Origin of the sequence: Enterobacter sp. RIT637, assembly GCF_019718755.1 — a bacterium.
GTDB lineage: Bacteria > Pseudomonadota > Gammaproteobacteria > Enterobacterales > Enterobacteriaceae > Enterobacter.
In genome coordinates this window covers 22,891-80,395 of the sequence record NZ_JAIHAZ010000017.1, presented here as the reverse complement: position 1 = coordinate 80,395, position 57,505 = coordinate 22,891, and the positions used below count along the sequence as shown (strand labels likewise).

The 57,505-nt window shown below is 56.5% G+C and carries 53 protein-coding genes, 1 pseudogene and 1 other annotated feature (1 of these 55 cut by a window edge); of the genes and pseudogenes, 15 read left to right on the top strand and 39 right to left on the bottom strand.

Going from position 1 to position 57,505, the window contains the following annotated elements; translation table 11 throughout:
* The 4 genes in view from pdxA to apaH are tightly spaced (at most 4 nt apart) and all read left to right on the top strand, a layout consistent with a single transcriptional unit that may run on beyond the window.
* A protein-coding gene (gene pdxA, locus K5E19_RS19775; protein ID WP_221552715.1) for a 4-hydroxythreonine-4-phosphate dehydrogenase PdxA crosses the window boundary here: on the top strand, positions 1–762 show its 3' portion. Its footprint begins 228 nt before the window's first position; the window shows 762 of its 990 coding nt (coding positions 229–990); the start codon falls outside the window, past its left edge; its stop codon occupies positions 760–762.
* Entirely contained in the window at positions 759–1,580 is an 822-nt protein-coding gene (gene rsmA / locus K5E19_RS19770) for a 16S rRNA (adenine(1518)-N(6)/adenine(1519)-N(6))-dimethyltransferase RsmA (RefSeq protein WP_010427042.1), read from the top strand. The genes pdxA and rsmA overlap by 4 nt, the downstream gene beginning before the upstream one ends.
* A 3-nt stretch (positions 1,581–1,583) precedes the next feature.
* A complete protein-coding gene (apaG, locus tag K5E19_RS19765) occupies positions 1,584–1,961 on the top strand; it encodes a Co2+/Mg2+ efflux protein ApaG (protein WP_121424998.1) in 378 nt (125 codons plus the stop codon).
* Between the two features lie 4 nt (positions 1,962–1,965).
* Positions 1,966–2,814: a bis(5'-nucleosyl)-tetraphosphatase (symmetrical) ApaH gene (gene apaH, locus K5E19_RS19760; protein WP_221552692.1), complete on the top strand. Its 849-nt coding sequence runs from the start codon at positions 1,966–1,968 to the stop codon at positions 2,812–2,814.
* Between the two features lie 39 nt (positions 2,815–2,853).
* On the opposite strand, the gene folA is transcribed toward apaH, so the two are convergent.
* The 13 genes and pseudogenes from folA to K5E19_RS24255 form a co-directional block, all read right to left on the bottom strand.
* Positions 2,854–3,333 (bottom strand): type 3 dihydrofolate reductase, encoded by a 480-nt coding sequence (gene folA, locus K5E19_RS19755; protein WP_003856431.1) that lies wholly within the window; start codon positions 3,331–3,333, stop codon positions 2,854–2,856.
* Positions 3,334–3,447: 114 nt separating this feature from the next.
* On the bottom strand, positions 3,448–5,313 hold the full coding sequence (gene kefC / locus K5E19_RS19750; RefSeq protein WP_221552690.1) for a glutathione-regulated potassium-efflux system protein KefC: 1,866 nt from the start codon (positions 5,311–5,313) through the stop codon (positions 3,448–3,450).
* A complete protein-coding gene (gene kefF / locus K5E19_RS19745; protein ID WP_108417116.1) occupies positions 5,306–5,836 on the bottom strand; it encodes a glutathione-regulated potassium-efflux system oxidoreductase KefF in 531 nt (176 codons plus the stop codon). Before kefF ends, kefC begins: the two co-directional genes overlap by 8 nt.
* 103 nt (positions 5,837–5,939) lie before the next feature.
* Complete coding sequence (locus K5E19_RS19740) at positions 5,940–6,173, bottom strand: YgdI/YgdR family lipoprotein (protein ID WP_010427047.1); 234 nt, start codon at positions 6,171–6,173, stop codon at positions 5,940–5,942.
* Positions 6,174–6,311: 138 nt separating this feature from the next.
* Positions 6,312–9,536: a carbamoyl-phosphate synthase large subunit gene (gene carB / locus K5E19_RS19735; RefSeq protein WP_221552688.1), complete on the bottom strand. Its 3,225-nt coding sequence runs from the start codon at positions 9,534–9,536 to the stop codon at positions 6,312–6,314.
* An 18-nt stretch (positions 9,537–9,554) separates the two neighbouring features.
* Positions 9,555–10,703, bottom strand: a complete 1,149-nt coding sequence (gene carA, locus K5E19_RS19730; RefSeq protein ID WP_010427050.1) for a glutamine-hydrolyzing carbamoyl-phosphate synthase small subunit — start codon at positions 10,701–10,703, stop codon at positions 9,555–9,557.
* A 454-nt stretch (positions 10,704–11,157) separates the two neighbouring features.
* Positions 11,158–11,979 carry a 4-hydroxy-tetrahydrodipicolinate reductase gene (gene dapB, locus K5E19_RS19725; protein WP_221552686.1) on the bottom strand — a complete coding sequence of 274 codons (822 nt, stop codon included), beginning with the start codon at positions 11,977–11,979 and terminating at the stop codon, positions 11,158–11,160.
* A gap of 205 nt (positions 11,980–12,184) precedes the next feature.
* Positions 12,185–13,135 (bottom strand): 4-hydroxy-3-methylbut-2-enyl diphosphate reductase, encoded by a 951-nt coding sequence (ispH, locus tag K5E19_RS19720; RefSeq protein WP_221552684.1) that lies wholly within the window; start codon positions 13,133–13,135, stop codon positions 12,185–12,187.
* Between the two features lies 1 nt (position 13,136).
* Entirely contained in the window at positions 13,137–13,586 is a 450-nt protein-coding gene (fkpB, locus tag K5E19_RS19715; protein WP_003856450.1) for an FKBP-type peptidyl-prolyl cis-trans isomerase, read from the bottom strand.
* Between the two features lie 93 nt (positions 13,587–13,679).
* Positions 13,680–14,180 (bottom strand): signal peptidase II, encoded by a 501-nt coding sequence (lspA, locus tag K5E19_RS19710; RefSeq protein WP_048975056.1) that lies wholly within the window; start codon positions 14,178–14,180, stop codon positions 13,680–13,682.
* Positions 14,180–16,996 carry an isoleucine--tRNA ligase gene (gene ileS, locus K5E19_RS19705; RefSeq protein WP_221552682.1) on the bottom strand — a complete coding sequence of 939 codons (2,817 nt, stop codon included), beginning with the start codon at positions 16,994–16,996 and terminating at the stop codon, positions 14,180–14,182. Before ileS ends, lspA begins: the two co-directional genes overlap by 1 nt.
* Before the next feature lie 45 nt (positions 16,997–17,041).
* Positions 17,042–17,968: a bifunctional riboflavin kinase/FAD synthetase gene (ribF, locus tag K5E19_RS19700; RefSeq protein WP_010427064.1), complete on the bottom strand. Its 927-nt coding sequence runs from the start codon at positions 17,966–17,968 to the stop codon at positions 17,042–17,044.
* A gap of 7 nt (positions 17,969–17,975) precedes the next feature.
* A pseudogene (locus tag K5E19_RS24255) lies at positions 17,976–18,194 on the bottom strand (DUF2575 domain-containing protein).
* A gap of 101 nt (positions 18,195–18,295) precedes the next feature.
* Between K5E19_RS24255 and rpsT the strand changes: the two are divergent.
* Positions 18,296–18,559, top strand: a complete 264-nt coding sequence (rpsT, locus tag K5E19_RS19695; protein ID WP_003856458.1) for a 30S ribosomal protein S20 — start codon at positions 18,296–18,298, stop codon at positions 18,557–18,559.
* A 57-nt stretch (positions 18,560–18,616) separates the two neighbouring features.
* Here rpsT and nhaR read toward each other — a convergent pair whose 3' ends face one another.
* From nhaR to dnaK, 4 genes are all read right to left on the bottom strand, one after another.
* On the bottom strand, positions 18,617–19,516 hold the full coding sequence (gene nhaR, locus K5E19_RS19690) for a transcriptional activator NhaR (RefSeq protein WP_221552680.1): 900 nt from the start codon (positions 19,514–19,516) through the stop codon (positions 18,617–18,619).
* A 58-nt stretch (positions 19,517–19,574) separates the two neighbouring features.
* Positions 19,575–20,750 (bottom strand): Na+/H+ antiporter NhaA, encoded by a 1,176-nt coding sequence (gene nhaA, locus K5E19_RS19685; protein ID WP_221552679.1) that lies wholly within the window; start codon positions 20,748–20,750, stop codon positions 19,575–19,577.
* A 170-nt stretch (positions 20,751–20,920) separates the two neighbouring features.
* Positions 20,921–22,066, bottom strand: coding sequence for a molecular chaperone DnaJ (gene dnaJ, locus K5E19_RS19680; RefSeq protein WP_020882543.1), 1,146 nt, complete (start codon positions 22,064–22,066; stop codon positions 20,921–20,923).
* An 87-nt stretch (positions 22,067–22,153) separates the two neighbouring features.
* Complete coding sequence (dnaK, locus tag K5E19_RS19675) at positions 22,154–24,067, bottom strand: molecular chaperone DnaK (RefSeq protein WP_126545143.1); 1,914 nt, start codon at positions 24,065–24,067, stop codon at positions 22,154–22,156.
* Between the two features lie 296 nt (positions 24,068–24,363).
* Here dnaK and satP point away from each other — a divergent pair, with 296 nt between their 5' ends.
* The gene (gene satP / locus K5E19_RS19670) at positions 24,364–24,930 is read left to right on the top strand and encodes an acetate uptake transporter (protein WP_221552678.1); all 567 of its coding nucleotides are present in this window, start codon (positions 24,364–24,366) and stop codon (positions 24,928–24,930) included.
* On the opposite strand, the gene K5E19_RS19665 is transcribed toward satP, so the two are convergent.
* From K5E19_RS19665 to tal, 3 genes are all read right to left on the bottom strand, one after another.
* On the bottom strand, positions 24,907–26,229 hold the full coding sequence (locus K5E19_RS19665) for an MFS transporter (RefSeq protein WP_221552677.1): 1,323 nt from the start codon (positions 26,227–26,229) through the stop codon (positions 24,907–24,909). The genes satP and K5E19_RS19665 overlap by 24 nt on opposite strands.
* A gap of 122 nt (positions 26,230–26,351) precedes the next feature.
* Positions 26,352–26,939 (bottom strand): molybdopterin adenylyltransferase, encoded by a 588-nt coding sequence (gene mog, locus K5E19_RS19660; protein WP_010427076.1) that lies wholly within the window; start codon positions 26,937–26,939, stop codon positions 26,352–26,354.
* A 110-nt stretch (positions 26,940–27,049) separates the two neighbouring features.
* A complete protein-coding gene (gene tal, locus K5E19_RS19655; protein WP_120159195.1) occupies positions 27,050–28,003 on the bottom strand; it encodes a transaldolase in 954 nt (317 codons plus the stop codon).
* A gap of 262 nt (positions 28,004–28,265) precedes the next feature.
* Here tal and K5E19_RS19650 point away from each other — a divergent pair, with 262 nt between their 5' ends.
* Positions 28,266–29,696: a sodium:alanine symporter family protein gene (locus K5E19_RS19650; RefSeq protein ID WP_221552676.1), complete on the top strand. Its 1,431-nt coding sequence runs from the start codon at positions 28,266–28,268 to the stop codon at positions 29,694–29,696.
* Between the two features lie 66 nt (positions 29,697–29,762).
* Positions 29,763–30,536: a peroxide stress protein YaaA gene (gene yaaA, locus K5E19_RS19645; protein ID WP_221552675.1), complete on the top strand. Its 774-nt coding sequence runs from the start codon at positions 29,763–29,765 to the stop codon at positions 30,534–30,536.
* Between the two features lie 32 nt (positions 30,537–30,568).
* Here yaaA and K5E19_RS19640 read toward each other — a convergent pair whose 3' ends face one another.
* The 7 genes from K5E19_RS19640 to yjjY all read right to left on the bottom strand — a co-directional run bounded on the left by K5E19_RS19640 (position 30,569) and on the right by yjjY (position 37,434).
* Positions 30,569–30,871, bottom strand: a complete 303-nt coding sequence (locus K5E19_RS19640; RefSeq protein WP_221552674.1) for a DUF2502 domain-containing protein — start codon at positions 30,869–30,871, stop codon at positions 30,569–30,571.
* A gap of 292 nt (positions 30,872–31,163) precedes the next feature.
* Positions 31,164–32,450 (bottom strand): threonine synthase, encoded by a 1,287-nt coding sequence (thrC, locus tag K5E19_RS19635; protein WP_221552672.1) that lies wholly within the window; start codon positions 32,448–32,450, stop codon positions 31,164–31,166.
* Between the two features lie 3 nt (positions 32,451–32,453).
* Positions 32,454–33,383: a homoserine kinase gene (thrB, locus tag K5E19_RS19630; protein ID WP_010427087.1), complete on the bottom strand. Its 930-nt coding sequence runs from the start codon at positions 33,381–33,383 to the stop codon at positions 32,454–32,456.
* 1 nt (position 33,384) lies between these two features.
* Positions 33,385–35,847, bottom strand: coding sequence for a bifunctional aspartate kinase/homoserine dehydrogenase I (thrA, locus tag K5E19_RS19625; protein WP_221552671.1), 2,463 nt, complete (start codon positions 35,845–35,847; stop codon positions 33,385–33,387).
* Positions 35,848–35,871: 24 nt separating this feature from the next.
* Positions 35,872–35,989 (bottom strand) — a sequence feature (Thr leader region).
* Positions 35,928–35,996 (bottom strand): thr operon leader peptide, encoded by a 69-nt coding sequence (gene thrL / locus K5E19_RS19620; protein WP_015572623.1) that lies wholly within the window; start codon positions 35,994–35,996, stop codon positions 35,928–35,930. It overlaps the preceding feature by 62 nt.
* Before the next feature lie 211 nt (positions 35,997–36,207).
* Entirely contained in the window at positions 36,208–36,894 is a 687-nt protein-coding gene (locus tag K5E19_RS19615) for a tRNA/rRNA methyltransferase (RefSeq protein WP_221552669.1), read from the bottom strand.
* A 399-nt stretch (positions 36,895–37,293) separates the two neighbouring features.
* Positions 37,294–37,434 carry a protein YjjY gene (yjjY, locus tag K5E19_RS19610; RefSeq protein WP_085928893.1) on the bottom strand — a complete coding sequence of 47 codons (141 nt, stop codon included), beginning with the start codon at positions 37,432–37,434 and terminating at the stop codon, positions 37,294–37,296.
* A 95-nt stretch (positions 37,435–37,529) separates the two neighbouring features.
* Here yjjY and arcA point away from each other — a divergent pair, with 95 nt between their 5' ends.
* Positions 37,530–38,246 carry a two-component system response regulator ArcA gene (arcA, locus tag K5E19_RS19605; protein ID WP_003856501.1) on the top strand — a complete coding sequence of 239 codons (717 nt, stop codon included), beginning with the start codon at positions 37,530–37,532 and terminating at the stop codon, positions 38,244–38,246.
* 46 nt (positions 38,247–38,292) lie between these two features.
* On the opposite strand, the gene creD is transcribed toward arcA, so the two are convergent.
* From creD to creA, 4 genes are read right to left on the bottom strand one after another with little or no spacing between them, the layout of a single operon-like run.
* Complete coding sequence (creD, locus tag K5E19_RS19600) at positions 38,293–39,645, bottom strand: cell envelope integrity protein CreD (RefSeq protein ID WP_221552668.1); 1,353 nt, start codon at positions 39,643–39,645, stop codon at positions 38,293–38,295.
* 56 nt (positions 39,646–39,701) lie between these two features.
* On the bottom strand, positions 39,702–41,126 hold the full coding sequence (creC, locus tag K5E19_RS19595; protein WP_221552667.1) for a two-component system sensor histidine kinase CreC: 1,425 nt from the start codon (positions 41,124–41,126) through the stop codon (positions 39,702–39,704).
* The gene (gene creB, locus K5E19_RS19590) at positions 41,126–41,815 is read right to left on the bottom strand and encodes a two-component system response regulator CreB (RefSeq protein WP_221552666.1); all 690 of its coding nucleotides are present in this window, start codon (positions 41,813–41,815) and stop codon (positions 41,126–41,128) included. The genes creC and creB overlap by 1 nt, the downstream gene beginning before the upstream one ends.
* Positions 41,816–41,829: 14 nt before the next feature.
* A complete protein-coding gene (creA, locus tag K5E19_RS19585) occupies positions 41,830–42,300 on the bottom strand; it encodes a protein CreA (protein ID WP_010427098.1) in 471 nt (156 codons plus the stop codon).
* 211 nt (positions 42,301–42,511) lie between these two features.
* On the opposite strand from creA, the gene robA reads away from it, so the two are divergent.
* On the top strand, positions 42,512–43,381 hold the full coding sequence (robA, locus tag K5E19_RS19580) for an MDR efflux pump AcrAB transcriptional activator RobA (RefSeq protein ID WP_023336739.1): 870 nt from the start codon (positions 42,512–42,514) through the stop codon (positions 43,379–43,381).
* Here robA and gpmB read toward each other — a convergent pair.
* Positions 43,378–44,025: a 2,3-diphosphoglycerate-dependent phosphoglycerate mutase GpmB gene (gene gpmB / locus K5E19_RS19575; protein WP_008502057.1), complete on the bottom strand. Its 648-nt coding sequence runs from the start codon at positions 44,023–44,025 to the stop codon at positions 43,378–43,380. The genes robA and gpmB overlap by 4 nt on opposite strands.
* A gap of 49 nt (positions 44,026–44,074) precedes the next feature.
* On the opposite strand from gpmB, the gene yjjX reads away from it, so the two are divergent.
* Positions 44,075–44,590: an inosine/xanthosine triphosphatase gene (gene yjjX, locus K5E19_RS19570; RefSeq protein ID WP_221552665.1), complete on the top strand. Its 516-nt coding sequence runs from the start codon at positions 44,075–44,077 to the stop codon at positions 44,588–44,590.
* Between the two features lie 27 nt (positions 44,591–44,617).
* Here the strand turns inward: yjjX and trpR are convergent, their stop codons facing one another.
* Together trpR and sltY are read right to left on the bottom strand one after the other, a co-directional pair.
* The gene (gene trpR, locus K5E19_RS19565; protein ID WP_047346298.1) at positions 44,618–44,947 is read right to left on the bottom strand and encodes a trp operon repressor; all 330 of its coding nucleotides are present in this window, start codon (positions 44,945–44,947) and stop codon (positions 44,618–44,620) included.
* Positions 44,948–45,002: 55 nt separating this feature from the next.
* Positions 45,003–46,940 carry a murein transglycosylase gene (gene sltY / locus K5E19_RS19560; RefSeq protein WP_221552664.1) on the bottom strand — a complete coding sequence of 646 codons (1,938 nt, stop codon included), beginning with the start codon at positions 46,938–46,940 and terminating at the stop codon, positions 45,003–45,005.
* Between the two features lie 226 nt (positions 46,941–47,166).
* On the opposite strand from sltY, the gene ettA reads away from it, so the two are divergent.
* Positions 47,167–48,834, top strand: a complete 1,668-nt coding sequence (gene ettA, locus K5E19_RS19555) for an energy-dependent translational throttle protein EttA (RefSeq protein ID WP_047060206.1) — start codon at positions 47,167–47,169, stop codon at positions 48,832–48,834.
* A gap of 91 nt (positions 48,835–48,925) precedes the next feature.
* On the opposite strand, the gene K5E19_RS19550 is transcribed toward ettA, so the two are convergent.
* Positions 48,926–49,825, bottom strand: a complete 900-nt coding sequence (locus tag K5E19_RS19550; protein ID WP_221552663.1) for a LysR family transcriptional regulator — start codon at positions 49,823–49,825, stop codon at positions 48,926–48,928.
* Positions 49,826–49,933: 108 nt separating this feature from the next.
* Here K5E19_RS19550 and K5E19_RS19545 point away from each other — a divergent pair, with 108 nt between their 5' ends.
* Positions 49,934–50,935 carry a zinc-binding alcohol dehydrogenase family protein gene (locus K5E19_RS19545; RefSeq protein WP_221552662.1) on the top strand — a complete coding sequence of 334 codons (1,002 nt, stop codon included), beginning with the start codon at positions 49,934–49,936 and terminating at the stop codon, positions 50,933–50,935.
* A gap of 65 nt (positions 50,936–51,000) precedes the next feature.
* Here the strand turns inward: K5E19_RS19545 and nadR are convergent, their stop codons facing one another.
* From nadR to serB, 3 genes are all read right to left on the bottom strand, one after another.
* Positions 51,001–52,233, bottom strand: a complete 1,233-nt coding sequence (gene nadR / locus K5E19_RS19540; RefSeq protein ID WP_221552661.1) for a multifunctional transcriptional regulator/nicotinamide-nucleotide adenylyltransferase/ribosylnicotinamide kinase NadR — start codon at positions 52,231–52,233, stop codon at positions 51,001–51,003.
* A 37-nt stretch (positions 52,234–52,270) separates the two neighbouring features.
* Positions 52,271–53,656, bottom strand: coding sequence for a DNA repair protein RadA (gene radA, locus K5E19_RS19535; RefSeq protein ID WP_014068810.1), 1,386 nt, complete (start codon positions 53,654–53,656; stop codon positions 52,271–52,273).
* A 74-nt stretch (positions 53,657–53,730) separates the two neighbouring features.
* Positions 53,731–54,699, bottom strand: coding sequence for a phosphoserine phosphatase (serB, locus tag K5E19_RS19530; protein ID WP_221552660.1), 969 nt, complete (start codon positions 54,697–54,699; stop codon positions 53,731–53,733).
* Between the two features lie 117 nt (positions 54,700–54,816).
* Between serB and K5E19_RS19525 the strand changes: the two genes are divergently transcribed.
* Both K5E19_RS19525 and lplA read left to right on the top strand, forming a co-directional pair.
* On the top strand, positions 54,817–55,461 hold the full coding sequence (locus tag K5E19_RS19525; RefSeq protein ID WP_108417139.1) for a YtjB family periplasmic protein: 645 nt from the start codon (positions 54,817–54,819) through the stop codon (positions 55,459–55,461).
* 39 nt (positions 55,462–55,500) lie between these two features.
* The gene (lplA, locus tag K5E19_RS19520) at positions 55,501–56,517 is read left to right on the top strand and encodes a lipoate--protein ligase LplA (RefSeq protein WP_221552658.1); all 1,017 of its coding nucleotides are present in this window, start codon (positions 55,501–55,503) and stop codon (positions 56,515–56,517) included.
* An 85-nt stretch (positions 56,518–56,602) separates the two neighbouring features.
* Here lplA and deoD read toward each other — a convergent pair whose 3' ends face one another.
* Positions 56,603–57,325 carry a purine-nucleoside phosphorylase gene (deoD, locus tag K5E19_RS19515; RefSeq protein WP_010427122.1) on the bottom strand — a complete coding sequence of 241 codons (723 nt, stop codon included), beginning with the start codon at positions 57,323–57,325 and terminating at the stop codon, positions 56,603–56,605.
* Positions 57,326–57,505: the final 180 nt, after the last annotated feature.

Sequence of the window (57,505 nt, the reverse complement as noted above, 5' to 3'; positions counted from 1 at the left end):
TCGGTTCCCCTGCGCACCCCTGTTGTCCCCGGTCAACTCAGCACTGAAAATGGGCACTACGTTGTCGAGACGCTGGCGCGCGCCTGCGACGGCTGCGTGAACGGCGAGTTCGCGGCGCTGATCACCGGTCCGGTGCACAAAGGCGTTATCAACGACGCGGGGATCCCCTTTACCGGACACACCGAGTTCTTTGAAGAACGCTCGCACAGCCCGAAAGTGGTGATGATGCTGGCGACGGAAGAGATGCGCGTCGCGCTGGTCACGACGCACCTGCCCATCAAAGCCATTCCCGATGCCATCACCCCTGAGCTCCTGCGTGAGATCATCGGGATTTTGCACCACGATCTGCAGACTAAATTCGGCATCCCGCACCCACACGTGCTGGTCTGCGGCCTGAATCCGCACGCCGGAGAAGGCGGGCACATGGGCACCGAAGAGATCGACACCATTATTCCGGTGCTCAACGAAATGCGGGAAAAAGGGATGAACCTCAGCGGGCCGCTGCCTGCGGACACCCTTTTCCAGCCCAAATACCTGGATAATGCCGACGCCGTGCTCGCGATGTACCACGATCAGGGCCTCCCCGTGCTAAAATACCAGGGCTTTGGCCGCGGCGTGAATATCACCCTCGGTTTACCCTTTATTCGAACGTCCGTTGACCACGGTACTGCGCTGGATCTGGCAGGCCAGGGGAAAGCGGATGTCGGCAGTTTTATTACGGCGCTTAATCTCGCCATCAAAATGATTGTTAATACTCAATGACTAATCGAGTCCATCAGGGCCACTTAGCCCGTAAACGTTTCGGGCAAAACTTCCTTAACGATCAGTTCGTGATCGAAAGCATTGTCTCGGCTATTAATCCGCAAAAAGGTCAGGCGATGGTCGAAATCGGCCCGGGCCTTGCCGCACTGACCGAGCCAGTAGGCGAACGCCTTGACGAACTCACGGTTATCGAGCTGGACCGCGATCTGGCCGCACGCCTGCAAACGCATCCGTTCCTCGGGCCGAAGCTGACCATTTATCAGCAGGATGCCATGACCATGAACTTTGGCGAACTGTCAGAGAAAATGGGTCAGCCGCTGCGCGTCTTCGGCAACCTGCCGTATAACATTTCCACCCCGCTGATGTTCCACCTGTTTAGCTATACTGATGCCATTGCCGACATGCACTTCATGTTGCAAAAAGAGGTTGTTAACCGTCTGGTTGCAGGCCCGAACAGTAAAGCGTATGGTCGTTTGAGCGTGATGGCGCAATATTACTGCAACGTGATCCCGGTACTCGAAGTACCGCCGTCAGCGTTCACACCGCCACCGAAAGTCGACTCTGCGGTTGTGCGCCTTGTGCCGCATAAAACGAAACCGTACCCGGTAAAAGATCTGCGTGTACTGAGCCGCGTCACCACAGAGGCCTTTAACCAGCGTCGTAAAACGATCCGTAACAGCCTGAGCAACTCATTTACCGTTGAGGTGTTAGCCGAGCTGGGGATCGACCCGGCAATGCGAGCGGAGAACATCTCCGTAGAGCAGTACTGCAAGCTGGCTAATTACATCAGCGAAAATGCACCGCCGAAGGAGAGTTAAGCCATGATTGATTCGCCCCGCGTATGTGTCCATGTACAAAGCGTCTATGTTGAATCGCAGTCCTCACCGGATGAAGAACGTTTTGTCTTTGCTTACACCGTGACCATCCGCAATCTGGGGCGGATGCCCGTGCAGCTGCGCGGGCGCTACTGGCTTATCACTAACGGCAATGGCCGTGAAATTGAAGTCCAGGGCGAAGGCGTGGTGGGTGAACAACCGCATATCGCCCCTGGCGAAGAGTATCAGTACACCAGCGGCGCGGTCATCGAAACGCCAATGGGTACCATGCAAGGCCATTATGAAATGGTCGACGTCGATGGCAACGACTTCCGCGTTGCCATTCCCGTATTCCGTCTCGCCGTTACAACATTCATTCATTAATCCAATGTCTACATATCTGATTGGCGACGTTCATGGTTGCTACGATGAACTGATCGCATTATTAAAGCAGGTCGACTTTACGCCAGGACAGGACATGCTGTGGCTGACGGGCGATTTAGTGGCGCGTGGTCCAGGCTCCCTTGAGGTTTTACGTTTCGTTAAATCACTGGGCGACAGCGTACGCATGGTGCTGGGCAATCACGATCTGCATCTGCTGGCGGTATTCGCCGGGATCAGCCGCAATAAACCGAAGGATCGTATTACCCCTCTGCTTGACGCACCGGACGCGGACGATCTGATCAACTGGCTGCGTCGTCAGCCGCTGCTGCAGATCGATGAAGAGAAAAAGCTGGTCATGGCCCATGCCGGGATCACGCCACAATGGGATCTCGAGACGGCAAAAGCCTGTGCGCGCGACGTAGAGGCCGTGCTGGCGAGCGACTCGTATCCTTTCTTCCTTGATGCCATGTACGGCGATATGCCGAATCACTGGAGCGAGGATCTCAGCGGTCTGGCGCGCCTGCGCTTTATCACCAACGCCTTCACCCGCATGCGTTTCTGCTTCCCGAACGGACAGCTGGACATGTATTCCAAAGAGACGCCCGAAAGCGCGCCCGCCCCGCTGAAACCGTGGTTTGCCATTCCGGGACCGGTGACAAGCGAGTACAGCGTGGTATTTGGTCACTGGGCTGCACTGGAAGGAAAAGGAACACCGGAAGGGATCTACGGTCTGGATACCGGATGCTGCTGGGGCGGAGAGTTAACCTGCTTACGCTGGGAAGATAAAGCTTACTTTGTACAGCCGTCCAACCGACAGCTGGACTTAGGAGAAGGTGAGGCCGTTGCCTCCTGATACGTTATTCCCTCTCCCGGCCGGGAGAGGGAAAATCACTTAACGACGTTCCAGAATTTCGAAGCAGTAGCTATGTGAGTTCTGTGCATCCGCGTCGTGGAATTCGCTGAAAACGGATTCCCACTCGTCCGGATCGTAATCAGGGAAATGCGTATCCCCTTCCACTTCCGCATCAATGTGGGTCAGATACAATTTCTGCGCCTTTGGCAGGAACTGCTCATACACACGTCCGCCGCCGATCACCATGATCTCTTCAGCATCACCACAGGCGGCAATCGCTTCATCAACGGATTTCACCCACTGCACGCGATCGTCAGTGCCTGGCTGGCTGCTGATCACAATATTCTTACGGCCCGGTAATGGACGACCAATCGACTCCCAGGTCAGGCGGCCCATCACTACCGGCTTGTTTAACGTCGTACGTTTAAACCATGCGAGATCGGCAGGCAGGTTCCACGGCATGGCATTTTCCATGCCGATAACGCGGTCTACCGCCAGCGCTGCAATCAGACTGATCATTGAAAATTTCCCGGATGCAAAAAATTGCCGCCACTATACGGAAAGCTTAATCTTTCGTCGACTGGCGGCAGGGTAAAGAAACAGAAATTTTTTAATATTGCTGGCAACTCCACTTCACGCGGACGGTTTACTCTCCGGTTCATCCTGAGGATCCCCGGTGTGCTTGCCCTCTTCCGTTCCCTGCCAGCCGTGACGCTGGGTAAGCGACAGGTGATTACGATCCTCGTTAATAATTTCCGTCAGCATCGCGCTGGTGCGTTTAAACACGGCTGCACGATCTGAAGCCGCGCTGCTCGCCATCTCCACCATCTCCTCGACCATCCCGGTGTTAAAGCGGCGGAACAGATCGGCACGCTCGCGCGCCTCATACGCCCCCAGCCCCAGGCTTTCCAGCGCCATTCGTCCCGATTTAAGCGCACCTTCGAAGGTTTCGCGCTCCGGCGCGACGACGCCAGCCTGACGCAGCTGGATGTAGTGATCCACATCGCGCGCGCGGGAGATAATCGTCAGGTCAGGGAAATGCTCTTTGACCAGCTCAACCAGCTGCAGACTGGTTTGCGGATCGTCGATGGCGTTGATCAGCACCTCGGCTTTCGCAGCCCCAGCTGACTCCAGCAAATCGACGCGGGTAGCATCACCATAGAACACTTTCATATCGAATTTACGCAGGGTTTCTACGTGGTCAGGATCGTGATCGAGAATGACCATTTTAACGCCGCTGGAGAGCAGTAAACGGCCGGTGATCTGCCCGAAGCGCCCGAACCCGGCGATGATCACCCGGGGCTGTTCTTCGTCAATCTCATCGGCTTCACGCTCCTGCTCGCTGTCCGATTTTTCCAGACGCGTCAGCAGCACCAGCAGGATCGGCGTTGCCGCCATCGATAATGCCACGGCAAGCGTTAACGCTTTGGCCCACTCGGGATCGAGCACCTTCGCCATCTGCGCTGCACCAAACACCACAAATGCGAATTCACTCCCCTGCCCCAGCAGCGCGGCAAACCAGCGACGTTGTTTACCTGGCACCTTCAGCGGGCGTGCAACCAGCCACAGTATCGCCATTTTAATGACCAGGAAACCCACCAGCAGGATAACAATCCGCAGCGGATGCGTGACCAGCGTGCCGAAGTCGACGGACATCCCGACGCCGATGAAAAACAGCCCCAGCAGCAAGCCTTTAAACGGCTCGATATCGCTTTCCAGCGCGTGGCGGTATTCGGAGCTTGCCAGCAGAACGCCTGCCAGGAAGGCGCCCATCGCCATCGACAGCCCGGCCTCTTCCAGCAGCAGACCGAAGCCAAACACCAGGAATAACGCCACGGCGCTGAACACTTCGCGCAGGCCCGAGCGCGCAACAAAGCGCAGCAGTGGACGGGTGACGTATCGGCCAAGCAGGACCACCAGCGTCAGCGCACCGACGACTTTCAGCGCTGAGAGTGCAAATGCGCCGAGCGTCGTTGATGCTCCGCTGGCGGCCAGCAGCGGGATCATCGCCACCAGCGGGATGGCGGCAATATCCTGGAACAGCAGCACAGAGAACGCGCTGCGGCCCATCTGCGAGACCGTCAGGTTACGCTCATTCATCGCCTGCATAGCAATAGCCGTCGAGGAGAGCGCCAGCGTCATGCCGATCAGCCCCGCAACTTTCCAGTCCATCCCCAGCAGGATGCAGAATCCGCCCAGCAGCAGGCCACACGCCACCATCTGTAGCGCGCCGCCGCCAAACACGGAAGCACGCAATTTCCATAAGCGCCGAGGATCCAGCTCCAGACCAATCACAAACAGCATCAGCACCACGCCAATTTCAGCGAAATGCAGTATCGCTTCGGCATCGGTGACCAGACGAAGGCCCCAGGGTCCAATCACGCACCCGGCAATCAGATAGCCGAGCACTGACCCCAGCCCCAGTCGAACCGCCACAGGGACAATCAGTGCCGCCGCGCCGAGATAAATCAGTGCCTGTATCAGCGTATGGCTATCCATTGTGCGTCTCCTGCCACTCAAGTAAACGTTGTTTGTAGTGGCGAGCCTGGGCCTGCAAGGTTTCATCGTCGCAAATAAAGGTACAGTGCATCGCAAAAGGAGGCAGCCAGTTCAAACCACAGTAGAGCGCGGTCGCCTGTAGCGGCTGCGCCAGCACGTCAAAGCCGGGGAATGAGCCGATATCAAAGTGGCTTTCACCGCCGCCGGTCGTCACGGCCCACATCAGGCTTTTCCCCTTCAGCGCATGACCGTTATGACCATATGCCCAACCGTGCGAGAAGACTTTATCGATCCACAGCTTCAACAGCGGAGGCGTGCTGTACCACTGCATCGGATGCTGCCAGATAATCAGATCGGCACGAGAAAGCGCCTCCTGTTCGGCGGCGATATCGATATTAAAATCGGGATAAAGTTGATAGAGGGAACGTATCTCTACGTTATCAAGCGTCCTTACCTGCTCAAGCATCCGCTTATTCGCATGCGAGTGCTGCGGATAGGGATGGGCATAAATTATCAGAATCATTGATTAGCCTGTTGTTACTGCTTTCTTTTAACAAAAGAGTGTAGTCAGTAATTCAACAGGCTAATAGTGAATATTATTGACGGGCTTACGTCAGAATTCTGAATTAGTTATCCAGTTCGCCCATGGATTTAACCTGATCACGGTTAATCTGCTCAGTCTGACCGGTTTCGGCGTTTTTATACGACACCAGACCGGTATCGTCATCTACCTGCGGTTTTCCGTCAGTGACAATGGTGCGGCCATCGGTAGTTTTAACTGCCTGATTAGACGAACACCCCGCAACGGTAAACATTGCAGTGGCGGCCAGAACGGAAGCGATCAGTAGTTTATTTTGCATGGTGTTTTCCCCTGCGCTCAGTGTAATTTCGTTATCGACTTAACCATTTTAGGCTAACTGACTGAATGCGGATGGAAAACCAGAAGGTTCTGAAGATGGGAGAATGCCCGGCAGCGGTGCGCCGCCGGGCATGCGAGCTTACTTGTTAATCTGCGCGTGCATTTCCTGCACTGAAATCACCTTCTCGGTGGCATCCGCATTCAGCGCCATGGCCGTTGCGAAACCGCCGTTCAGGGTGGTGTCGTAGTGCACTTTGTACTGCAGCGCACTGCGGCGAATCAGCTTGGAGTCTTCAATCGCCTGGCGGCCTGCGGTGGTGTTGATGATGTAGGTGTATTCGCCATTCTTGATACGATCCTGAATGTGCGGACGACCTTCATGCACCTTGTTCACCAGACGCGGGTTGATACCGGCTTCGCCCAGCACAATCGCCGTACCGTGGGTTGCGTCCAGCTCGAAGCCCTGTTTCAGCAGCTTGGCGGCCAGGTCAACCACGCGCTCTTTGTCGCCTTCACGAACGGAGAGCAGCGCACGGCCTGATTTTCTCATGGTGGAGCTACTGCCCAGCTGCGCCTTCGCGAACGCTTCTGCGAAGGTGCGGCCCACGCCCATCACTTCCCCGGTAGAGCGCATTTCTGGCCCTAACAGCGGGTCAACGCCCGGGAATTTGTTGAACGGCAGCACCACTTCTTTCACCGAGTAGTACGGTGGAATGATCTCTTTGGTTACGCCCTGCTGCGCCAGCGTCTGACCCGCCATCACGCGCGCCGCCACTTTCGCCAGCGGTACGCCGGTAGCTTTGGAGACGAACGGTACGGTACGCGCCGCACGCGGGTTGACTTCAATCAGGTAGACTTCGTTGTCTTTCACCGCGAACTGGACGTTCATCAGACCGCGAACCTGCAGCTCGAAGGCCAGCTTCTGCACCTGCTGGCGCATCACGTCCTGAATCTCCTGGCTCAGGGTATACGCTGGCAGAGAACAGGCAGAGTCACCGGAGTGTACGCCCGCCTGCTCGATGTGCTCCATGATGCCGCCAATCAGCACCATTTCGCCGTCGCAGATGGCGTCAACGTCCACTTCCACCGCGTCGTCGAGGAAGCGGTCGAGCAGCACTGGCGCATCGTTCGACACGCTCACCGCGGTCTGGAAGTAGCGGCGCAGGTCGGCTTCGTCATAAACGATTTCCATCGCACGGCCGCCCAGCACGTAGGAAGGACGCACCACCAGCGGGTAGCCAATCTCTTTCGCCTTCTCAACGGCCATTTCGATGGCGGTGACGGTGGCGTTCGCAGGCTGTTTCAGCTTCAGACGGTCAACCGCCTGCTGGAAACGCTCGCGGTCTTCCGCACGGTCAATCGCGTCCGGGCTGGTGCCGATAACCGGCACGCCTGCTGCTTCCAGCGCGCGCGCCAGCTTCAGCGGGGTCTGGCCACCGTACTGCACGATAACGCCTTTTGGCTTCTCGATGCGCACGATTTCCAGCACGTCTTCCAGCGTCACCGGCTCGAAGTAGAGGCGGTCAGAGGTGTCGTAGTCGGTCGATACGGTTTCCGGGTTACAGTTGACCATGATGGTCTCGTAACCGTCTTCACGCAGCGCCAGTGAGGCGTGTACGCAGCAGTAGTCGAACTCGATGCCCTGGCCGATACGGTTTGGACCGCCGCCCAGCACCATAATCTTGTCGCGGTCGACGGACGGGTTCGCTTCGCACTCGTCTTCATATGTGGAGTACATGTAGGCGGTGTCGGTCGAGAATTCAGCCGCACAGGTGTCCACGCGCTTGTAGACCGGGTGCAGGTCGTACTGGTCGCGCAGCTTGCGGATTTCCGCTTCACGCACGCCCGCCAGCTTAGCCAGACGCGCATCGGCGAAGCCTTTACGCTTCAGCACGCGGAGGAAATCAGCGTCCAGGCCGGTGATGCCCAGCTCCGCCACCTGCTCTTCCAGACGCACCAGCTCTTCAATCTGCACCAGGAACCAGCGGTCGATGTTGGTCAGGTTGAACACGCCGTCGACGGACAGGCCCGCACGGAAGGCATCGGCGATGTACCAGATACGCTCTGCGCCCGCGTCTTTCAGCTCGCGACGAATTTTCGTCAGCGCTTCCGGGTCGTCCAGGCTCACTTTCGGGTCGAAGCCGGTTGCGCCCACTTCGAGGCCGCGCAGCGCTTTCTGCAGGGATTCCTGCTGCGTGCGGCCAATCGCCATCACTTCACCGACAGATTTCATCTGGGTGGTCAGACGGTCGTTCGCGCCTGCGAATTTCTCGAAGTTGAAGCGTGGAATTTTGGTGACAACGTAGTCGATGGACGGCTCGAAGGACGCAGGCGTGCGGCCACCGGTGATGTCGTTCATCAGCTCATCGAGGGTGTAACCCACCGCCAGTTTTGCCGCCACTTTCGCAATCGGGAAGCCGGTCGCTTTAGAGGCCAGCGCGGAGGAACGTGACACGCGCGGGTTCATTTCGATAACAATCAGACGGCCGGTTTTCGGGTTAACGGAGAACTGCACGTTAGAACCGCCGGTTTCCACGCCGATTTCACGCAGTACCGCCATCGAGGCGTTACGCATGATTTGATACTCTTTGTCGGTCAGGGTCTGGGCTGGCGCAACGGTGATGGAGTCGCCGGTGTGGATACCCATCGCATCGAAGTTTTCGATAGAGCAGACGATGATGCAGTTGTCGTTTTTATCACGCACCACTTCCATCTCGTACTCTTTCCAGCCAATCAGCGATTCATCAATCAGCAGCTCTTTGGTTGGAGAGAGATCCAGACCGCGTTCGCAAATCTCTTCGAACTCTTCACGGTTGTAGGCGATACCGCCGCCGGTGCCGCCCATGGTGAACGATGGACGGATGATGCACGGATAGCCCACGTCAGCCGCGACGGCCAGCGCTTCTTCCATATTGTGTGCGATACCGGAACGCGCGGTGTCGAGGCCGATTTTCTTCATCGCCACGTCGAAGCGGCGACGGTCTTCTGCTTTATCAATCGCGTCGGCGGTCGCGCCAATCATGGTCACGCCGAACTCGGCCAGCACGCCCTGACGCTCCAGCTCCAGCGCACAGTTCAGCGCCGTCTGGCCGCCCATGGTTGGCAGCACCGCGTCCGGACGCTCTTTCTCGATGATTTTACGCACCACTTCCCAGTGAATCGGCTCGATGTAGGTTGCATCAGCCATTTCCGGGTCGGTCATGATGGTTGCCGGGTTAGAGTTTACCAGGATTACGCGGTAACCCTCTTCACGCAGGGCTTTACACGCCTGCGCGCCGGAGTAGTCGAATTCGCAGGCCTGGCCGATGACGATCGGGCCAGCGCCAAGGATCAGGATGCTTTTTATGTCTGTACGTTTTGGCATTGTCTTCTCGGCTCCTGATTATTTAGCGGTCTTACGGTATTGCTCGATAAGTTCGATGAAGTGATCGAACAGCGGCGCGGCGTCGTGTGGGCCCGGGCTGGCTTCAGGGTGGCCCTGGAAGCTGAACGCTGGCTTATCGGTACGATGGATGCCCTGCAGGGTGCCATCGAACAGTGATTTGTGCGTCACGCGCAGGTTAGCCGGCATTGAGGCTTCATCGACGGCAAAGCCGTGGTTCTGCGCGGTGATCATCACCGTGTTGTTATCGATGTCTTTCACCGGGTGGTTTCCACCGTGGTGGCCGAACTTCATCTTAACGGTGTTCGCACCGCTCGCCAGCGCCAGCAGCTGATGGCCGAGGCAGATGCCGAATACCGGGATGTCGGTTTCCAGGAAGGACTTGATGGCGGCGATGGCGTAATCGCACGGCGCCGGGTCACCAGGACCGTTGGACAGGAAAATACCGTCCGGATTCATCTTCAGCACGTCTTCGGCAGACGTTTGTGCCGGAACCACCGTCAGGCGGCAGCCGCGGTCAACCAGCATGCGCAGGATGTTGCGCTTGGCGCCGAAATCGTAGGCCACCACGTGGAACGGCAGCTCGCTCTCTTTTTTCGCTTCAGGCAGGTCGCCTTCCAGCGTCCAGCTACCCTGCGTCCAGCTGTAGGCTTCAGCAGTTGTCACTTCTTTCGCCAGGTCCATGCCGTTCAGGCCCGGGAAGGCTTTCGCTTTTTCCAGCGCCAGCGTCGCATCCAGGTTATCACCCGCGATGATGCAGCCGTTTTGTGCACCTTTCTCGCGCAGCAGACGCGTTAACTTACGGGTATCGATATCGGCAATCGCCACGATGTTATGGCGCTTCAGGTAAGAAGAGAGGTCTTCGGTATTGCGGAAGTTGCTGGCAATCAGCGGCAGGTCGCGGATGACCAGGCCTTGCGCATGTACCTGAGAAGACTCTTCGTCAGCCGCATTGGTGCCGACATTGCCGATATGAGGATAAGTAAGAGTAACGATTTGGCGAGAATAGGAAGGATCAGTGAGGATTTCTTGATAACCGGTCATTGAAGTATTGAAAACGACTTCCCCAACCGCCGAACCCGTTGCCCCTATGGCCCGACCGATAAACTGGGTTCCGTCTTCCAGAACCAATAGCGCTGACTTAATCAAAACACCCTCCAGAGAATATTCACTCACTTTATTTGCATATTAATTCACAACCACGTCATAAATCAATGCAAATGTGTTGCCAGCGGATTTTTGGCAAACGGCGGCATTCTGGGGATTTGGTGGGTAAAAGTCAACTCAAAACGGATATTTTGTTTATTCTTTTGCGAGCCTGGCGGCTGGAATGCGATTTAACGGGCAAAAATCTCAGGTAAATCATTCTGGAAAACGCTTGCGCGGTAAGTTTAATGGGATTTTAGGTCATGGGGCAATGAAAACTAGACCATATGGTCAAAATTTACAATTTCGCAACGCAAAACGGAGGGAATAAACGCCTTTTTAAGGCTTTAACAAAATAAATCTCACCAATAAGGAAAAATAAAAGGGCAATAAATTATTGCCCTATGCAATCAATAGATTACGACTGCAATAACCACATCACGATGGGTAATAATGCTTACAAATTGTTGAGATCGAGCACATCTCGCATATCAAAAAGACCATTACGCTTGCCTTTCAACCACAACGCGGAGCGCACTGCGCCATTTGCAAATGTCATTCGGCTGGAGGCCTTATGCGTAATCTCTACGCGCTCGCCAATATCGGCGAACATCGCGGTATGTTCGCCGACGATATCGCCTGCACGTACCGTTGCGAAGCCAATGGTTCCCGGAACGCGTTCCCCGGTATGACCTTCGCGAGAATAGACCGCGATGTCTTTTAAATCTTTATCCATTGCATAAGCAATCGCTTCGCCCATTGCCAGCGCCGTGCCTGATGGCGCGTCGACTTTATAGCGGTGATGCGCTTCGACAATTTCAATGTCGGTATAGTCGCCCATCACTTTCGCCGCCTTTTCCAGCAGCTTCAGCATTACGTTAACGCCTACGCTGAAGTTGGCAGCGAAGACGATCGCAATCGCGTTTGACGCCTCCTGAATGGCTTGCTTACCCGCGTCGTCAAAACCAGTGGTGCCAATCACCATTCCTTTACCGTTCTGACGGCAAAACGCCAGGTGATTCAATGTGCCTTCAGGGCGCGTGAAATCGATGAACACATCAAAGTCATCTTTTACCGCATCCAGGCTGCTCTGCACGGTTACGCCCGTGTGGCCTGCGCCCGCTAGCTCGCCCGCATCGGAGCCAAGTAGTGATGAACCTTCACGCTCCAGCGCCGCGCCAAGTGCCACACCATCCATCTGTAGCGCCGCCTGAATCAGCTGACGGCCCATACGTCCACCCGCGCCCGCAATAGCGACACGGATCTGTGCATCATGCATAGTTATTCTCTTACGTTAAAATGATGTAAACCGTTTTCAGATTAACCAGCCTTCGCTGAGGCTGCCAACTGAAAACACCGATAATTAGAATTTAACGTGAAACCGACTTAAATATCAGTAAAAGACATGATTTTGTGGTCACGATAAAGTAACGGGTAAAAAAAAGGCCAGCACAGGAGGTGCTGGCCTTTCATCAGAAGAGGGATTATTCCACTTCGCGGGCATCAATTCGCAGTTCTTTCGGGACTTCGAAAACGATGTTCTCTTCGCGCCCTTCCAGCGGAACCGCGTCACCACCGCCCAGCTCCTGCAGACGGGTAATCACGTTCTGCACCAGAATATCCGGCGCGGAAGCGCCTGCGGTAACGCCAACGCAGGCTGCATTTTTGACCCACGATTCCTGAATGTCCGTCGCATCGTCAATCAGAAACGCGGCCTTGCCCATCCGCTGCGCCAGTTCGGCCAGACGGTTGGAGTTAGACGAGTTTTTGGAGCCGACAACCAGCACCACATCCGCCTGTTCAGCCAGCGCGCGCACCGCTTCCTGACGGTTAGTGGTCGCGTAGCAGATATCATCCTTACGCGGCCCGACGATTTTCGGGAAGCGCTGACGCAGGGCGTCAATCACGTCTGAGGTGTCGTCCACGGAGAGCGTCGTCTGGGTCATAAACGACAGACGCGCTTCGTTTTTCACGTTCAGCTTAAGCACATCGTCCGGCGATTCGACCAGGTACATGCCCCCTTCAGGGTTGCTATACTGGCCCATGGTGCCTTCAACTTCCGGATGACCGGCGTGGCCGATCAGAATCGACTCTTCACCACGACGGCTGGCGCGCGCCACTTCCATATGCACTTTTGTCACCAGCGGACAGGTGGCATCGAAAACGGTCAGATCGCGACTTTTCGCCTCGTTACGCACCGCCTGAGAGACGCCGTGCGCGGAGAAGATCAGAATTGCACCGTCCGGCACTTCGCTTATCTGCTCGATGAAAATCGCCCCGCGCTCGCGCAGGCTGTCCACCACGTAGCGGTTATGCACCACTTCGTGACGTACGTAAATTGGCGCGCCGTAAATCTCCAGCGCGTTTTCAACAATGCTGATAGCGCGGTCTACACCGGCGCAGAAGCCGCGCGGGTTAGCCAACAGGATCTGCATTTCAGGCCTCCAGTGCAGGATCGATTTCCAGCACTTCAACATCAAAATGAACGGTACGCCCGGCAAGCGGATGGTTGAAGTCAACGGTAATAGAGTCGCCGTTGATTTCACGGATCACGCCAGGCATTTCGCTGCCGTCCATAGCGGTAAAGAGCATAATCGCCCCGATTTCCGGTTCACCCGCGTCCATGAACTCACGGCGCGAGAAATACTGGATCAGATCCGGGCTTGGCACGCCAAATGCCGCATCCGGCTCCAGCGAAAAGGCTTTTTTCTCACCCTCTTTCAGACCGAGCAGCTGCTGCTCAAGACCTTCAGACAGGGAGGTATCGCCAAGACGAAACAGGGCCGGTTTGCCGTTGTTGCGGGTGGATTCAGCCGTGGAGCCGTCATCCAGCTTCAGCGTGAAGTGAACGAGAACCGCGCTGTTGCTCTGTACGGATTTAGACATGCAAATTGCTCGCTTGTTTTGCCCGGTGGCGCTGCGCTTGCCGGGCCTACATTAACCGTAGGCCGGGTAAGCGCAGCGCCACCCGGCTGGTTTTTACGCCTGCTCTTTCGCGGCCGGTTTAGGCAAGAAGCCTTCCAGCACGATTAACGCCGCACCGATACAAATTGCCGTATCGGCCAGGTTAAAGGTCGCGAAGTGCCAGTCGCCGACGTAGAAGTCGATCATATCGACCACAAAGCCGTGCCACAGGCGGTCAAACAGGTTCCCCAGCGCGCCGCCAATGATCAGCGCGTAGGCAATGTTATTCAGCTTTTGCGTGGCCTTCGAGCGGTACATCAACACCGCCAGGATCACGCAGATACCGAGAGCGATACCCGCGAAGAACCAGCGCTGCCAGCCACCGCTGTCGGCAAGGAAACTGAACGCCGCGCCGTAGTTGCGGGCGTAGTGCAGGTTAAGCGACGGGAACAGCGGGACCGTATCCCCCAGAGCGAAATTCTGGAGGATCAGGAACTTGCTGCCCAGATCGATAATCAGCACCACCACAACCAGCCACAGCCAGCGCAGTCCTGTTGAACAGAGAGTTTTACTCATCAGGCAAACTTACGTTTTTCGCCGTCACCGGCGACGTTGCTTACACAGCGTCCGCAGATGTCTGCGTGTTCCGCCACCTGGCCAACATCGGTGGTGTAATGCCAGCAACGCGGGCATTTCTCACCGTCGGCTTTGCTCAGCGCGACTTTCAGGCCTTTGAGCAGCTCGCTCTGCTGAGCATCAGCAGAAGCATCGGCATAATCCTCAACTTTCGCACCAGAGGTCAACAGGACAAATCGTAATTCATCGCCCAGCGCCGTCAGTTTGGCCGCCAGCTCCGGTTCCGCGTACAGGGTCACTGCCGCTTCCAGAGAGCCACCGACTTTCTTGTCAGCACGTGCCTGCTCGATAACCTTGTTCACTTCGCCACGCACTTTCAGCAGCTCGTCCCAGAAGGCGTCGTTCATCGCCTCAGTGCTGGAGAGATCGAACAGACCTTCGTACCACTCGCCGGTGAAGACATACTTCTCACGGTCGCCCGGCAGGTAGCCCCAGATTTCATCCGCGGTGAAGGACATGATCGGCGCCATCCAGCGCACCAGCGCTTCTGCGATGTGGAACAGCGCGGTCTGGCAGCTACGACGCGCCACGCTGTCCGCTTTCGCGGTGTACTGGCGGTCTTTGATGATGTCGAGGTAGAACGAGCCCATTTCGATGGAGCAGAAACGCATCAGGCGCTGCACCACTTCGTGGAAGTCGTAAGACTCATAGGCTTTCAGGATATCGTCCTGCGCCGCTTTCGCGCAGCCTACCGCCCAGCGATCCAGCACCACCATCTCTTCCGGTTTCACCATGTCTTTTGCCGGATCGAACCCGTTCAGGTTCGCCAGCAGGAAGCGCGCGGTGTTACGGATACGACGATAGCTGTCGGCGGCACGCTTCAGGATCTCGTCAGACACCGCCATTTCGCCGGTGTAGTCAGTGGATGCCACCCACAGACGCAGAATGTCTGCGCCCAGCTTGTTCATCACATCCTGCGGAGAAACGGTGTTACCGATGGACTTGGACATCTTACGGCCCTGACCATCCACGGTGAAGCCGTGAGTCAGTACCTGACGGTAAGGCGCTTTACCCTTCATGGCGGTGGAGATCATCAGGGATGACATGAACCAGCCGCGGTGTTGGTCAGAGCCTTCCAGATACATATCGGCAGCGTGACCGGCAAACTCCGGACGCACGTCAACCACGGAGGAGTGGGTAGACCCGGAGTCGAACCACACGTCCAGGGTATCCGGCACTTTCTCGTAGCTGTCTGCGTCAGCACCCAGGATGTCGCGGGAGTCGAGATCCCACCACGCCTGAATACCGTCAACTTCGACGCGCTTCGCCACTTCTTCCATCAGTTCCAGGGTGTTCGGGTGCAGCTCCTGCGTCTCTTTATGTACGAACAGAGACATCGGCACACCCCAGGTACGCTGACGGGAGATACACCAGTCAGGACGGTTAGCGACCATGGATTCGATACGCGCCTGGCCCCAGTCAGGGATCCACTGTACGCCTTTGATCTCGGAAAGGGACTGCGCGCGCAGGCCTTTCTGATCCATGCTGACGAACCACTGCGGGGTCGCACGGAAGATGATCGGGGTCTTGTGACGCCAGCAGCACGGATAGCTGTGCTGCATTTTCTCAACGTGCAGCAGCGCGCCGCTGGTGCGCAGCATGTCGACGATAATGTCGTTCGCTTTGAAGACGTTGATACCGTCCAGCGCCGGGTAGGTGCCAGGCAGGTAAGATCCGTCCGGGCCAACCGGGTTAGCGATTTCCAGACCGTATTTCAGGCTGATGTTGTAGTCGTCAGGACCGTGGCCACCGGCGGTATGCACCGCACCAGTACCCGCTTCCAGCGTCACGTGATCGCCCAGGATCGCCGGAACGTCGAAGTCCAGGAACGGGTGCTTGAAGCGCATCAGCTCCAGCGCGTCACCTTTCACGGTGCCCAGCACGGTGTAGTCGGCGATGTGCGCGCGCTTCAGCACGCTCTCAACCAAATCTTTCGCCAGGATAACCGCCTGACCTTCAACCTGAACCAGCGCGTATTCAAACTCACCGGACAGGGAGATCGCGCGGTTGGCTGGCAGGGTCCACGGGGTAGTGGTCCAGATCACCAGAGAGATCGGGCCATTTACCGAGGAGACGCCAAATTTAGCCTTCACCGCATCCTGGTCGACGGCATGGAACGCCACGTCGATAGACGGAGAGGTTTTGTCGTAATACTCCACTTCCGCTTCTGCCAGCGCAGAGCGGCAGTCCACGCACCAGTGCACCGGCTTCGCGCCTTTGTGCAGGTGGCCGTTACCGATGATTTTACCCAGCGCACGGATGATGTTGGCTTCGGTTTTGAAGTCCATGGTCAGGTACGGGTGCGACCAGTCGCCCAGCACGCCCAGACGGATGAAGTCAGCGCGCTGACCGTCAACCTGCGTAGCGGCGTATTCGCGGCACTTCGCACGGAACTCGGCGGCGGTGAACTTCTCACCCGGCTTGCCAAACTCTTGCTCTACTTTCAGCTCGATAGGCAGACCGTGACAGTCCCAGCCCGGAACGTAAGGCGAGTCATATCCCGCGAGGCCTTTAGACTTCACGATAATGTCTTTCAGAATCTTGTTAACCGAGTGACCAATATGAATGCTGCCATTCGCATATGGAGGGCCATCATGCAGAATGAAGGATTTTTTGCCTTTTTTGGCTGCACGAATGATGCCGTACAGGTCATCATCGGTCCAACGCGCCAGCATTCCCGGTTCGCGCTTGGCGAGATCGCCGCGCATCGGGAACCCTGTTTCCGGCAAATTCAGGGTTGATTTATAGTCACTCATCAGATTCTCGGTTCCGTATTTATCACGTAGGCAATTAAGCCGGTTCTAAAGCCCAAAAAACTCGCGGGCCGTCAATTCATCTCGCGCAATTTGCGCTTTGAGTTCATCCAGCGAACCAAATCGCTGCTCGTTGCGTATCTTTTTACGCAGTATTACATCTATATGGCGACCATACAGGTCCATTACAACGTCCAGCAGGTGCACTTCTAACTGTTGACGCACACCAGCAACGGTCGGACGCGTGCCAATGTTGGCGACGCCGTAAAACGGCTTATCGCCCAGTCCTGCCACTTCTACCGCATACACCCCTTTAACCGGGGAGACCTGACGACGCAGCGGTATATTCGCCGTCGGGAAACCGATGGTGCGGCCCAGCGCATCGCCATGCACCACGCGGCCAGAGATGGTGAACGGATGACCCAGCAAGTTTTCTGCGGTGTCCAGTTCATCATTGGCCAGCGCCTGGCGTACCGCCGTGCTGCTGACGCGCACGCCGCCTTCACAGAAAGTCATTGCGCTGGTGACGTCAAACCCGTACTCCAGACCAGCCTTCTGTAATAGCAAGAAATCGCCCTGACGACCAGCGCCAAAGCGGAAATCATCACCCACGGCAAGAAACTGCACGCCAAGACGCTTCACCAGCAGGTCGCTGACAAACGTTTGTGCTGTCAGCGCGGCAAAGCGGCGATCGAAACGCACGCACAATACGTAGTCCACGCCGGACTCTGCCAGATAGCGCAATTTCTCGCGCAGGCGAGTCAGACGGGCGGGAGACTTTTCGCCCGCAAACAGCTCAAGCGGCTGCGGCTCAAAAATCATCACCACAACAGGCAGGCCACGGGCCTCCCCTTCTTTGCGCAATCCCTGCAACAGCGCCTGATGACCACGATGCACGCCGTCGAAATTACCAATGGTCAGCACGCACCCATGCGGGGCTTTACTGAGATTATGTATGCCGCGTATCAGCTTCATGTCTGGCTCAAAACAGTGAAAATCGCCAAAGTATACCTTGTACGGCGGTTAAGGTTAACCGGCGATTGTTCACGCAAAACAGAAAGCCGTAATGATTTCATCAGGCTGACCTTTAACAGCGAAAAAAACTGTCCTGGAACTGCGATTTTTATGCCGAAAGGCTGTATTCACGAAAGACAAGCTGGTAGAATCCTGCGCCATCACTACGTAACGTAGCGTCGCTAATTAACGGCGCTTATTTGCACAAATCCATTGACAAAAGAAGGCAAAGAGGGCATATTCCTCGGCCTTTGAATTGTCCACATAGAACATATTTGGGAGTTGGACTTGGCTAATATCAAATCAGCTAAGAAACGTGCCGTTCAGTCTGAAAAGGCTCGTAAGCACAACGCAAGCCGTCGCTCTATGATGCGTACTTTCATCAAGAAAGTATACGCAGCAATCGAAGCTGGCGACAAAGCTGCAGCGCAGAACGCATTTAACGAAATGCAACCAATCGTGGATCGTCAGGCTGCTAAAGGTCTGATCCACAAAAACAAAGCAGCGCGTCATAAAGCAAACCTGACCGCGCAGATCAACAAACTGGCTTAATCGCTACTTGTTGTTGCTTGTTTAAAGAACCCGCTTAACGCGGGTTTTTTTATGCCTTCAGATTGCCGGTGGCGTAAACAGCGCCGCGTAGTCACGGTTACAGATTCGCTGTACCGCCGGGTGCTGAATCATCCGTTCGGCGAATATCGCGTGGTACTCCTCCATCACGTTATCTACCCTGCCAATCTCCGTAATCTTGTCGTCTGAATAGAGATCGTGCGCGTACAGCGTTGGCGCAACGAAGATCGCGTTATGCGCTTCGCCAAAGGCTTTCATTAACGCAGCGTCGTCGAACTCACCGAGTATCTCCACGTTCAGCCCCTGCGAGTTAAACCAGTTCAGCAGCTTGCGTCCGAGCATGGAACGCCTTCCCGGCACCAGCAGACGGCGCTCTTCAAGGCACGCGGGGAACGGTTTTGCCGGCGGCGGGTTAATGCACCAGAAGCTCACGCCGCATTCGCCGATTTTCACCGAGAACAGCCCTTCCTGCTGGGTGGAGTCAATCGGGCAGTCAGAGATAATCATGTCCAGCTTGTGCTGGCTCAGCTGTTCCAGCAGCATCTCGTGAGTGGATTCAAAGCAGCGCAGGTGGATTTGCTCGTCTTCTACCACCGCCGCATCCAGCACGCCGCTCACCAGCCGTTTCGACAGCGCATCCGCCACGCCCACATCAAAGAGCAGGTTCGACTCTTTGCGGTAGTTGACGATATCCAGCATCTCCTGGCTCAGGGTGAACATCTTGTCCGCATAGCGGAACACCAGCTCGCCGAGTTCGCTGGGTTCAATTCCGCGCCCTTTCCGCTTGAACAGCTTGCCCTGGAGGCGCTCTTCCAGCGCCTTGATTTGCCCGGTGATGGTTTGCGGCGTCAGGTAGAGCGCCTCTGCCGCTCCCACCACCGAGCCCTGTTTATAGACGTGCCAGAAGTAGTACAGATGGTTGTAATTTAAATGAGACATCGCGTGTTCTCTCCCTGAGTGTGTATCGGGAGAAGGAGCCCCTCCTCCCGGTTTCCTGTTATGCCTGAACAGCCTGTCCGGGCAATTTCACCTTCAACAAGGTATAACCGATTACCGCGGCCAGTAATGACCCGATGAGAATGCCGAGCTTAGCCCAGATGATGAGCCCAGGCGCGTTTGCGCCAAACGCCAGGGTCGAGATAAAGATCGACATGGTAAATCCAATACCGCACAGGACGCCGACGGCCATAATCTGGCCAAAGGTCGTGCCGTTCGGCAACGACGCCAGCTTCAGCTTCGTCGCCAGCCAGCAGAACAGGCTGATCCCCAGCGGCTTACCGATAAACAGCCCGGCAATAATGCCCAGCGGCAGCACGGACGTCAGTCCGTCCAGCGTCACGCCGCCCAAGGAAACGCCCGCGTTGGCAAAGGCAAACAGCGGCAGGATCATAAAGGCCACCCACGGATGCAGCACGTGCTCCAGCTCTTTAGCCGGGGATTTACCCTCCTGCGGCTTAAGCGGCACAAAGAAGCCGACAATCACCCCGGCCAGCGTGGCATGCACGCCCGATTTCAGCACCGCCGTCCAGAGCACCATCCCCACCAGGATGTAGATACCGATGCGACGGACATTAAAGATGTTGAGTAACGCCAGCACCGCAATCGCCCCAGCGGCCACGCTCAGGGACAGGATTGACAGATCGCTGGTATAGAACAGCGCGATAATGACGATAGCGCCCAGGTCATCGATAATCGCCAGCGCCATCAGGAAGATTTTTAGCGCCACCGGCACGCGGCTGCCGAGCAGGGCTAAGACACCGAGCGCAAACGCGATATCCGTCGCGGCCGGGATAGCCCAGCCGTCACGCGCAACAGGATCCTGCCAGGTAAATGCGAGGAAGAGCAGCGCCGGAACGACCATCCCGCCAATGGCGGCGATCACCGGAAACGCCGCGCGCTGGCGGCTGGCAAGCGAGCCCAGCACCAGCTCACGCTTAACCTCCAGCCCCACCAGCAGAAAGAACACCGCCATCAGCGCATCGTTGATCCACAGCAGCATGTTCTTGTTAATTTCCAGCGCCCCGACCTTGAGCTCAACGGGGGTTTCCAGAAATGCGTGATAGAGATCGCGCGTCATGCCCAGGTTCGCCAACACCATCGCGGCAGCTGCAGCAATAATCAGGATCACGCCACCGGACGCTTCACTGCTAAAGAAACGGTGTAGTAATTTCATTTAAGTTCTCTCTTTTACAACAATACCTCGATAAAACCATAATACCAAGCCAAATAGCTCGGCAAAAACAGATTAATATTGAGTATAGACTCAGTTTAACCGAGCTATACACAAATAAAAAAAGCCCGGAATCGCTTCCGGGCTTTTTGGAGATGAAACCAGCTAAGGGATCAGCGGGTCAAATCATCGAAGAATTTTTTGACGCCATCGAAGAAGCTTTTGGAACGCGGGCTATTTTTCTCACCCGTCGGGCCGCCAAAGCTCTCCTGCAGCTCTTTCAGCAGCTGTTTCTGCTTGTCGTTCAGGCCAACCGGCGTTTCCACGACGACGCGGCACAGCAGGTCGCCCTGCGCCCCACCGCGAACGGATTTAACGCCTTTCCCGCGCATGCGGAACAGCTTACCGGTCTGGGTTTCGCCTGGGACTTTCAGGTTTACGCGACCATCCAGCGTCGGCACTTCGATTTCACCGCCCAGCGCCGCCATCGCGAAGTTGATCGGCACTTCGCAGTACAGGTTGTTGCCTTCACGCTCAAAAATCGCGTGCTGCTTCACCTGAACCTGAACGTACAGATCGCCTGCCGGTGCGCCATGCTCACCCGCTTCGCCTTCACCTGCCAGACGGATGCGGTCGCCCGTATCAACGCCTGCCGGGATTTTAACGGACAGGGTTTTCGTTTTCTCAACGCGACCGTGGCCGTGGCATTTGGTGCACGGATCTTTAATCAGCGTACCGCGACCGTGACAGTGCGGACAGGCCTGCTGAACCGCGAAGAAGCCTTGACGCATCTGTACCTGACCAGAGCCGTGACAGGTTGGACAGGTCTGTGGCTGCGTACCCGCTTTCGCGCCGCTGCCGTGGCAAACGTCACACTCTTCCAGCGTCGGGATGCGGATCTCTTTGGTTACGCCGCGAACGGCCTCTTCCAGTGTCAGATCCATGTTATAGCGCAGGTCTGCGCCGCGCGCTGCGCGCTGACGACCACGCCCACCGCCGAAGATGTCGCCGAACACATCGCCAAAGATATCGCTGAAATCAGCGCCGCCGCCAAAGCCGCCGCCACCGAATCCACCGCCGCCCATGCCGCCCTGTTCAAAGGCTGCGTGACCATACTGGTCATAGGCCGCACGTTTTTGTGCATCGGTCAGGACTTCGTAGGCTTCTTTTATCTCTTTAAATTTGGCTTCAGCCTCTTTGTCACCCTGGTTACGGTCCGGGTGGAATTTCATGGCCAGGCGCTTATACGCCTTTTTGATTTCACGCTCTTCCGCAGTTTTCGGAACGCCTAAAATCTCGTAATAGTCTTGCTTTGCCATTGGTTTTTTTAAGCCCCTTAACATGCGAGCACGGGCGTGGAGAGTTCTCCTACGCCCGTGCCGATTAATTACCCTGCATCAGGGCGATTATTTTTTATCTTTAACTTCTTCGAACTCAGCGTCGACAACGTCGTCGTCTTTCGCGTTGTTCGCAGATGCATCAGCGCCCGCCTGCTGTTGAGCATGCTGCTGCTGAGCGATTTCCATCAGCTTCTGGGAAGCCTGCGCCAGCTCCTGCATCTTCGCTTCGATATCCGCTTTATCTTCACCTTTCAGTGAGGATTCCAGCGCAGTCAGTGCAGCTTCGATAGCAGTCTTGTCTTCCGCTGGCAGTTTATCGCCTGCTTCTTCAACCTGCTTACGGGTGCTGTGCAGCAGATGGTCACCCTGGTTGCGGGTCTGAACCAGCTCTTCGAATTTACGGTCGGATTCCGCGTTAGCTTCGGCATCGCGAACCATTTTTTCGATTTCTGCTTCGTTCAGGCCAGAAGATGCCTTGATGGTGATCTTCTGCTCTTTACCGCTGTTTTTGTCTTTCGCAGACACGTGCAGGATACCGTCAGCATCGATGTCGAAGGTCACTTCGATCTGCGGCATGCCGCGCGGTGCCGGGTTGATACCGTCCAGGTTGAACTGACCCAGAGATTTGTTATCCGCCGCACGCTTACGCTCACCCTGAATCACATGGATGGTTACCGCAGACTGGTTGTCTTCAGCGGTAGAGAACACCTGGCTGTGTTTCGTTGGGATGGTGGTGTTTTTGTTGATGAGCGCAGTCATCACACCGCCCATGGTTTCGATACCCAGAGACAGCGGGGTAACGTCCAGCAGCAGTACGTCTTTCACTTCACCGGTCAGTACGCCACCCTGAACCGCAGCACCGATTGCGACCGCTTCGTCCGGGTTAACGTCTTTACGTGGCTCTTTACCAAAGAATTCAGCGACTTTCTTCTGAACCATTGGCATACGGGTCTGACCACCCACCAGGATAACGTCCTGGATGTCAGACACGGACAGGCCAGCGTCCTGCAGTGCAACTTTCAGCGGCTCGATGGAACGGTTCACCAGGTCTTCTACCAGGCTTTCCAGTTTCGCACGGGTCACTTTGATGTTCATGTGTTTAGGACCGGTCGCGTCTGCAGTGATGTACGGCAGGTTCACGTCGGTCTGCTGAGCGGAAGACAGCTCGATCTTCGCTTTCTCAGCGGCTTCTTTCAGGCGCTGCATTGCCAGCGGGTCGTTACGCAGGTCAATGCCCTGATCTTTCTTGAACTCGTCAACGAGGTAGTTGATCAGACGGGTATCGAAGTCTTCACCACCCAGGTGGGTATCACCGTTGGTTGCCAGAACTTCGAAGGTTTTTTCGCCGTCAACTTCGTCGATTTCGATAATAGAGATATCGAAGGTACCACCACCCAGGTCGTAAACCGCGATAGTACGGTTGCCAACTTCTTTATCCAGACCGTAAGCCAGTGCAGCAGCGGTTGGTTCGTTGATGATACGTTTTACTTCCAGACCTGCGATACGGCCAGCATCTTTGGTTGCCTGACGCTGAGCATCGTTGAAGTATGCAGGTACGGTGATAACAGCTTCAGTTACCGGCTCACCCAGGTAATCTTCAGCGGTTTTCTTCATTTTCTTCAGCACTTCAGCAGAAATCTGCGGTGGTGCAGTTTTGGTGCCTTTCACATCAAGCCATGCATCGCCGTTATCTGCCGCGATGATTTTGTAAGGCATGATGGAAACGTCACGCTGAACTTCTTCGTCCTGGAAGCGGCGGCCAATCAGGCGTTTGATCGCAAACAGGGTGTTTTGCGGGTTTGTCACTGCCTGACGTTTAGCCGGCTGACCAACCAGAGTTTCACCATCCTGGGTATAAGCAATGATAGAAGGCGTGGTGCGATCGCCCTCGGCGTTCTCCAGCACACGTGCAGTAGTGCCATCCATAATCGCTACACAAGAGTTGGTAGTACCCAGGTCGATACCAATAATTTTACCCATCTAAACGTCTCCACTAAAAATTCAGTCAACATGTGGTTGTGTACCTGTAATAAGGGCAGAACGTGCTTTTTCAACTGCCCAGATTTGATTTTTTTCAGGTCCACACACTGCGGTTGCTTACAAGATGGGGTCGCAACGGCATCCATCAAGGGGGACGTATAAAAAAAATTTTAATTTCCCCCTGATGAGATCATAGACGGCATCGATTGCGCCCCTTATTATGCCGCGCCCCGTCAGGGAGTATTGACGCGGGTTTAACCATTTCACCATATTAATGATGATTTTTTTGAGGACTTATGGGCAACACTAAGTTGGCTAATCCGGCTCCGCTGGGCCTGATGGGTTTTGGCATGACCACTATCCTGCTGAACCTGCACAACATCGGGATGTTCCCGATGGATGGCATTATTCTGGCGATGGGCATTTTTTACGGCGGTATCGCGCAAATCTTCGCGGGCCTGCTGGAATATAAGAAAGGCAACACCTTCGGCTTAACCGCCTTTACCTCTTACGGTTCTTTCTGGCTGACGCTGGTTGCCATTCTGCTGCTGCCTAAAATGGGCCTGGCAGACGCGGCAAACGCGCATTTCCTGGGCGTTTACCTGGGTCTGTGGGGCGTCTTCACCCTGTTTATGTTCTTCGGCACCCTGACGGGTAACCGCGCGCTGCAGTTCGTCTTCCTGAGCCTGACCGTGCTGTTCGCCCTGCTGGCCATCGGCCACCTGGTGGATAACGAAGGCATCGTACACGTTGCGGGCTGGATTGGCCTGGTGTGCGGCGCAAGCGCTATCTACCTGGCAATGGGCGAAGTGCTGAACGAACAGTTCGGCCGCACCATTCTACCTATTGGTGAAAAACACTGATCCCTCTGTCGTGCCCGCCTCGCGGGCACGATATCCCCGCGTCTGACCCAGCCAAATCCCTAATCCCAGCCCCATCAACGAGAGCGCCAGCACGTACCAGGCCGGAGCCATGGGAGAAACGCCCATTAACACCGTCACCGCAATCGGCGTCAGCCCGCCGAAAATGGCATACGACACGTTGTAGGAAAATGAGATCCCGGTGAAGCGTACCTCTGGCGGAAACGCGCGAACCATGACGTAAGGCACCGCACCGACAACGCCCACGCACAGCCCTACCACGCCGTACAGCAGGAACAGCTGTTCAGGATGGCTGCCCGCCAGGTGGTAAAACGCCCAGCTTGACGCGGCCAGCAACAGGCTGCCGACGATAAAGGTCACGCTGGCACCGAAACGATCCGCCGCCAGCCCGGCGGCCAGACAGCCAAAGCAGAGCATGATTGTCGCGATACTGTTCGCCTGTAACGTCACGGCAGGGGCGAAACCGTACTGCTTTTGCAGCCACACCGGGGACATCAATATCACCACCACAATACCCGCCGAGAGCAGCCAGGTGAGCAGCATCGACACCACCACCGCTTTTTTATGGCGTACCACGACCGCCTTCACCGGCAGCTCCTGCGCCAGCGCCTTGCGCTGCTGCATCTCGAGGAAAATGGGTGTCTCCTGCAGCCAGCGGCGCAGGTACATTGCCACCAGGCCAAACGCCCCGCCCAGCAGGAACGGAATACGCCAGCCCCAGTCGTGCACGGCCTGCTGCGTCATGCTGGTGTTCACAATCGTCGCCACCACCGAACCCAGCAAAATCCCTACCGTTAAACCCGCGGTTAAGGTTCCGCAGGCGATACCAATGCGGCGCGCCGGAACATGCTCCGCGACAAACACCCACGCGCCCGGCACTTCACCGCCAATCGCCGCCCCCTGAAGGACGCGCATCAGCAACAGCAGCAACGGAGCAAGGATGCCCATCGAGGCATAGGTGGGCAGCAGACCAATGGCCAGCGTTGGCACGGCCATCAGCAGGATGCTGAGGGTAAACATCTTCTTGCGCCCGACCAGATCGCCAAAGTGGGCCATGATAATGCCGCCCAGCGGACGCGCCAGATACCCGGAGGCAAAAATGCCGAAGGTTTGCACCTGACGCAGCCATTCCGGGATATCCGCCGGGAAGAAGAGTTCTCCCACCACGGCGGCGAAGAAGACGAAGATAATGAAATCGTAAAATTCCAGCGCGCCGCCTAAGGCCGCGAGCGTGAGGGTTTTGTAGTCCTGTCGATTCAGAGGTCGGGTGTTATGTGACATAGCGAACCATTATGCGTGTGTTGTGGATTTATTTTTACAGCTATCGTAAAGAAAAAATTACTATATCGTAAATCCGTTTATACGCTACTGCGGCTGACGCTAATGTCACATTTTCATTATTTTCAGGAGATTGTTTCGCGACGAGCGCTTTTCGGACGAAAAGCTGCTACCACTTTCTCATCGGTTTCCACATAGGGACCGTCAAGCAGCTGTATACAATACGGTACACTTGCGAAGATACCGTGAACAATGACGCTACCATCTTCTGCTTTCAGCCCTTCCAGCGTCTCTTTGATCGACTTCGGCTGGCCCGGCAGGTTCAGGATCAACGCCTGCTTGCGGATCACCCCCACCTGGCGGGAAAGAATGGCCGTCGGAACAAAGTGTAGACTGATCTGTCGCATCTGTTCACCGAAGCCCGGCATTTCGCGATCGGCAACCGCCAGCGTCGCGTCCGGCGTCACGTCGCGGCGCGCGGGGCCGGTTCCGCCCGTTGTCAGAACAAGGTGACAGCTCATCTCATCCACCAGCTCACACAGGGTCTGCTCGATGATCGGCTGCTCGTCCGGGATCAGGCGGGTCTGGATCTCGAACGGGGTGGTCAGCGCGCTGCCAAGCCACTCTTCCAGAGCGGGGATGCCTTTATCCTGGTATACACCGCTGGAGGCGCGGTCAGAAATCGACACTAAGCCGATGCGTAAGGTATTCATATCCATTCCATTCAAAGAGTACTGATTAAAGGGAATGATACACGCAGAGAGGAAATTCAGACAGAGGCGGGGGTAAGACGCGTGACCGGGAGCCCGGTCACGCGGAATGATTACAGCAGGTCGCCGATCATTTTTTCCAGTTTGCCCTGGTCAACAGCAAACTTACGGATACCGTCCGCCAGTTTGTCTACTGCCATTGGATCCTGGTTGTGCTGCCACAGGAACTCGGATTCAGTGATGCGCTCTGGGCGCGCTTTCACTTCACCGGTGTAGGACAGTTTACGCTCCAGGGTACCTTCGCTTTCAGCCAGCTCTTTCAGCAGCGCAGGGGCGATGGTCAGGCGGTCACAGCCAGCCAGTTCGATGATTTCACCGACGTTACGGAAGCTTGCGCCCATAACCACGGTCTCATAGCCGTGCTGTTTGTAGTATTCGTAGATTTCAGTAACAGAAACCACGCCTGGATCTTCAGCCGGTGCGTACTCTTTCTTATCGGTGTTGGCTTTGTACCAGTCCAGAATACGGCCCACGAACGGAGAAATCAGGTATACGCCCGCTTCTGCACATGCGCGCGCCTGCGCGAAGGAGAACAGCAGGGTCAGGTTACAGTTGATACCGTCTTTTTCCAGCTGCTCTGCAGCGCGGATGCCCTGCCAGGTTGAAGCCAGTTTGATCAGGATACGGTCGTTGCTGATGCCAGCGTCGTTGTACATTTTGATCAGACGTTTCGCTTTCGCGATAGACGCTTCGGTGTCGTAGGAGAGACGTGCATCCACTTCGGTAGAGATACGGCCAGGAACCAGTTTCAGGATTTCCAGACCGATGTTCACTGCCAGCTTGTCGGTAGCGTCCACAACCTGCTGCGCGCGGTCGCTGCTCTGTGCTTTCGCCCAGGTCACAGCGTCGTCAATCAGTTTGCGATACTCAGGGATCTGTGCGGCGTTAAGGATCAGAGAAGGGTTGGTTGTGGCATCCTGCGGCTGGTACAGCTTCATTGCCGCGATATCTCCGGTGTCAGCTACGACAGTGGTGAACTGACGAAGGGAGGTCAATTTATCCGTCATGATAGTGTTTCTCTTTTAACGTGCCCTGGATAATTCACGCTACCGACAGCATGCCTGCAGCGGAAAAATGACAGGTTTACTTGTTAGGGGGATGTAACCGGTCTGCCCTGATGATAACACGAGTGAGAGGCAGCGCAACCGCAGACAGTGCGCTTAGGCAGAGTATGATAAACTGAGAATATTAACAGGCTGCTAAGCAACAGCATGTCCAATCAGTGGTAGCGCTTACATATTCACTTTGGCATCAACAAGAGGGACGTTAATGCCTGATTTCCTGTTCTTTATTAACGAAATTCTCTGGGGTTCGATAATGATATATCTGCTCCTGGGAGCAGGTATGTGGTTCACCCTGCGCAGTGGTTTTATCCAGTTTCGTTATATTCGCAAGTTTGGCAGAAGTCTGAAAAATAGCATCACCCCACAGCCGGGCGGATTAACCTCATTTCAGGCACTCTGTACCAGTCTCGCCGCGCGTGTCGGCAGCGGTAATCTGGCGGGCGTTGCGCTGGCCATCAGTGCGGGTGGTCCTGGCGCCGTATTCTGGATGTGGGCGACGGCGATTATCGGCATGGCGACCTCGTTCGCTGAATGCTCGCTCGCTCAACTCTATAAAGAGAAAGACAAAAACGGCCAGTTTCGCGGCGGTCCGGCCTGGTATATGGCTCGTGGACTGGGGATGCGCTGGATGGGCGTCCTGTTTTCGCTCTTCTTACTCATCGCCTATGGCCTGATTTTTAACACCGTCCAGGCAAACTCCGTGGCGCATGCCATGCGATATGCCTTTGCCTGCCCGGAATGGATAACCGGTGCCGTTTTAACGCTTCTGACCCTGCTGACGATATATGCCGGTCTCAAATGCGTAGCCCGCCTGATGCAGTGGCTGGTTCCGGTTATGACCCTCTTGTGGGTAGCCGCCAGTCTGTTCGTTACCGTACTGCACATCGATCAGTTTCCGGACGTCATCGCCGCTATCTTTAAGAGTGCGTTCGGCTGGCGCGAAGCGGCCTCGGGCGCGCTGGGTTATACCGTCAGTCAGGCACTCACGGCAGGGTTTCAGCGGGGCATGTTCTCGAACGAAGCCGGTATGGGGTCAACGCCCAACGCAGCCGCAGCGGCGGCATCCTGGCCTCCCCATCCTGCGGCGCAGGGCATTGTGCAGATGATTGGTGTGTTCACGGACACCATTATTATCTGCTCCGCCAGTGCGATGATAATTCTGCTGTCGGGGCCCCTTCCCCATCCCTCTGGCACCGCCGGGATACAGCTGGTTCAGCAGGCGCTGGTCAACCTTGTGGGTGGCTGGGGAGCCGGGTTTGTCTCATTGATCGTGGGGCTTTTTGCCTTTAGTTCGATCACGGTGAACTATCTCTACGCGGAGAACAACCTGATCTTCCTGAAGCTTGACTCGCGGCATTCGCGCATCGTGCTTCGCGTGTGTGTCATCGCCATGATAATGACGGGCGCCCTGCTCAGCATGCCGGTGGTCTGGCAACTGGCGGACGTGATTATGGCGCTGATGGCGATCACCAACCTGACGGCAATTTTGCTGCTTTCTCCGGTGGTGACGCTCATTGCTCAGGACTATCTGCGTCAGCGCAAGCTGGGCCTTAAACCCGTGTTCGATCCCACCCGCTACCCCGAAATAGAGGCGCAAATTGCCCCCGGCTCCTGGGATGATTTGCCGCGGCAATAACAGCTATCGATCAATTCAGGGCGATTTTTTGCTAAAGTCGCTCTAAATTTCCTGCAAGGACTGGATATGCTGATTCTGATTTCACCTGCAAAAACGCTCGATTACCAGAGCCCGCTCGCCACCGAGCGCTTTACCCAGCCTGAACTGCTGGATTATTCGCAACAGCTGATCCACGAAGCGCGTAAACTCTCTGCGCCGCAAATCGCCTCGCTGATGAGCATCAGCGACAAGCTGGCCGACCTGAACGCGACCCGCTTCCATGAGTGGCACCCGGACTTCACTCCGGCCAACGCGCGTCAGGCGCTTCTGGCGTTCAAAGGCGATGTCTATACCGGCCTGCAGGCGGAAGACTTTACCGAAGCCGATTTCGATTTTGCCCAGCAGCATCTGCGCATGCTGTCAGGCCTGTACGGCGTACTGCGCCCGCTGGATCTGATGCAGCCCTATCGTCTGGAGATGGGTATCCGACTGGAGAATGCCAAAGGCAAAGACCTGTACCATTTCTGGGGCGATATCATTACCGACAAGCTGAACGCGGCGCTGCGCGCGCAGGGCGATAACGTAGTGATTAACCTGGCCTCCGATGAGTACTACAAGTCGGTAAAACCGAAAAAGCTGGATGCAGAGATTATCAAACCGGTGTTCCTCGACGAGAAGAACGGCAAGTTCAAGGTGATCAGCTTCTACGCCAAGAAAGCGCGCGGGTTGATGAGCCGCTACATCATCCAGAACCGCCTGACGAAGCCAGAGCAGCTGACCGCGTTTAACAGCGAAGGTTATTTCTTTGATGAAGAAGCGTCAGGGAAAGGCGAGCTGGTGTTTAAGCGCCACGAGCAGTAAAAACAAACCCCGCCAGCTGGCGGGGTTTTGCATTAATGGTGTTTCCAGTCCGGGCCGCGATCGTCACGGCGATCATCGTGGTGATGGTCATCATGGCGATTGTCATGCTTACGCTTTTCATCATGCGGACGCCAGTGGTTATCGCGCCAGTCATAGTGCGCCTTCCACCAGTCGTGGTCGCGCCAGCGGCCGCCGTCCCAGTAATGTCCGTTGTTATCCCGGTCGCCAATCTGCAGTTTTACCGCAGGGACGAGGGTGATTTCGGATGCCTGAACCGCCATGGGGGCGGCCAGCACCAGTGAAAGCGCGATGAGTGCAGGTTTCAGTTTAGACACAGGTGACTCCTTATTCTTCTTGCCCAACGTGGGCCGATGTAAGGAGAGTACGCGAGGGGAACGGGGGATGTTATTCTCTGCAATCCTAAACGCTAAGTGACCGCATTTATTGGGAATTTCTGCTTTTTTCCTGCTTTTTTTCTCCTTAATTTCTTCACAAAAAAGCCGGGTGGCGGCTACGCCTTACCCGGCCTCGGTACAGTGCTGCTGTTGCCGGGTGACGCTGCGCTTTCCCGGCCTACGTTCTGAGCCGTTGTAGGTCGGGTAAGGCGTAGCCGCCACCCGACAAAAATCACGCTCGAACCATCATCAACTTACGCAGCGCGGCAAAATCTGCCGGCAGTTCATGAGACAGCAGCGGCAGGTCGGCGCGCTCGGCCAGCTCTTTCGGCAGCGGCAGCGTTTCACCCAGGATCGCTTCCACGCTCTCTTTGAACTTCGCCGGATGCGCGGTGCCCAGGAACAGGCCATATTCACCCGGATTGAGCTGATCGCGCAGCGCGCGGTAGGCAATCGCTGCATGCGGTTCAGAGGTATACCCCACCGCCTTCAGCTCACGCATGGTCGCTTTGGTGGTTTCATCCGTCACCGCAGCGTAGCCCAGGTCACCCAGACGCCAGATCTTACGACGGAACAGCTCTTCCACGCGCGGCCAGTTGTTTGGCTGTGACACGTCCATCGCATTAGAGAGCGTTGCCTGCGTGGCGTTCGGCGCCCACTTCCCGTCTTTCAGGAAGCGCGGCACGGTGTCGTTGGCGTTGGTCGCGGCGATAAAGCGTTTCACCGGCAGACCGAGGGATTTCGCCAGCAGGCCCGCCGTCAGGTCACCGAAGTTACCGCTTGGTACGGAAACCACCAGCTGGTTACGCGCTTCCTGCGGCAGCTGCGCCACCGCTTCGAAGTAGTAGCAAATTTGCGCCAGCAGACGGCTGATGTTAATGGAGTTGGCGGAGTTCAGACCCAGCGCGACCTTCAGCTCTTCGTCGTCGAAGGCCTGCTTCACCAGCGCCTGGCAGGCATCGAAATCGCCGTCAATCGCCACGGTTTCAATGTTGCCGCCGAGCGTACAGAACAGTTTTTCCTGCAGCGGGCTGATTTTGCCTTTCGGATAGAGGATCACCACGCGGACGTTTTTCAGGCCGTAGAACGCATGCGCCACCGCCGCCCCGGTATCCCCGGAGGTCGCGGTCAGGATGGTCACCGGTTTGTCGCCGCTGATGTGGGTCAGCATCTGCGCCATGAAGCGGCCACCGAAGTCTTTAAACGCCAGCGTCGGGCCGTGGAACAGCTCCAGGCAGCCAACGTCAGGCTCAACCTGCTTCACTGGCGCCGGGAAAGCGAACGCCGCACGCACGCGCTCTTCCAGCAGCTCCTGCGGGATTTCGTCGCCGATAAATGCAGACAGAATTTTGGTGCTGCGGGTGACAAAGTCCTGCTTCAGCAGTTCGTCGATGTCGGTCAGCTGGAATTCCGGCAGGTCATGCGGGAAGAATAGCCCCTGATTTTTGCCCAGCCCCTGAGTTACCGCCTGCGCGAAGCTGACCTGCTCGTTATGATCTTTAAGGTTGTAGAGTTTCATTAATTATCCCAGTACTCGTGCGCCAGCCGTGTCCAGACGGCAAATATGAACAAAGCCTTCCTGATTTTGCAGGTAGTGTTTAGAGAGCCAGTCCGCCACGCGCTGCGCGGTGTCAGGCTTGTCGCACAGGGCGAACAGCGTCGGGCCGGAGCCGGAAATGCCGCACGCCTGCGCGCCGATATCCATCGAGGCCTGTCGCGCCTCGTTAAAGCCGGGCAGCAGCTTCGTGCGGTACGGCTCGGCAATGACGTCTTTCATCAGCTTCGCCGCCAGCTGCGGCTGACGGGTGTAGCAGGCGTGAATAAAGCCCGCCAGATGACGTCCGTGGGCGATACAGTCCTGACGACGATACTGCGCGGGCAGTATCGCGCGCGCTTCCGCGGTAGAGACCTTAATGCCCGGATAGGCCAGCACCCACAGCCACTCATCAAACCCTGGCACCTGCTGGCTGATGATGCCATTTTCTTCGATCATCAGCTGCATGCCGCCGAGGAAGCACGGCGCCACGTTGTCATAGTGAATGCTGCCGGAGATGCGCCCTTCCAGCTCGCCCATCAGGCCCAGCAGACGGCTGTTGTTCAGCGGCTTGCCGCAGTGCTCGTTCATCGCCACCAGCGCGGCGACCACCGAGCAGGCGCTGGAACCCAGCCCCGAGCCAATCGGCATACTTTTTTCCAGCGTCATGGCGACCGGCACGTTTTTGCCGATCTCCTGACAGAAGCGTTCCCAGCACTGATAGACGATATTTTCGCGCGGCTCAGACGGCAGTTTGCTGGCGAAGCGGCCCACGTTATTCAGGCTGAAGCTGTCTGCCGCTTCCACCGTAACCGTATCGCCCAGCAGCGAACCATCCACCGGCGTGACCGCCGCGCCCAGCACGTCAAATCCGACGCTCATATTGGCGCTGGAAGCTGGGGCATAAACTTTGACCATGTTAAACTCCTAACTTCCATGACAGGGTACGCAGCAGATCGGCAAACACACCCGCCGCCGTAACATCGTTCCCTGCGCCATAGCCGCGAAGCACCAGCGGCAATGGCTGATAATAGTGGCTGTAGAACGCCAACGCATTCTCGCCGTTTTTGACTTTGTACAGCGGGTCGTTGCCATCCACTTCGGCAATCTTCACCCGGCACACGCCATCTTCTTCAATGTTGCCAACATAGCGCAATACCTTACCTTCATCACGGGCTTTCGCCACACGAGCGGCAAAAGCATCGTCAAGCTGCGGCAAATTCGCCATAAAGGCGCTGACGTCACCGCTGTCGTCAAACCCTGCTGGCAGCACCGGCTCAATCACGATATCCGAAAGCTCAAGCTCGCGGCCCGTTTCACGCACGAGGATCAGCAGCTTGCGCGCCACGTCCATACCGGAAAGGTCGTCACGCGGATCCGGCTCGGTATAGCCCAGCTCGCGCGCGGCGCGGGTGGCTTCCGACAGGCTCATCCCTTCATCCAGTTTGCCGAAGATAAACGACAGCGAGCCGGAGAGAATGCCGGAGAAACGCTGCAGTTCGTCGCCCGCGTTAAGCAGGTTTTGCAGGTTCTCGATAACCGGCAGCCCCGCGCCCACGTTGGTGTCGTACAGGAACTTGCGGCGCGACTTGCTCGCCGCCAGACGCAACTGGTGATAGTAATCCATCGACGAGGTGTTAGCCTTTTTGTTCGGCGTCACCACGTGGAAGCCTTCGCGCAGGAAGTCGGCGTACTGGTCGGCCACAGCCTGGTTTGAGGTACAGTCAACGATCACCGGGTTAAGCAGGTGATACTCTTTCACCAGACGGATCAGGCGCCCCAGGTTGAACGGCTCTTTCGCCTCCTCCAGCTCCGCCTGCCAGTTTTCCAGGTTAAGACCGTGGACGTTGGTAAGCAGCGCCCTGGAGTTGGCGATACCGCAGACGCGCAGGTCGATATGCTTTTTCTTAAGCCACTCCTGCTGGCGCTTCACCTGCTCCAGCAATGCGCCACCGACGCCTCCTACGCCAATCAGGAACAGCTCGATCACCTGATCGGTGTTGAACAGCATCTGGTGAACCACGCGTACGCCGGTGGTGGCGTCATCGTTGTCCACGACAACGGAAATTGAACGCTCAGACGAGCCCTGGGCAATCGCCACGATATTGATATTGGCGCGCGCCAGCGCGGCAAAGAACTTGGCGGAGATGCCGCGCAGCGTGCGCATACCGTCGCCAACCACAGAGATAACCGCCAGGCGTTCCTGAATGGAGAGCGGCTCCAGCAGCTCTTCTTTCAGCTCCAGATAGAACTCCTCCTCCAGCGCGCGACGGGCGCGCAGGCAGTCGGCCTGCGGCACGCAGAAGCTGATGCTATATTCGGAAGAAGACTGGGTGATCAGCACTACCGAGATACCATTGCGGGACATGGCTGCAAAGACGCGCGCCGCCATGCCGACCATCCCTTTCATACCCGGACCTGAGACGCTGAACATCGCCATATTATTCAGGTTAGAGATACCTTTCACCGGCAGACCATCTTCATCGGAGCTGGCGCCAATCAGGGTACCCGGCGCCTGCGGGTTACCGGTATTTTTAATCAGGCAAGGGATCTGGAACTGGGCAATCGGGGAGATGGTACGCGGGTGAAGCACTTTGGCGCCGAAGTAGGAAAGCTCCATCGCTTCCTGGTACGACATCGACTTAAGCAGCCTGGCGTCCGGAACCTGGCGCGGGTCGCAGGTATATACGCCGTCGACGTCAGTCCAGATCTCACAACAGTCCGCGCGTAAACAGGCGGCCAGCACAGCGGCGGAGTAGTCGGAGCCGTTACGGCCCAGCACCACCAGTTCGCCCTTCTCGTTTCCGGCGGTGAAGCCAGCCATCAGGATCATATGGTCAGACGGGATTTTGCTCGCGGCGATACGGCGGGTTGATTCGGCAATATCAACGGTGGATTCGAGGTAGTGGCCCACCGCCAGCAGTTTTTCAACCGGGTCGATCACGGTCACGCTATGGCCGCGCGCTTCCAGCACGCCAGCCATGATGGCGATAGAGAGTTTTTCACCGCGGCAGATCAGCGCCGCGTTGATGCTGTCCGGGCACTGACCGAGGAGGCTGATGCCGTGCAGGACGTGTTTGATTTGCGCGAATTCCTGCTCAACGAAGGATTTCAACTGAGCGTGCGGGAAGCCGGGCAGCGCCTCTGCCAGCCCTTGCAGTAGGTCAGCGAAGATACGCTCGGCGTCGCTGATGTTCGGGAGTGCATCCTGGCCACCGATGGTTTTTTCAATCATCGCCACCAGATGGTTCGTGATTTTTGCCGGGGCAGAGAGCACGGTCGCAACCTGCCCCTGCCTGGCGTTGCTTTCCAGGATATCGGCAACACGCAGAAAACGTTCTGCATTTGCCACTGATGTACCGCCGAACTTCAACACTCGCATGGTTCTACCTCGTTTCCTTTAGCCGAAAAAAAAGCCCGCACTGTTCAGGTGCGGGCTTTTTTTTGTTTTTCCTGTACGCGTCAGCCCGCATCGTTACCCGTGGTAATGATGATGGTTGTGGTAATGGTGGTGATGCTGATGCGTTTCATGGATGTTGTGTACTCTGTCATTATTATCTGTCTGTGCTGTATTCTTTTAGGGTTAAAGGATCGGGCACCTTAAGTCAACGAATTTTTAATTTGATCACAATTCGGATGACTCTCACGTCCCGCTGCCGTCGGATTTATTTTCATCCGAATACCCCAAAATCAACCCTTATCACCAGATGATTACGCCATAGTAAAAACGTATGACAGCACTTTACTCGGCCAATTTTTTTTCAATATCGTGCAGCAAACGGTGCAGCATTGCCGTGTCGCGTTGCTCAAGACGGCCCAAACGCTGCTGGAGCCAGTCGACCATTTTTTGATCGTCAGCCACACCCAGCTGCATGAGCAGGTTTTCCACGCGCGCGCGAAGTGCAGCCAGCTGGTTTTCATCGGTACCTGTAACAGGCGGCTGTGGAATTTGTATTAAGGATGCTAATTGATAGCAATAGACCATCACCGCCTGGCCTAAATTGAGAGACGGATAATCTGCAACCATCGGCGCGCCTGTCAGCACATCTGCCAGTTCCAGCTCTTCATTGGTCAGCCCGGAATCTTCCCGCCCAAACACCAGCGCGGCTTTCTCCAGCCACTGGCTTTTCTCACTTAACATGGGCACCAGCTCCGCAGGTGTGGCGTAGTAATGGAACTTCGCCCGGCTGCGCGCCGTGGTCGCAACGGTAAAGGAGATGTCGTGCAGCGCGTCGGCAAGCGTAGCGTAAGTGGTTATATTATCGAGAATATCTCCCGAACCGTGCGCGACCCAACGTGCCGCAGGCTCCAGGTGCGCGGCGCTGTCTACAATACGTAAATCGGTAAAACCCATGGTCTTCATGGCACGCGCCGCAGCGCCTATGTTTTCGGGTCTTGCTGGGGCCACCAGCACAATCGACAGATGCATTTATGCTCTCTTTTTAAGCAGTTAGCGGGTAAAAATGTGATGCGCTTCAACATATTACGCAGCACGAATTTACAAAATTGCAACACAAATCACCGAAATAGCGTTTCATAACAAATTAAAAACGCTAAACTATTTTGTGGCTGAACAATCAGTTAGAATGTTAACAGACAGGTATTATCCCTATGTTTTATAATGATAATGACTGTGTGAATGCCTATTCTTAATTGGATTCGTATTGTTTATCAATCAATGTCCGCAACTAGTTGGTTTATTGAAAATTTGTGACAAAGGCTAGCATTCGGATACGATGATTTCATCAAACTGTTAACGTGCTACAATTGAACTTGATATATGTCAACGAAGCGTAGTTTTATTGGGTGTCCGGTGTCACTTAGCCTGTTATGTTGCTGTTAAAATGGTTAGGATGACAGCCGTTTTTGACACTGTCGGGTCCAAAGGGAAAGTACCCAAGACCAAGCTAATGATGTTGTTGACGTTGATGGAAAGTGCATCAAGAACGCAATTACGTACTTTAGTCACGTTAAGCCGATCATGTTAATTTTCGACATGCATCAGGCAGGTCAGGGACTTTTGTACTTCCTGTTTCGATTTAGTTGGCAATTTAGGTAGCAAACATGCAGACCCCGCACATTCTTATCGTTGAAGACGAGTTGGTAACACGCAACACGTTAAAGAGCATTTTCGAAGCAGAAGGCTACGATGTCTTTGAAGCGACCGATGGCGCAGAGATGCATCAGATCCTTTCTGAAAATGATATCAACCTGGTCATTATGGACATTAACCTGCCAGGCAAAAACGGTCTTCTTCTGGCGCGCGAACTGCGCGAACAGGCGAACGTCGCGTTAATGTTCCTGACGGGCCGTGACAACGAAGTTGATAAAATTCTTGGCCTGGAAATCGGTGCGGATGACTACATCACCAAACCGTTTAACCCACGCGAGTTAACCATTCGTGCACGCAACCTGCTGTCCCGCACCATGAACCTGGGAACGGTCAGCGAAGAGCGTCGTAGCGTAGACAGCTACAAATTCAACGGCTGGGAACTTGATATCAATAGCCGTTCACTGATCAGCCCGAACGGTGAGCAGTATAAACTGCCGCGCAGTGAATTCCGCGCGATGCTGCACTTCTGCGAAAACCCGGGCAAAATTCAGTCCCGTGCAGAGTTGCTGAAGAAAATGACCGGCCGTGAGCTGAAACCGCACGACCGTACCGTAGACGTGACCATCCGTCGTATTCGTAAGCATTTCGAATCTACGCCAGATACGCCGGAAATCATCGCCACCATCCACGGCGAAGGGTACCGTTTCTGCGGCGATCTGCAGGAGTAATCCCGCAGTTAACGCATTAAAAAACGGCGCATTTGCGCCGTTTTTTTTATTTCCAGATCCGCATCGTATCGTCATCCGGTGCTGCGGGTGGCTCAGGTCGCTTCGGCTGAGAAAGCGAGTACCAGTCGAAATGCCGGGTCAGGTACATTACGGCGAACAGCGCCAGCGCAAGAACCGCTGACCCCAACAGCAGGGCGCTGTCCTCCGAGCGCAGCAGGAACCACATCACCACGTCCAGCCCCAGCAAGGCCAGCACAAACAGCCCGCTGCGTTTCCAGCTTTTCAGCACGGCCTGCAGGTACATTCCGTTCATCGCTGCGCCAACCAGGCTTGCAACAACCCAGGCGGGCGTAAACCCGATGTGTTCAGACAGCGCCAGCAGCACCAGATAGAACAGCACCAGCGACAGCCCCACCAGCAGGTACTGCATTGGGTGCAGGCGCAGCCCGGTTAAGGTTTCGAAGACGAAGAAGGCCATAAACGTCAGCGCAATCAGCAAAATAGCGTACTTGATCGCACGGTCGGTCAGCTGATACTGATCGGCGGGCGTGGCTACCGTGACGCTAAAGGCGGGGATCGACTCCCACGATGGCGATTCGCTCCCGCTGAACCAGCTCTCAAGGTTGTTCGCAAACCAGCTGCTCTTCCAGTTCGCCTGGAAACCGGACTCGCCAATTTTGTGCTTAACCGGCAGATAGTTGCCCATAAAGCCCGGATGCGGCCAGTTGCTGTTGAGCGTCATTTCGCTATTACGCCCTACCGGTACCACCGCAAAACTGCCGGTTCCCGCAAGATTGAGTGACATCTCAAGTGCAAACGTTTTGGCTTCCAGCGCTTTGTCGGTCAGCGGGATGTGGATCCCTGCAAGCCCCCCGTAGACGCCTGAACCGGGTTCCACGCTCAGCGTCTCACCGTTGATTTTAGAGATACTCACCGTGCCAATACCCCGCGCGTCGCCAACGCCCGTCACGATAAACGGCTGCCCTGTCGCGATCGTTTCCCCTTTCAACTGCTTCAGCTCTTCGGTATTAAACTGCGCTTTTATCTTCAGGTCTGTGTTCCAGATCTGCCCATCGTAGATGCCAATATTGCGGGACTCCACGCGCTGGTTCCCTTCCACAACCAGAGATTCCGGCAGGATAAAATGCATATAGCTTTTCTTGTACTCGACTTTCTTCTCATCCTCTAACTTGTAGAAGACCTCCGTCACCGGGATGGCAATCAGCGGGCCGACCAGCTTTTGCGGTCCGCTGGTGCTCTGGCGAAGCGTATTTTCGACATCGTTGCGGTAGCTTTCACGCTCTGAAATGAGGTTACTCACCATAAAAAGCGGGACTAACAGCAGCAGGATGCACCCCAGCAGGGTGCTGACTTTCCAAAATAGGGGGGATTTCATCATTACGTCTCCTTTGTGATGAGGAGAGCGTAACCAGGCCGTGTGGGGTCAGTTTGAAGTTATGTGAAGGGACGGTGAAGTGTCAGCGTGGCCATCACGCCGCCTTCATCACGATTACGCAATGTAATCTCTCCCTGATGCAGACGCGCCACCTCCTGAACAAACGCCAGCCCGAGTCCGCTGCTCTTCAACCCGTTCTCGCGCGGCAGGGAATAAAAGCGCTCAAAAATACGCTCCAGCGCGTAATCCGGGATCCCGCTTCCGCTGTCGGTGACGATAAGCTGTATCTGCCCCTGCTCTTCCCGGGCCGCCAGTTCGATGGCACCGCCCTGCGGGGTAAAATCGATAGCGTTATCCAGCAAATTACCGAGCGCCTGTTCGAGCAGTTCGGGATCGCCCGCAACGCACAGAGAGGTGCTTTGGATCGTCAGCGTGATATTTTTCGCCGTCAGAACCGCCGAACGCGCATCGGCAAGACGCGTAAACAGCAGATCGACACGTACGGTCTGAGGCGTAATCTCGACCCGATTTTCAAGCCGCGCCTGGGTGAGCAGTTTTTCAACCAGCGACTGCATGCGCGCGTTTTGCACCAGAATATTATCGATAAACCGCGCGGCCACCTGCGGCGGCGGCTGCTCGGCGAGAATTTCCGCCGCGCCGCGTATGGCGGCGATGGGGCTTTTCAGCTCGTGGGTCAGCGCATGAACATAGTGTTCAATGTAGTTTTTCCCTTCCAGGCGAATGCGCATATTCTCCAGCGCCAGGGCCAGCTTGTGCAGTTCGCTACTGCCAGGATTAGGCAGCGGGAGAGGTGCATCCGTGGTCACCGAGTCGGCATAGCGCGATAACGTAGCGATAGATCGATTGATCCACCATGCCACAACGAGGCCAATCAGCAGGGCAATGCCGAGCAGCGCCCCGCCTGCCCACAGGATCCTTCGCTCGCTGCGATGGATAACCGGTGCCATCGCGCTGTTAGGTTTCCCGACCGACAGCACGCCGATAATCTTGCCCTGATCCACAACCGGCGCGGCAACATACATCACCGTACTCTCCGGATCGTCGGGATGACTCTGGGTACTGCGCGCGCCGTATTCGCCTCGAAGCGTCAGCCAGACGTCGTTCCAGCGCGAGTAATCCTGCCCCACGGCCAGACCGGCGGAATCAAACACCACTCGGCCCTGCGCATCGGTCATGTAGACGTGGTACTCGTTACGCACTTTATGAATCCCGCCGATGTTGGCGCGGAAAGGGCGCTGATGAAGCTGAGAAAAGGCCTGCGCCAGTTTGCCCTGCTGCGCATGACCCGAAAGCAAATCGTCACGTCCAATTTCAGCCAACAGGGTCGCGGTGTCGATCAACGTGCCCTCGGTTGCCCTGCGCACGCCGGGCTTTACTTCCTGAACAAAGATCGACAGCACAAACCACGCGGCGATGGCCACGATCAGGAAGTACCCCAACAATAGCCGCATCCCAATGCGCATCAGTAAAGGCCCAGACTGTAGCCCATGCCGCGATGGGTGCTAATGGGTGAAAGTGTATCGTTCACCGCCCGCAGCTTGGCGCGCAGGGTTTTGATGTGGGTGTCCACGGTGCGGTCGAAACTGTCGCCGTCTTCACCCCACACCTTGTCCATGAGCTGCTGACGAGAAAAGACCCGCCCGGGGGCCTGCAACAAGGTTTTGAGCAGCAAGAACTCATAGCGGGTCAGGGGCAATGCTTCCCCGCACCAGCTTATACGTGCGGCAGGCTCGTTCAGTTCAAACTGCCCGATACGCAACGTTTCTGATGGTGCGGCGGATTTTTGCATGCGCCGTAAAATCGTCCGCACCCGGGCGCAGACTTCACGAGGTGAGAAAGGTTTCGCAACGTAGTCATCAGCGCCCATTTCCAGGCCAAGCAGCTTGTCTACCTCATCACTGCGCGCCGTCAGAAACAGCACGGGCAGTGAGGGATGCTGCGCCAGCAGCTGGCGGCAAAGCTCAAATCCACTGATGTCCGGCAGCCCGACGTCCAGAATGGCGAGCGCCGGAGCCTGCCGCCGCGCCTCCTCCAGCACGGGTAAACCGCGTTCAAACGCCTTTACCGCGAATCCTTCCTGCTGAAGCATGTAGATCAGCGTATCGGCGATACTGGTTTCGTCTTCAACCAGCCAGACCACAGGTTGTTGCATGGTTCATCCCTGAATTAATGCCACGGCATAATCGGCACCGCGCTGATGGCGTTTTTCGGCGAGCCTTCCACCACTTTGTCGGAATAGGCGAGGTAGGCGAGGGTGTTGCGCTTGGCATCGTAGAAACGCACCACCTGCAGTTTTTTGAACACCAGCGAGGTCCGTTTCTGGAATACCACGTCGCCCTGCGCTTTGCCGTTTTTAATTTTATCGCTCAACTCAACCGGCCCCACCTGCTGACAAGAAATCGCCGCATCGGAGGTATCTTCCGCCAGTCCCAGGCCGCCTTTGATACCGCCCGTTTTCGCGCGGCTGACGTAGCAGGTGACGTTCTTCACGTCCGGATCGTCAAATGCCTCCACCACGATTTTGTGGTCCGGGCCAAACATCTTGAACACGGTATCGACGGAGCCAATCTGTTCTGCCTGCGCGGCGCGGCCGACCATCAGCAGCAACGCGGTGAAGATCAAAGTCTTGTATTTCATATTGTTACCATTCTTTAAAATTGCACTGGGCGATTATTCAACACTTTAGACAAAAATGTAGCAAGATCACAGGATTAGAATATATTCGCCCAAAACGAGCCGTAAAAGGCATTAATGCGCAAAAAAAACACTGAATGCTAAAACATCAAAAAATGCTATTATCCGCTAACCTGTTATCAGGCACCTGCTGTTTTAAGGATGAGGATAGTATATGGATCAGGCTGGAATTATTCGCGACCTGCTAACCTGGCTGGAAGGTCATCTCGACCAGCCTTTGTCACTGGATAATGTGGCGGCAAAAGCAGGCTATTCCAAGTGGCATCTGCAAAGGATGTTCAAGGATGTCACCGGTCATGCTATCGGTGCCTATATTCGCGCACGTCGTTTATCTAAATCTGCTGTGGCCTTGCGCCTGACCGCGCGTCCCATTCTGGACATTGCCCTGCAGTACCGTTTTGATTCGCAGCAGACGTTCACCCGCGCCTTTAAAAAACAGTTCTCGTTGACGCCAGCGCTTTATCGTCGCTCGCCGGACTGGAGCTCGTTTGGCATGCGTCCGCCGCTGCGTCTGGGCGAGTTCGCGATGCCGAAATACGAAATTGTCACGCTGCCGGAAACCCATCTGATCGGCACGACGCAGAGCTACTCCTGTTCACTGGAGCAAATTTCTGAGTTCCGTCATCAGATGCGCGTCCAGTTCTGGCGCGACTTCCTGAGCCACGCACCGGCGATCCCGCCAATCCTGTATGGTCTCAACGAAACGCACCCAAGCCAGGAAAAAGACGACGAGCAGGAGGTGTTCTACACCACCGCGCTGACGCCAGAGATGGCCAATGGCTACATTCAGGGTTCGAAACCGGTCGTGCTGGAAGGCGGCGAGTACGTGATGTTCTCGTATGAAGGGCTGGGAACGGGCGTTCAGGAGTTTATCCTGACCGTTTACGGAACCTGCATGCCGATGCTGAATCTGAATCGCCGTAAAGGTCAGGATATTGAGCGCTACTACCCGGCGCAGGATGCCAAACCGGAAGAAGGCCCAATCAATCTGCGTATGGAATTCTTGATCCCTATTCGCCGTTAACGCTGCAGTTCATCAAGCGCAGGGGCATCGAGATGCGAAATGTCCCCTGCCATCTCCACTACCCAGCCCGACGCCAGCCACGCGCTTTCCTGGTAATCAATTCGGGAAATGGAGCAGTTGCGCAGACGCAAACGGCGCTCAGCGTAAGCCGGTAACCCCAGAATGGTGCTCACCAGGCAGCCCAGCGCAATCCCATGGCTCACCAGCAGCGGACGGCTTCCCGCCGGAAGCTTCAGGCATTCCGCCAGCGCGGCATGCATTCGCACGCTCAGCTCCTGCATGGATTCGCCTTCCGGGATACGGCCATCTTCGGTACCGTTCACCAGTGTGCGACGCCAGCCCTCTTCCGTTTCCGTCAGCGTATCGATATGGCGCTTTTCCAGCACGCCCATATCCAGCTCGCGCAGGCGCGGTTCAAGCATCACATCGCAGCCGCAGGCGTCTGCAATGATGCGCGCCGTCTGCTGCGTACGACCGAGATCGCTGGTAATGACGTGGGTAATGCCCAGCGTTCTGGCACGCTCTGCCACCTGCCACGCTTGCTGCACACCTTTCTCGGTGAGAGGACTGTCTGACTGGCCTTGAATACGTCGCTCGGCGTTCCACTGCGTTTCACCGTGGCGAACAAGGTATACCTGTAACATGCTTTTTTTCCGTTATACTGCGATGAGTTTTTTTGAATCGAGCTTAATTATGCACCATGTTGTCTCTGCTACCACCAATCCTGCCAAAATTCAGGCAATTCTAAAGGCTTTTGAAGAGATTTTCGGCGAAGGATCCTGCCATATTGAGGCCGTCGGCGTCGAGAGTGGCGTACCTGAACAGCCGTTTGGCAGCGAGGAAACGCGCGCTGGCGCACGAAATCGCGTGGCAAACGCGAAGACAGCCGTACCGAACGCTGACTTTTGGGTCGCCATTGAAGCAGGCATAGACGAGGGTGCCACCTTTAGCTGGGTGGTGATCGAAAGCCGCGAGCAGCGCGGCGAAGCGCGTTCGGCCACCCTGCCCCTGCCGGAGATTATTCTGGAGAAAGTTCGCGAAGGCGAAGCGCTCGGGCCGGTGATGTCGCAGTACACCGGCATCGATGAGATTGGCCGTAAAGAAGGGGCGATTGGCGTATTTACGGGCGGCAAGCTGACGCGGTCAGGCGTTTACCATCAGGCGGTGATCCTGGCGCTAAGCCCGTTCCATAACGCGATTTATCGGTAAGTTTCCAGGCCGGATAAGGCGTAGCCGTCATCCGGCGTTTTTCAGCAATACCGCTTCCAGCCACTGGCGCAGCTCAACCGGTGCCGACTTCAGGCTGTTCGAGCCGCGGGTGATCGTTGCGATGCCCGCGCCCAGCTCGTTTTTCAGCTCACGCTGGCTCATCTCGCCGCGCAGCAGCTCTTCGATAATCCGCACGCGTGTGCCCAGTGCCTCACGCTCGTCCGGCGTGAGCATCAGCTGCATAAGCGGTAAGTGCAAATCCTGATCGTAAGACTGGCGAAGCAGCTCCACAAAACGAAGCCACTCCTGGTGACGCTGTTCGGCCATCGCCGAGGAATACGGGGAATGCTGGGTCATGTTATGCTGCCTCTTGTACTCATTAGCGAGTACAGCATAACACAACCCACGCCGATCAGTAACGTCTCTGCCACTCGACATCGCTCATCAGGGTATCTTTCTGCCCCATGAAGTAGCGATAGTAGGCGTCATAGGCCAGCACGTTCTTCACGTAGCCGCGCGTTTCCGAGAACGGGATGCTCTCAACAAACGCCACCGCGTCGATGCGTCCGGCGCTGTTGCCAAGCCAGGTGCGCACGCGTCCCGGCCCAGCGTTATACGCCGCCGACGCGAAGATGCGGTTATTGCCAAACTGCTGATACACGTACTGGAGATAGCTGGTACCGATGTTGATGTTGGTATCTGGATCGAGAAGCTGTGACGGGCTGCTGTAGCCTGGAATGTTGAACATCTTCACCGTGTGCGTCGCCGTACCCGGCATGATTTGCATCAGGCCGCTGGCCCCCACAGGGGATCGCACTTTCGGGTTCCAGGCACTCTCCTGACGGGCAATCGCCATCGCATAGCTTTGCGGGATGTCTTTGCCGCTGGTATAGCGATCGAAAAGATCCTTGTACGCCAGCGGGAAACGCTCTTCCAGATGATCCCAGAGCTTACCGGCGATCGTCGCCTGCACGCTCAGATCCCACCAGCGGTTATCAAACGCGTAGCGGGCAAGCTGGGCTTTCTCGTCGGTGGTGCGGCTGGTGACCAGGTTCGCCCACTCGCTGCGCGCGGTGTTGTCCATATTCCAGTACATCAGCTCGCGCACGCGCGCCATCTCCGGCCCCTGCGTCAGCGCCGGGTTCGCGTTGGCGGGCGCTTTGTCGATCTTAAGCGTGTACTCCTCGCCCAGCCGCTGCGCCGCTGCCATCGGGTAGAATCCGCGCTGCTGCATCAAGGCGTGGAGGATCGCTTTAGCTTCATCATCACGACCACGCTCCAGCAGCAGGTCAGCCTGCCAGTAGCGCCATTCATCTTTCTCTTTGGCATCCATCGGCAGACGCGCAAGCCAGGTATTCAGCCCACGACGATCGCCCGTGCCCAGCGCCATTCGCACGCGGCGCTCGACAAGCGAGGTAGAGTTTGAACGCATGATCGCATCGTCACGCCAGCGCGCCTGCTCGTCGGTCACATCGGTGCCCATCAGTCGCCACGCCACGATATCGCGCAATTCCTGCGTTTGTTCTTCGTTAAGCTGCTGTGCCTGCACCAGCTGCGGGATCATCAGCCGCGCGTTTTCCACGTCGTCACGCGCCACGCTGGTAAAGGCGACCGCTGCCATTTGTCGCGTGAAATCTGTCGCGCCCGTACTGCGGGCAAAGGTCAGCACGCTGTTCGGATCGTTTGCCAGCCCGATGACAGCAGACGAAATGGTTTGATAGTCGGACGGCATCTGCCCCGCCAGCGCGGTGACCAGACGCGTGTTCCCGGCCTTCATCGCCAGGCGAATGCGTTCAAGATAAGCCAGTGGATCTTGTTTGCCCGATGCGCGCCATGCGCCGAAGAGCGAATCACAGGCGTTAGGCTGGCTTTTTCCCGTCAGCCAGAGATCTTTCGCACCGACCCAGGCCTCTTCCTGCTGTCCCGTGGCCCATTTGGCGTAATAGTAATTACACTGCGCTTCCGTCGTGCCCGGTTTTTCCGGGCTAAACGCCAGCAGTCCGCGCCAGTCTTCACGACGTGCCAGCTCATTCACAAAACGAGACTGGAGATTTCGGGCAGGCGGGAGGGTCGGGTTCGCCTGGATGAAGTTGTTCACGGTGACGGTGGGCTGGTTCATCAGATCGTCAGTGATTTGACGATACTCCAGATACGGATACAGCGGATAATCCTTTAGCGTCGGCATCAGCGCCTGCACGGTATCCATCTGCTTGTTGTCCCACGCCTGTTTAATTTGGGCGTAGCGGTTACGTTGTTCATCCAGTGAATCGGCATGCACCGCCTGGCTTACCGCCATTACGCACACGCTGGCAGCCAGCAGACGCCAGACCACCCGTTTGGCTTTTTCCACACGCTCTTCCTCATTGTTTTTCGTTAGTTGCAGCGTCTTGCCACGTCAATGTTGCATTCACTTATGCTAACCAGGCATCCTGCAACGCGCCACGTCATGGACACTTTTTTACCTTTCCTGCGCGTTTTAACACTCCCGACGTTCCTGGCTGGGATTAGGACGTGAAAAAGGCTACACTTCGAGGCTGAAATTCCTTCTCATTACGATAAAAGAGGCGAAGTCCAACGTGGCTCAATTCGTTTATACCATGCATCGTGTCGGCAAAGTTGTCCCGCCGAAACGTCATATTCTTAAAAATATCTCGCTGAGCTTCTTCCCGGGCGCAAAAATCGGTGTTCTGGGTCTCAACGGTGCCGGTAAGTCCACCCTGCTGCGCATCATGGCGGGCATCGATACAGACATCGAAGGTGAAGCCCGTCCGCAGCCTGGCATCAAGATCGGTTACCTGCCGCAGGAACCTCAGCTGAACCCGGAACACACCGTTCGCGAATCCGTTGAAGAAGCGGTTTCCGAAGTGGTTAACGCGCTGAAAGGTCTGGATGAAGTGTATGCCAAATACGCCGAGCCGGATGCGGACTTCGACAAGCTGGCCGCTCAGCAGGGCAAGTATGAAGAGATTATCCAGGCGCACGACGGTCACAACCTGAACGTGCAGCTGGAGCGCGCGGCTGATGCCCTGCGTCTGCCGGACTGGGATGCGAAAATCGCGAACCTCTCCGGGGGTGAACGCCGCCGCGTGGCGCTGTGCCGCCTGCTGCTGGAAAAACCAGACATGCTGCTGCTCGACGAACCAACCAACCACCTGGATGCGGAATCCGTGGCGTGGCTGGAGCGCTTCCTGCACGACTTCGAAGGCACCGTTGTGGCGATCACCCACGACCGTTACTTCCTCGACAACGTCGCTGGCTGGATCCTGGAGCTGGACCGCGGCGAAGGTATTCCGTGGGAAGGCAACTACTCCTCCTGGCTGGAGCAGAAAGATCAGCGTCTGGCGCAGGAAGCTTCTCAAGAAGCGGCACGTCGCAAGTCTATTGAGAAAGAGCTGGAGTGGGTTCGTCAGGGCGCGAAAGGCCGTCAGTCTAAGGGCAAAGCCCGTCTGGCACGCTTCGAAGAGCTGAACAACACCGAATACCAGAAACGTAACGAAACCAACGAACTGTTTATTCCGCCTGGAGCACGTCTGGGGGATAAAGTGGTTGAAGTGACCAACCTGCGTAAGTCCTACGGCGACCGTCTGCTGATCGACGACCTGACCTTCTCCGTACCGAAAGGCGCTATCGTTGGCATCATCGGTCCGAACGGCGCGGGTAAATCGACCCTGTTCCGCATGATGTCCGGTCAGGAACAGCCTGACAGCGGCTCTATCACCCTGGGTGAAACCGTGAAGCTGGCCTCCGTTGACCAGTTCCGTGACGCGATGGACAACAGCAAAACCGTGTGGGAAGAAGTCTCCGGCGGTCTGGATATCATGCGTATCGGCAACACCGAGATGCCAAGCCGCGCCTACGTAGGCCGCTTCAACTTCAAAGGCACCGACCAGGGCAAACGCGTGGGCGAGCTGTCCGGCGGCGAGCGCGGTCGTCTGCACCTGGCGAAGCTGCTGCAGGTGGGCGGTAACGTTCTGTTGCTCGATGAACCAACAAACGACCTGGATATCGAAACCCTGCGCGCGCTTGAAAACGCCCTGCTGGAGTTCCCGGGCTGCGCGATGGTTATCTCGCACGACCGCTGGTTCCTGGACCGTATCGCGACCCACATCCTGGACTACCAGGATGAAGGTAAAGTGGAGTTCTTCGAAGGTAACTTCACCGAATACGAAGAGTACAAGAAACGCACGCTGGGCGCCGACGCGCTGGAGCCGAAGCGTATTAAGTACAAGCGTATTTCGAAATAAGTGCCTGAGTGCCGGGTGGCGGCTTCGCCTTACCCGGCCTACGGTACTGCGCAGTTTGTAGGCCGGGTAAGCGTGAGCGCCACCCGGCTTTTTATTTGCCCACGTAATACCGCTTCACCTCATCGAACTGCATCGCAAACTCGATATAGCTCATCAGCGCGGGCGAGTTCAGCTTGCGGCTTGGGTACGCCAGCCACAGATCGTTACCTTCAACACTCCACTCCGGCAGCACCTTAACCAGCGCACCCTTTTCGATCTTATCTTCCAGCAGAAACGCGGGTAAGAGCGTGATCCCCGCACCAGCAATCGCACACTCGCGGGCGTAGACCAGATTATCGGTCATATGGGCGTTATCCGGCAGGTAGCGGTAATCCTCACCCTCGCTTCGCAGAAGCCACTCCGACCATGCCCGGTGCGTAATGCAGCGGTGATCCACCAGCTGACGGGGATGAATTAACGGCTCCCGACGCGCCAGATAGTCCGGCGAGGCCAGCATGTAGCGCGGGCAGTGGCCGATCATCCGGCCAATCAGGGAGGAGTCCTGCGGCTTGCCGGTACGCAGCGCCACGTCAAACCCGGCCTCGACCAGATCCACCACGTCATCAGAGATCGACACATCCAGCGACACGTCAGGATAGCGAAGCTGGAACTCGGCGTTCATATGCGCCAGCAGCGTCGCCCCAATTCCCGCCGGACAGGTGATCCGCAGCCGCCCGCTGGGGTTTTCGCGCAGCCGCTGAATGGCGTACTCGGCCCGCTCGCTGGCTGCCAGCATCTCGCGGCAGTGCACCAGATAGTGCTCGCCCGCAAACGTGAGGCTGATCCTGCGCGTGGTGCGGTTCAGCAGGCGGATCCCTACCTGCTGCTCCAGCTGGCTAATTCGCTGGCTAACGCTGGATTTTGGCAGTTCGGCTTTCTGCGCCGCCGCGGTAAAGCTGCCCATCTCCGCCACCAGCGCGAACAGCGCCATATCCTGCAGCTGCTTAAACATGATTGTTCATCCTGTACGAACGCTGAGTTCTTGATTGTCCATCTTATCACGCAGCTGTCCACTTAATAGACTAGCCTCAACAAAACGCATTCCATTGAGGAGCACACCATGTCTGTTAAAGCCGTTGCCGTTAACCCAGAAAATCCGTCCACCTTCATTGAAATCACCCCGCCGATGCCGCAGCCCGGCGAGCACGATCTGCTGGTGGAGGTTAAAGCCGTTTCCATTAACCCGGTCGATACCAAAGTCCACGCGGGCATTGCCAAAAGCGGGCTGAAAGATCCGCGAGTGCTCGGCTGGGACGCCAGCGGGATCGTCAAAGCCGTTGGGGCTGGCGTCACCGGATTCAAACCGGGTGACGAAGTGTGGTACGCGGGCGACATCACCCGACCGGGCAGCAATACCACGCATCAGTTGATCGATGCGCGCATTGTCGGGCGCAAGCCTTCCAGCCTCGGCTGGGCGGCTGCCGCAGCACTGCCCTTAACCGCGCTCACCGCGTGGGAAGGCCTGTTTGAACGGCTGAATATTCAGGATGCAGAGGCGGACAAAACGCTGCTGATCATCGGCGGCGCGGGCGGCGTGGGATCGCTGGCGATCCCGTTTGCGAAGCACAACAGTAAGGTGAAGATCGTTGCAACCGCTTCCCGAGAAGATTCCGCCCGGTGGTGCCGCGAGCGCGGGGCTGACGTTGTCGTCAACTACCGTGACCTGAAAGGCGAGCTGGCGAAACACGGGCTGACCTTTGTGGATTACATTTTCATCCTCAACGACACCGACGGGCACTGGGATGCGGTCAGCGAACTGATTGCGCCGCAGGGGCATATCTGCTCCATCGTTGAGAATGAACGTCCGCTGAACCAGGACAAGCTGAAGTCCAAATCCGCCGCGCTGCACTGGGAGTTTATGTACACCCGCAGCATGTACCAGACGGCGGATATGGCGCGTCAGGGTGAGATTTTAAATGAGGTGGCGAAACTGGTGGATAACGGCGTGGTCGAAAGCTCGCTTAGCGAAACGCTACACGGACTGAGCGTGGAAAGCATTACCGAGGCGCACCGTAAGGTGCTGGAGGGGCATATGCGGGGGAAAGTGGTGGTTGAGTATTGAGTGATTTGTTCCCCCTCACCCTGACCCTCTCCCCATAGGGGAGAGGGGATAGCACGGAGCCGTCTTTAACCCTGCTCTCCCATCATCTCCTTCACCAGCTCGACGCAGCGCAGGAAACGGGAGTCGTAGTCCGACTCTTCCACATGCACAAACTCAACGTTGTTTTCGTTGAGCATCTCCACCAGCATGGTCTGAAACTCTCGCCTGTCCACCGAGCTGCCGAGGCTGCGCATGCCGTCGGCCACCCACGGGGTATTATTTTCCAGCAGGATCACCAGGTCAAAACGGTATTCGTCAATCAGCGCCTGCACGAACGGGTGTTCGCGCCCCTCGTACTTTTTACAGAACGCCTGCGTGGTGACGAAATCGGTATCGATAAAGGCCACTTTATTGGCGTATTTCACCGCAAAATCAATGTACTGGGCGTGTCCGAGGGCAATTTTATCGTAGTCCGAATACTGCAATGCCATCTCGTCGCCGCCGAGGTGCGAGAACACATAATCGCGCCCATACTCCCACGCGCTGGTGGTGTTGAAGATGTTCGCCAGCTTGTTGACCAGCGTTGATTTACCGCTCGATTCACCGCCCAGAATAGCCACCGTGCGCACGAAGAACGGCTTCACTTCGGTCGGGATGTAATCCCAGTAGCGGAACGGGTTTTCGCGGATCTGCGCCCCGCTGATGTTCATAAAGGTACGCTTCGGATCGATCAGCACCGTCTCGATACCCAGATGCTCGCGGAACTGCGGCGCGTCGGACTTTTCAGAGGTGTAGATCCAGTTCGGCGCAATGCCCTTCTCTTCCATAAATGCTTTGATGCCGTTGCTCCACACGTCCCAGCCGTGCGGATACGGCTCCATGCCCTCTTCGTTAAAGGCATGAATACGAATATTTTTCTGGTACTTAAAGGTCTGGAGCAGCCAGCGCAGGCGGTCCGGCACCGTGGGCTGCTGCGACATGGCGCTGTCTTCAAACAGCTGACGGTCGCGGGTTTCGTCGTAGCCCATGATGATGTGCAGCTCGTCAACCTGGCTACAGGCGCGCTGGATCAGATAGATATGTCCGGTATGCAGCGGGTAAAACTTGCCGAACACCACGCCGATGTTCTTTTGCATACGCGGGAATTCCAGCCCCAGAAAGCGGTGCAGTGCTTCGAGCTTCTGCGCGCTGGGGCTTTTGATTTTGGCGTTCAGCAGCTGGCTCAGGTAGCCTTTGGTCATGCCGCTGGCGTCCGCCACCTGCTGCAGCGTGCAGCCCTTCTGGCGGATTGCGGTCTTGATGTAGTCAAATGATGACATAAATTACGGTGCCTCCTGCAAAATCAAATTTACGTAATTATAAGTCGTCAAAGACATTTAACGCATCTGCGAGTTTCTTCACGCCAAATACCTGCATCCCTTCCGGGATTTTTTTCGGCACGTTGGCGGCGGGAACGATCGCCCGGCGGAAGCCGTGTTTTGCCGCCTCGGAGATACGCTCCTGGCCGCTGGGCACCGGACGGATTTCCCCGGCGAGGCCCACTTCGCCGAAGACCACCAGATCCTGCGGCAGCGGCCTGTCGCGCAGGCTGGAGACCATCGCCAGCAGCAACGCCAGGTCTGCGCTGGTCTCAGTGACTTTGACGCCGCCGACCACGTTAACGAAGACGTCCTGATCCGCCATCTGCAGCCCGCCGTGACGGTGCAGCACCGCCAGCAGGATCGCCAGACGGTTCTGTTCCAGACCGACCGCCACGCGCCGCGGGTTGCCCATCATCGACACGTCCACCAGCGCCTGAATTTCGACAAGCAGCGGGCGCGTCCCTTCCCACAGCACCATCACCGAACTGCCGGAGGTGATCTCATCGCCACGGCTCAGGAAGATGGCCGACGGGTTGCTGACTTCGCGCAGCCCCTGTTCGGTCATGGCAAACACGCCCAGTTCGTTCACCGCCCCAAAACGGTTCTTGTGGCTGCGCAGGGTACGGAAACGGGAATCCGCGTCGCCGTCGAGCATCACGGAGCAGTCGATACAGTGTTCAAGCACCTTCGGCCCGGCCAGCGAGCCGTCTTTGGTCACATGGCCGACCATCACAATCGCCACGCCGCGCGTTTTGGCAAAGCGCGTCAGGTACGCCGCGGTTTCACGCACCTGCGCGACGCTGCCCGGCGAGGACTGAATGTCCGCCATGTGCATCACCTGGATGGAGTCGATCACCATCAGCTTCGGCTGCTCTTCTTCAGCAATCATGCAGATCTGCTCGATGCTGGTTTCGGAGAGCATGTTCAGGTTGCCGGTCGGCAGGCCCAGGCGGTGCGCGCGCATCGCCACCTGCTGCAGTGACTCTTCCCCCGTGACGTACAGGGTTTTCATCTGTTCAGCGAGCTTGCAGAGCGTTTGCAGCAGCAGGGTCGATTTACCCGCCCCCGGGTTACCGCCGATCAGAATTGCGCTGCCCGGCACCACGCCGCCGCCGAGCACGCGGTCAAACTCTTTGAACCCGGTGGAGAAGCGCGGCAGCTCTTCGAGGCTGATGTCTGAAAGTTTTTGCACCTTCGCCACGCCCGCGTTACCGGCGTAGCCGCTCAGGCGCTCGTTGCGGGCCACGCTCGGCGAAGCCGCCACACCACGCACTTCGGTGATGGTGTTCCAGGCATGACAGGCGCTGCATTGCCCCTGCCAGCGCGGATAATCCGCACCACATTCATTACAGACAAATGCGCGTTTTGGAGCTTTCGCCACGGTTTACCTCGTTATTTCTGTGCGGCCTGCGTGCCGGGTGGCGCTTACGCTTACCCGGCCTACAAAGCAGACCGTTATTTCTGATTAAGGCTGCCGGAGAGAATGCAGAACACCCCCATCAGGTCAGCGTGACGGATAGTCACTTCCGTCTTTTCATTCACTTTCGGCTTGGCATGGTAGGCAATGCCAAGGCCAGCCGCTTTGATCATCGGCAGGTCGTTCGCGCCGTCCCCGATGGCGACGGTCTGCTCGACCGGAATTTCATACTTTTCCGCCAGACGCGTCAGCGTGTTGGCTTTGTACTGGGCATCCACGATGTCGCCGATCACCTGGCCGGTCAGCTTGCCGTCCATGATCTCCAGTTCATTGGCCACCACGGTGGTCAGATGCAGTTTTTCCCGCAGGTAATCCGCAAAGAAGGTGAAGCCGCCAGAGGCAATTGCCACTTTCCAGCCGAGGGACTGCAGCTTCAGCACCAGCTGCGTCAGCCCAGGCATCAGCGGCAGCACGTCGCGCACCTGGCGCAGAATATTGGCGTCGGCCCCTTTCAGGGTCGCCACGCGCTGGCGCAGGCTGGCGGTGAAGTCCAGCTCGCCGCGCATCGCACGCTCGGTAACTTCCGCCACCAGCTCGCCGCTGCCCGCCAGCTTCGCAATCTCGTCGATACACTCGATCTGAATGGCGGTTGAGTCCATGTCCATGACCAGCAGGCCAGGGGTTTTCAGGTGCGGAATTTTACCGAGCGGCGCGACGTCCAGCCCGGCGTCATGCGCCAGACGCGTTGCACGCTGCGTCAGGGAACCCGCCAGGCGGATGACCTGGTAGTCTTCCACGCACCAGGCGGCGACAATCACCATCGCGGCGCCCAGTTTGGTTTGGTACTGGGTCAGGCGCTGCTTGTCCAGACCGCGTCCGTAAAGCAGCCAGCCGCTACGACCGGCGTGGTAATCCAGAGGCATCACCTCATCGCCACTTAAAGAGAGCGGCAATCCTGGCCATAAAGAGACATCCGTTGGCAGGTCGCACCAGGTAATGTTCGGCATTAAAGCTCCTGTAAATTCGTTCGCGCCGGAAGGTTCCAGAGGGAAAATAACGCATGAGGCTACCTTGTAACCATCACTTCTGGCAACATTAAGCCGTAAATTTTCAGCAGGTGGAATATGGCTCGCGCAAAACTGAAATTCCGGCTTCATCGCGCCGTGATTGTCCTGATCTGTCTCGCACTTCTGGTGGCGCTGATGCAAGGGGCATCGTGGTTTAGCCAGAACCATCAACGGCAGCGTAACCCGCAGTTTGAAGAGCTGGCCCGCACGCTGGCGCGTCAGGTCACGCTCAACGTTGCCCCCTCAATGCGTACCGAAACGCCGGATGATAAGCGGATAGGCCAGGTTTTACGTCAACTCACTGAAAACAGCCGCATTCTGGATGCCGGTGTTTACGATGAGCAAGGCGATCTGATTGCCCGCGCGGGCGAGCACGTTAATGTGCGCGACAGGCTGGCACTGGACGGTAAAAAAGCCGGGGGCTACTTTAACCAGCAGATCGTCGAACCCATTCAGGGCAAGAATGGTCCGCTGGGCTACCTGCGCCTGACGCTCGACACGCATACTCTGCCGACCGAAGCCAAGCAGGTCGATAACACCACCAATATTTTGCGCCTGATGCTGCTGCTCTCGCTGGCCATTGGCGTTGTGCTGGCGCGAACCCTGCTTCAGGGCAAGCGTACTCGCTGGCAGCAGTCACCGTTCCTCCTGACCGCCAGCAAGTCGGTTCCCGAAGACGAAGAGAGCGAGAAGAAAGAATAGTGATAAAGTAGGCGAATGACTCAGAAAAGGAACTTTGCCATGACGACGTTACGCCTGCTTATCTCTGACTCGTACGATCCCTGGTTTAATCTCGCGGTGGAAGAGTGCATCTTCCGCCAGATGCCCGCCACCCAGCGCGTGCTGTTTCTCTGGCGCAATGCCGATACGGTAGTTATTGGCCGCGCGCAAAACCCGTGGAAAGAGTGCAACACGCGGCGCATGGAAGAGGACAACGTCCGTCTCGCGCGTCGCAGCAGCGGCGGCGGCGCGGTGTTTCACGATCTGGGCAATACCTGTTTTACCTTTATGGCGGGTAAACCGGAGTACGACAAAACCATCTCCACCTCGATTGTCCTTAACGCGCTGAATTCACTCGGCGTGACGGCGGACGCGTCCGGGCGTAACGATCTGGTAGTGAAAACCCCCGAGGGCGACCGTAAGGTCTCCGGCTCCGCCTACCGCGAAACCATGGATCGCGGCTTCCACCACGGCACCCTGTTGCTGAACGCCGACCTGAGCCGTCTGGCGAACTACCTGAATCCGGACAAGAAAAAGCTCCAGGCTAAGGGGATTACCTCCGTGCGCGGACGCGTGGCAAATCTGGTGGAGCTGCTGCCGGGGATTACGCATGAGCAGGTTTGCGATGCGATCCGTGACGCGTTCTTTGAACATTACGGCGAGCGCGTGGAAGCAGAAGTGATCTCCCCTGACAAAACCCCGGACCTGCCCAACTTCGCCGAAACCTTCGCCCGCCAGAGCAGTTGGGAGTGGAACTTCGGTCAGGCGCCTGCGTTTTCCCATCTGCTGGACGAGCGTTTTACCTGGGGCGGCGTGGAACTGCATTTCGACGTGGAGAAAGGTCATATCACCCGCACGCAGGTGTTCACGGATAGCCTGAATCCGGCACCGCTGGAAGCACTCGCAGCACGTTTACAGGGCTGTTTGTACCGGGCGGATATGCTGCAGCAGGAATGCGACGCGTTGATTGGGGATTTTCCGGAGCAGGAAAAAGAGTTAAGGGATTTGTCAGCATGGATTGCGCAGGCCGTGCGCTAGTAAAAAAGCCCGCTGGCGCTGCGCTTAGCGGGCCTACAAAACCGTAGGCCGGGTCAGGCGAAGCCGCCACCCGGCACACCAGCTCTTACTCTTTATCGCCCAGCAGAACGGATTCCAGCGCGATTTTGATCATGTCGTTGAAGGTAGTCTGACGCTCGGCAGCGGTGGTCTGCTCGTGGGTACGGATGTGGTCGGACACGGTGCAGATGGTCAGCGCTTTCGCACCAAACTCAGCCGCAACGCCGTAGATACCCGCCGCTTCCATTTCCACGCCCAGAATGCCGTATTTTTCCATCACGTCGAACATCTCGCCGCCGTCCGGTGCATAGAACAGGTCAGCAGAGAAGATGTTACCCACGCGCGCTTCAACGCCCAGCGCTTTTGCCGCGTCAACCGCGTCACGCACCATGCCGAAGTCAGCAATCGCCGCGAAGTCATGGTCTTTGAAACGCATGCGGTTCACTTTGGAATCGGTGCAGGCACCCATACCGATAACGATATCGCGCAGCTTAACGTCCATGCGCACCGCGCCGCAGGAGCCAACGCGGATGATTTTTTTCACGCCGAAGTCGGTGATCAGCTCTTTGGTGTAGATGGAGCAGGATGGGATACCCATGCCATGGCCCATCACGGAGATTTTGCGGCCTTTATAGGTACCGGTGAAGCCCAGCATGCCGCGAACGTTGTTCACTTCACGCACGTCTTCCAGGAAGGTTTCAGCAATGTGCTTCGCGCGCAGCGGGTCGCCCGGCATCAATACGACGTCAGCGAAATCACCCATTTCTGCATTAATGTGAGGAGTTGCCATCTTCAGTTCCTTTTACATTGTTGTTTTTGCCGGGTGGCGGCTACGCCTGACCCGGCCTACATTCTGTTCTCCCTCTCCCTGTGGGAGAGGGCCGGGGTGAGGGCATCAGACCGCACCCTATCCATTTAGAACATGGCCTTGCCATATTCCATGTCAGACGTACCAAAGTATTTCGCAATA

Bases quoted from the DNA above. Each gene is read 5' to 3' on its own strand.
- rsmA (WP_010427042.1), top strand. From the start codon at position 759: ATGACTAATCGAGTCCATCAGGGCCACTTAGCCCGTAAACGTTTCGGG.
- apaG (WP_121424998.1), top strand. From the start codon at position 1,584: ATGATTGATTCGCCCCGCGTATGTGTCCATGTACAAAGCGTCTATGTT.
- apaH (WP_221552692.1), top strand. From the start codon at position 1,966: ATGTCTACATATCTGATTGGCGACGTTCATGGTTGCTACGATGAACTG.
- folA (WP_003856431.1), bottom strand. From the start codon at position 3,333: ATGATCAGTCTGATTGCAGCGCTGGCGGTAGACCGCGTTATCGGCATG.
- kefC (WP_221552690.1), bottom strand. From the start codon at position 5,313: ATGGATAGCCATACGCTGATACAGGCACTGATTTATCTCGGCGCGGCG.
- kefF (WP_108417116.1), bottom strand. From the start codon at position 5,836: ATGATTCTGATAATTTATGCCCATCCCTATCCGCAGCACTCGCATGCG.
- K5E19_RS19740 (WP_010427047.1), bottom strand. From the start codon at position 6,173: ATGCAAAATAAACTACTGATCGCTTCCGTTCTGGCCGCCACTGCAATG.
- carB (WP_221552688.1), bottom strand. From the start codon at position 9,536: ATGCCAAAACGTACAGACATAAAAAGCATCCTGATCCTTGGCGCTGGC.
- dapB (WP_221552686.1), bottom strand. From the start codon at position 11,979: ATGCATGATGCACAGATCCGTGTCGCTATTGCGGGCGCGGGTGGACGT.
- ispH (WP_221552684.1), bottom strand. From the start codon at position 13,135: ATGCAGATCCTGTTGGCTAACCCGCGCGGCTTCTGCGCCGGTGTAGAC.
- fkpB (WP_003856450.1), bottom strand. From the start codon at position 13,586: ATGTCTAAATCCGTACAGAGCAACAGCGCGGTTCTCGTTCACTTCACG.
- lspA (WP_048975056.1), bottom strand. From the start codon at position 14,180: ATGAGTAAAACTCTCTGTTCAACAGGACTGCGCTGGCTGTGGCTGGTT.
- ileS (WP_221552682.1), bottom strand. From the start codon at position 16,996: ATGAGTGACTATAAATCAACCCTGAATTTGCCGGAAACAGGGTTCCCG.
- ribF (WP_010427064.1), bottom strand. From the start codon at position 17,968: ATGAAGCTGATACGCGGCATACATAATCTCAGTAAAGCCCCGCATGGG.
- nhaR (WP_221552680.1), bottom strand. From the start codon at position 19,516: ATGTCTCATTTAAATTACAACCATCTGTACTACTTCTGGCACGTCTAT.
- nhaA (WP_221552679.1), bottom strand. From the start codon at position 20,750: ATGAAATTACTACACCGTTTCTTTAGCAGTGAAGCGTCCGGTGGCGTG.
- dnaJ (WP_020882543.1), bottom strand. From the start codon at position 22,066: ATGGCAAAGCAAGACTATTACGAGATTTTAGGCGTTCCGAAAACTGCG.
- dnaK (WP_126545143.1), bottom strand. From the start codon at position 24,067: ATGGGTAAAATTATTGGTATCGACCTGGGTACTACCAACTCTTGTGTA.
- satP (WP_221552678.1), top strand. From the start codon at position 24,364: ATGGGCAACACTAAGTTGGCTAATCCGGCTCCGCTGGGCCTGATGGGT.
- K5E19_RS19665 (WP_221552677.1), bottom strand. From the start codon at position 26,229: ATGTCACATAACACCCGACCTCTGAATCGACAGGACTACAAAACCCTC.
- mog (WP_010427076.1), bottom strand. From the start codon at position 26,939: ATGAATACCTTACGCATCGGCTTAGTGTCGATTTCTGACCGCGCCTCC.
- tal (WP_120159195.1), bottom strand. From the start codon at position 28,003: ATGACGGATAAATTGACCTCCCTTCGTCAGTTCACCACTGTCGTAGCT.
- K5E19_RS19650 (WP_221552676.1), top strand. From the start codon at position 28,266: ATGCCTGATTTCCTGTTCTTTATTAACGAAATTCTCTGGGGTTCGATA.
- yaaA (WP_221552675.1), top strand. From the start codon at position 29,763: ATGCTGATTCTGATTTCACCTGCAAAAACGCTCGATTACCAGAGCCCG.
- thrC (WP_221552672.1), bottom strand. From the start codon at position 32,450: ATGAAACTCTACAACCTTAAAGATCATAACGAGCAGGTCAGCTTCGCG.
- thrB (WP_010427087.1), bottom strand. From the start codon at position 33,383: ATGGTCAAAGTTTATGCCCCAGCTTCCAGCGCCAATATGAGCGTCGGA.
- thrA (WP_221552671.1), bottom strand. From the start codon at position 35,847: ATGCGAGTGTTGAAGTTCGGCGGTACATCAGTGGCAAATGCAGAACGT.
- K5E19_RS19615 (WP_221552669.1), bottom strand. From the start codon at position 36,894: ATGCATCTGTCGATTGTGCTGGTGGCCCCAGCAAGACCCGAAAACATA.
- arcA (WP_003856501.1), top strand. From the start codon at position 37,530: ATGCAGACCCCGCACATTCTTATCGTTGAAGACGAGTTGGTAACACGC.
- creD (WP_221552668.1), bottom strand. From the start codon at position 39,645: ATGATGAAATCCCCCCTATTTTGGAAAGTCAGCACCCTGCTGGGGTGC.
- creC (WP_221552667.1), bottom strand. From the start codon at position 41,126: ATGCGCATTGGGATGCGGCTATTGTTGGGGTACTTCCTGATCGTGGCC.
- creB (WP_221552666.1), bottom strand. From the start codon at position 41,815: ATGCAACAACCTGTGGTCTGGCTGGTTGAAGACGAAACCAGTATCGCC.
- creA (WP_010427098.1), bottom strand. From the start codon at position 42,300: ATGAAATACAAGACTTTGATCTTCACCGCGTTGCTGCTGATGGTCGGC.
- robA (WP_023336739.1), top strand. From the start codon at position 42,512: ATGGATCAGGCTGGAATTATTCGCGACCTGCTAACCTGGCTGGAAGGT.
- gpmB (WP_008502057.1), bottom strand. From the start codon at position 44,025: ATGTTACAGGTATACCTTGTTCGCCACGGTGAAACGCAGTGGAACGCC.
- yjjX (WP_221552665.1), top strand. From the start codon at position 44,075: ATGCACCATGTTGTCTCTGCTACCACCAATCCTGCCAAAATTCAGGCA.
- trpR (WP_047346298.1), bottom strand. From the start codon at position 44,947: ATGACCCAGCATTCCCCGTATTCCTCGGCGATGGCCGAACAGCGTCAC.
- K5E19_RS19550 (WP_221552663.1), bottom strand. From the start codon at position 49,825: ATGTTTAAGCAGCTGCAGGATATGGCGCTGTTCGCGCTGGTGGCGGAG.
- K5E19_RS19545 (WP_221552662.1), top strand. From the start codon at position 49,934: ATGTCTGTTAAAGCCGTTGCCGTTAACCCAGAAAATCCGTCCACCTTC.
- nadR (WP_221552661.1), bottom strand. From the start codon at position 52,233: ATGTCATCATTTGACTACATCAAGACCGCAATCCGCCAGAAGGGCTGC.
- serB (WP_221552660.1), bottom strand. From the start codon at position 54,699: ATGCCGAACATTACCTGGTGCGACCTGCCAACGGATGTCTCTTTATGG.
- K5E19_RS19525 (WP_108417139.1), top strand. From the start codon at position 54,817: ATGGCTCGCGCAAAACTGAAATTCCGGCTTCATCGCGCCGTGATTGTC.
- lplA (WP_221552658.1), top strand. From the start codon at position 55,501: ATGACGACGTTACGCCTGCTTATCTCTGACTCGTACGATCCCTGGTTT.
- deoD (WP_010427122.1), bottom strand. From the start codon at position 57,325: ATGGCAACTCCTCACATTAATGCAGAAATGGGTGATTTCGCTGACGTC.